We start from the raw sequence: 57,671 nt of genomic DNA on the forward strand, positions 1-57,671 counted from the left end.
GTTGTAAGGCGGAAGTAATTTGGCCAACACAGCGGCTTTACGTTCCGGTGAATAACGTTTCATATCAGGCTCCGTTGCCCCCATTGAGATTTTCAGTATGGGGTGTCAACTATCCTGCCAGAGGGGGGCACCAGCGCATCCGCATTGTCGATGCGCGACTGCTGCGCAGCCACATCAGGCGGCGTTGCGCCGGTCTGCTGAAAAGCCGCCACATCTGACGCGGAAAAAATCGGGTTAAAGCCTTCCTGCGCAAGATCCGCTATTTCAAACGTATTTTGCGGATTTGATTCAGCGATACCTTGCGCAACGGCGGCCGCGGCGCTGTGGGTCAGTGAGGTATTAACAGGATGAGAAACAACGATTAATGCATGCATTATGGGTACTCCCTATTGCCATGAAAGAGTGCCGGAGCTAGTCTTATATACTAACAGTAACCTACCACCAGTAAGTTACCTTTGGTATATAAGCATGTCAACGGGAAATAGCGGCAATGTCCAGACCACGCGTACGACAGCGTTTATCAAGAGAAGAACGTCATCTACAGCTGATAGAAGTCGCATGGCGGATTATTCGGGAAGAAGGCACGGAAGCGCTGACGCTCGGGCATCTGGCGGAAAAGGCGGGCGTGACCAAACCGGTGGTTTACGATCACTTTACCAGCCGTTCCGGGCTTTTCGCCGCGCTTTATAAAGAATTCGATCAGCGCCAGACGGCGCTGATGGATGAAATTATCCGCCAAACAGAGCCGACGCTCGAGAAACTGGCGTCGATCATCGCCACCTCATACATTGAGTGCGTGCTGCTTCAGGGGCGTGAAATGCCCAACGTGATGGCAGCGCTCAACGGCACTCCCGAGCTTGAACAAATCAGACAGGAATATGCCGCTATCTTTACGGAAAAATGCCGCGAGCTATTTACTCCGTTCTGCAATCACCCGCTCAGTGACGCAACCCTCCGGGCGATGCTTGGTTCCGCCGAAGGGTTATCTTATGCCACGGTTAAAGAGGTTATTACGGAACAGCAGGCAAAGGATGAACTGTTCCACGTGATTATCTCTATGGTGCAGAGGCATCGCGCAGCGCGCTAATCTGATTATCTTTCAGCACAATCAGCGGCTCGATATCACTCTCTTTTTTGATCACCAGCGAATCATCGCCGCGCAGGCAGGCGCCGCCGTAATTGCCGCCAACGGTAAAGGTACAGACCTGAATGTACTTCCCGGCGACATTAGGCAGACACCACAGCTGCTGGTAGATATTTTTCCGATCGACGAACTTGCCGGAAGTCTTATCCAGCACTTCATCGTGGTGGCTGACCAGGTCGATGTTGCTGCCGCAGCGCCCGGAAATCGGCTTGATCGCATAACCGGTTTTCGCCAGCCCTTCGTTCACCGCAAAATCGGTATCCAGCAGATAGCGATGATGCGGGAACAGCGACCAAAGCACCGGCAGAATCGCTTTATTACCGGGGATCACCGTCCACAGCGGCTCAAAGACCATCACTTCGGGACGCATCAGCACGTCGATCAGGCGCACCTCATTATCCGGGTGCCCGGTACGAATCGGCACCGCCGCGAATTCGGCGGCGCTGACCTCGCGCACCTGTTCAATAACGGTCTCCCAGGCCCAGGTTTTCCAGACGCAGTTCACCAGCCGGCCATCGCCATCAATAAGCCGCCCGGCGGTATCCCAGCGCAGTTCGTCAAGCCCGTAGAGGATTTTGCTCTCGAAACCGGCCTGCGTCAGGGCGCGTTGCATAAACCCGGCGTGGTAATTCTCTTCCAGATCCTTGTCCTGCATGATATGGACAAAAGGCCGCGCCAGGCTGTGTTTCCACGCGCCGGTCAGTTCGCCGAGCAACTCTTCCGCCGGGTTATGCCCCTGGCCAGAGTACCCCTGGCGCGCCCACTGTTCGAGGATCAGACCGCCTTCGGTATGGCAGGAAGCGGAATCCGCATTGTATTCATAGACTTTCAGACCGCGCTCATCCATGCAGAAGTCCATGCGACCGGTGATCATATCGTGCCGGCGCCGCTGCCAGGAGAGCCGTAAACGCGGCCACAGAATCTTGGGGATATCAAAAAGCGCCAGCAAATCATCATCTTTCATCACCTTATCGGTGGCGTGCAGATACATCAGATGCAGCTCATTGGTCGCCTTGATCAATTCCTGCTCGGCGCATTCGGTGATGGTGAAATATTGATAGGGATCCTGGTTGATAACGTGGCCGCCATTCGCCTGCACATAGGCCATTTGCAAGGGATCCCGCTCATTCAGCCACTTGCCGTCGAACTGCCCCTGATTGTCCAGCCGCGCGCCGTGGATGGCCAATGCCGCTCCGGGGATGGCCGGCTGCGGCAGGCTGTGCTCCGTCTCGTCGGTCTGAATCATCCAGCCGAGAATAGTGGTGTCATCGAAGGTGTCGTGAATGGTGTAGCGGCCGTCGCTCACTTCCAGCGTCAGTTCGCGCGTCCACTGCTGCCCTGCGGGTAACAGCGTGTCAGTCACGTTCTGCTCGGCGACGCGAACCTTATTGCCCACCAGTTGGGTGATTACCGCCACGTGGCCGGTCTGGTAAAATTCGCCGCCTTTTTGCCAGATCAGCAGCGCGCCGGCTATCGGCGGGCGCAGAGAGCCGTTGGCAAAGGCCTGTAAAGGCAGGATATTGTCATTAACGACCTGGCGCAAAAAGCGCAGAGAGAAGATTTCATACGCCATGCCGACGTCGGTAAAGACGAAGCCATGGTTCAAAAACAGAAAACGGCGGGCGAACTCGACGCACTGCCACTTGTGCCCCATATATTCGTTGTCGATATAGCTGCGAAACGAGGCGTCGCCCGGCATGTTTTGCCGGTCCAGACTTCTGTAATTCGATGAATAAATCGCCACGCCGCCCGGCGCGTACCCCAACAACGTGCCGAATGGGGCGTCACTATCTGTTGTTCCTTTGCTCATTGCCTGACCTCAAATTAATGCAGCCCGGACAGTTGGCGATAGAAAAACCCTCTATTATCCCGTCCAGGCAATACCCGACAGAGGTGGGATTATGATAGCACTCATTCGATAGGATAATGGCGTGGGCCAGAAAATTACCCGACTGTCCGCGTCGCTGAATCCGGCAATATCCTGGCGCTATCTGACCGTGGTACGGTAGTTTGATCCAGGCGCTGGCAACGGGATTATCAATCCCTTTAATTATCTCTTTTCCAATGCCATTTTTAACGCTAATCCAGCCAATACCGTCCCCATTAACCAGCGTTGCATAACCATCCAAAATGGACGGCCGGTCAGGAAAATCGCTATTGTTCCTGCGGATACTGCTATAACGGCGTTTACAGAGACGCTAATAATTATTTGTATAAATCCCAATGCAAGCGATTGTGTCAGCACGCTCCCATGCTCGGCGTTAATAAATTGAGGCAATAAAGATAAATACATTATCGCTATTTTAGGATTAAGCAGATTAGTAACAAACCCCATCATAAAGAGTTTATAAGGACCATCTTTTTCCAGTTCACGAACCTGAAATGGTGAATGCCCGCCGGGTTTAATTACCTGCCAGGCAAGATAAAGAAGGTAAGCGGCGCCCCCAATACGAAGAGCATCATAGGCATAAGGAATGGTTATTATCAGTGCGGTAATCCCAAACGCGGCGCAGAACATATAGAAAACAAAACCGAGGGCCACACCAGACAGAGATATCAGTCCGGCGGTCCGCCCCTGGCAGAGGGAGCGCGAGATCAGGTAAACCATGTTCGGCCCCGGAGTCAGAACCATCCCCAGAGCAACAAAACCAAATGCGATCATACTTGATATATCAGGCATTTCGACCATCCCCGTACCATTTTAATACCCATAACCATAATCGAAGCATCGAAAAACACAATCGGAAAATTATTTTATCGCCGCAGTTCGATATCCAGTATCCCCCCTTACAGCTCATTCCTGTTTATCGAGATAAAAATATAAATACGCCGAAACATACAGAATTAAAAACTATATATTTATATTTTACAGAATTAAATTGCAGGCAAGCGCCAGTGTACGGTTTCATATCCCCACCGGAGAAATGCTGAACGATAAAGGCTTTCTTCCTTGTTTATAACCATTCAGAGAGTTAAAGGTGAATATGATGAAAGTACGTACCACGTTAAAAGCAATTACGGCGCTTGTTGGTTTTTCCGCACTGTCTATGGCTTTTCTTCCTGCCGCACAGGCGGTCCAGGGGGAAGTCGCCGTCGGGAAAAACTTCACCGACGTTAATATCGGCCAGGGACAAGAGACCTCCGGCTTATATATCAACGGCGGATGGACCAAAAACAACCAGAACGGCCGCGAAGTCGCCGGGGGCGAAGGCGGCATTAATCTTCCGGCGGGCCGGGCGATGGTTAATCTGGGCGCGCAGGCAAAATATATCAAAGGATCCAAGGGGAATTCAGAAGGCGTTGCCTTCCCGGTCGGCGCGGGAATCAAGGTGCCGTTTACCGATAGCGTCGGCTTTTATGCCAGCGGCTATACCGCGCCGCGCCAATTAAGCAATAGCGCCAAAAACTATGTGGATGCGGATGCCGGATTCAACTGGTCGCCGGTCAGTCCGCTAACGTTAAAAGCCGGTTACCGTTATATCGGTATGGATGGAAAAAATTCCCGCGCCAATGAACGCCTGATTGACGGGCCTTATATCGGCGGCAAAGTAAGTTTCTAACGCTGGCTACTATCCAGTACTGCTTCTGGTTATCTCCAACAACCTTCCATTACAGGGAATCGCCCTGTAATGGAAAGAACGACGGGTATAGTGAGGTTGCTGACAAACCCTTCATCTGCATCGTCATCCCCGCGCAGGCGGGGATCTGCTTTCAGCTAATGCATTGATATCAGAAAGATTCCTGCTTTCGCAGGAATGACGGATTTGGAACCGGTATTACAGGCGCTTACTTTGTCAATGGCCTGAGTGCGCTTGAAAACGCGCACTCACCACTAATATATCAGGATTTATTCATGACTCGCAGAAAATGTTATTTCTGGCTATTGGTGGCGATTATTTTTGAAATATTCGCCACCAATATGCTGATATTATCGGATGGCATAACGAGAGTTTTACCTTCGTTATTAGCCACGCTAGGTTATATGGTTTCCTATTACACGCTGACATTATCGCTGCAACGTATATCTCTGGGATTTGCCTACGCCTTATGGTCCGGCATCGGTATTCTGGCGACGAATATTCTGGCAGCGATTTTCTGGAATATTCCGCTACAGACCATCAGTATTATCGGCATGTGGTTAATTATCATCGGCGTATTGATTATTAATTTACTGGCGAAAAATGACGCGGGAGTAAGCCAATCATGATGCCGTTAATCGTATTGACCTTCTGGCTGTTTATTGCCGTGGCGCTGGAAGTCACCGGCACCAGCCTGCTTATCAAGACGCGCAATTTTAGCCGGTTTCTCCCTTCATTATTGACCATCTTCGCTTATCTGGGGTGCTTTTATGCGCTGGCGCAGGCCATGACCATGAGCTCGCCGGGGCTGGTCTATTCCCTGTGGTGCGGTTTGGGAATTGTGTTGGTGGCGATTGCCGGATTTATTTTCTATCAACAAAAACCGGATAAATACGGCGTTATCGGACTCTGTTTCATTATTTCCGGTTGTATCATTATGGGGATATTTAAATGATGACCTATCAAGAAACCCATTTATTACCACGCATCGCCGCATTGCGCGCCCGCTATTTAAAAGCCAAACCCTTTATTTCCATCTCGCGGGCACGTGCGGTAACCGACGTTTACCGGCGCAATCCCGGTATGCCGGCCATTCTGCTGCGGGCGATGGCATTTCGGCGCGCCTGTCAGACCGCGCCGCTGGTAATCGAAGACGGAGAGTTGATCATCAGCCATCCGGCCGGACGCGCCCGCGGGGGAGAAATTTCGCCGGAAATCGCCTGGCGCTGGGTTGCCGAAGAGCTGGAGAGCATGGCCACGCGGGCGCAGGATCCCTATTTCATCAGCGAGTCCGACCAGCAGGAACTGCGTGAGCATATTTTCCCGTTCTGGCAAGGGCGTTCGCTGGATGAGATGGCCGAAACCCAGCTGCGCCAGGCCGGGCTGTGGGCGTGGAGTAATGACGAAGGCATTTGCGATCTTACCATCAAAACCCAGAACGGCGGCGGGGATACCTGTCCGGGGTACGACAATATTCTGCTGACGCGGGGTATGGGCGGCATTCGTGCGCAAGCGGTGGAAGCGCTGGACGGCCTGCGGGCGGTGGCGGATGACGCGCAGGAAAAACGTTATTTCTATCAGTCGGTTATTCAGACCTGCGACGGCGTGATCGAGTATGCCCGGCGCTATGCCGCCTACGCCGGACGGCTGGCGGAAAAACAGACCGATCCGCTGCGCCGCGCCGAATTGCGGCAACTGGCGGAGATATGCCTGCGCGTGCCGGAACATCCTCCGCGCCACTTCCACGAAGCGTTGCAGTCCATCTGGTTCGTGCAATCGCTGTTTATTCTGGAAGAGAACCAGACCGGCATTTCCCTGGGCCGGGCCGACCAGTACCTGTGGCCTTATCTGGAAGCGGATCTGGCCGCCGGCGTATTGACGCAGGAGCAGGCCGAGACGCTGATCTGCTGCTGGATGATTAAAATGTCGGAGTGCCTGTGGATTTGCAGCGAATCGACGGCGATGTATTTCGCAGGATATCAGCCATTTATCAATCTGGTGGTGGGCGGACAACAACGTGAAGGCGGCGACGCCACCAACCCGCTGTCGCTGCTTTTTATGGATTGCTCGCGCAAACTGAAGCTCTATCAGCCCGGACTGGCGGTCAGGATCCACAATCAAACGCCGGCGCGTTTCCTGCGCAAGGTCGTGGATGTCATTCGGGCGGGCATGGGCTTTCCGGCCTGCCACTTTGACGATGCGCATATCAAGATGATGCTGCGTAAAGGCTTTGACTATGAAGATGCGCGCGACTACTGCCTGATGGGCTGCGTGGAGCCGCAGAAGTCGGGGAAAATCTATCAGTGGACCTCGGTCGGCTATACCACGTTCACCAGCGCGATCGAGCTGGCGATAAACAACGGCAAAACCGCCAGCGGCGCGCAGGTCGGGCCGCAAACCGGCGAGATCGCCACGCTCGCCGATTACCGCGCCTTCGAGGACGCGGTGAAAACCCAGCTGCGCCATATTATACGTCAGGCGGCGGAAGCGACGCTGATAGTGCAGAAACTGCATAAAGCCCACGCGCCGAAGCCGCTGATCTCCTGTCTGATCGACGGATGCGTCGAGAGCGGTAAAGACGTGATGCAGGGCGGCGCGTTCGTCAACAACGGCCCCGGTCTGATCTGGACCGGCCTGGCGGATTTCGCCAACTCCATGATGGTGATGCGCGAGCTGGTCTATCGCCAGCGCCGGGTGACGCCAGTCGAGATGGCCGATGCCCTGAACAACAATTTTCAGGGCCAGGAGACGCTGCGCCATGCCTGTCTACAGGTCGATAAGTTCGGCAACGACATTAAAGCGGTCGACCTGATCGCCCGCGATCTGATCCGTTTCATCGAGTACGAGCACCGCAAATACCCGATGCTCTACAGTCCGTTTACCCACGGCACCTTGTCCATTTCCAACAATACGCCGTTTGGCCTGATGACCGGCGCGCTGCCGAGCGGGCGTCTGGCCGGGCAGCCGCTGGCCGACGGCATCAGCCCCGCGCAACAGTCTGATATCGCCGGTCCGACCGCCATTATCAACTCCATCAGCCGCCTTAATGTGGAAGAGATGGAGATTGGCATGGTGCACAACTTCAAGCTGATGTACGGCCTGCTGGATACGCCGGAAGGCGAACAGGGGATCATCAATCTGCTGCGCACCGCCAGCCAGCTGGGCAATGCGCAGATGCAATTCAGCTACGTGGACAACGACACGCTGTTGAAAGCGCAAAAGAATCCCGATGCCTATCGCAATCTGATGATCCGCGTTGCCGGATACAGCGCATTTTTCGTGGAACTTAGTCGTGAGGTACAGGATGAAATTATCAGCCGCACCGTGCTCCGTCGCTTCTGACGCGTCTCAGACGACGGGGAGACTCTTCAATATTCAGCGTTTCTCGCTGCATGACGGACCGGGGATCCGCAGCGTGGTATTCCTGAAAGGCTGTCCGTTGCAATGCGTATGGTGCGCCAATCCGGAGGGAATTAGCCCGCGGCAGGATGTTTTTGCCGGGCGATGCCCGCAGAGCGCCCCGCGCCATATCGGCGAAGTGAGAACCGTGGCCGACGTGCATGCGCAGGTCATGGCGGATGAAGCCTATTATCGGACCTCCGGCGGCGGCGTCACCCTGAGCGGCGGAGAAATGGCGATGCAGCCCCTCTTCGCCAGAGAATTGCTCGCGGCCTGCCGCCTGGATGGGGTACATACGGCGGTGGAGACGTCGGGATTCGCGCCCTGGTCGGCGCTGTGGCAGGCGTGCGAGTTCAGCCAGTTGATCCTGTTCGATCTCAAACTGGCCGATCAGCAACGGCACGTCCGCTACACCGGCGTCGGCAATCAGTTGATTCTGCTCAACCTGAAACGGCTGCTCACCGGCAGCATTCCGATTCGTCTGCGCATTCCGGTGATCCCGGGCGTGAACGACGATCCGCCGCAGGCGGAAAAAATGATGTCGATGATCCGCGCCCTGACGGCCGGCCATAGCGCATTTACCGGGATCGATCTGTTGCCGTACCACAGTTTCGGCGTCGGCAAGTACGCGCTGCTGGGTAAACCCTATCGGTATGCGGAAATGCATCCCGACGCCGGCAACGCCAATACCGCAACGCTGGCAAACGCCGCGCAACGCCATGGGCTGCCCACAGCGACGCTTTCCCACTGTATAGCCTAGCAAGCCTTGTGGAGCGACCGTCGCATTCAGCAAGGCTGGCAAGCCTCGTCTCCTGAAAAGGCGCATCCAATACCGGATGCGCCGGGAGAGCCGTCGGCCAAAACGGCGGTTTTCCTCTCTGACGTTGCGTACATTTATTTTTCTCAGGTCATAGTCATGAATATTTTCACTGGAAAAGAAAATCTGCTTAACCGACTGATATTGCTGGGCGTACTGATTTCCGGCAACGTGCCGGCCGCCCCTGTTGCGGTGGTGACGACGGCCGGCGCGGCGCAGGCGGCGGCCGAGGTGGAGAAAACCTATTTGGGCCGGATTGAGGCGATTCGTTCGACGCCGATAGTGGCAAGGGTGCAGGGATTCATCGCGCAACGCCATTTTCACGATGGCGATTGGGTTAACGCGGGCCAGGTGCTATTTGAGATAGATCCCGCGGAACAAGAGGCCGCGGCGACGCGAGCGCGCGCCGCCGTGACCAGCGCTCAGGCCAACGTCAACAATGCGCGCCTGCATTTCAATCGGCTTAACCGCCTGACGGCGGCACAGGCGGTCAGCCAGGCGGATAAGGACGGGGCGAAAGCGAATCTGGAGGTGGCGCTGGCCGCATTGAGCAAGGCCAACGCCGATCTCGCTACGCAGAGGATCACGTTAGGCTATACCCGGATTACCGCGCCGTTTAGCGGGCGAATCAGCCACAGCGCCTATTATCCCGGCACGCTGGTCGGCCCGGCGACGGGAACCTTAGCGACCTTGACGCAGTTGGATCCGTTACGTGTGGTCGTATCGATCAATGAGCCGGACTACCTGCGTGAAGTGGCGCAGGGGATATCGCATCAAGGCCGGACACTTGAGGATATTTCCCCGCAGCTGCGGCTCAGCGACGGCAGCCGCTATACCCATGCCGGCCGTTTCGATGCCTGGGACAACGCCATCGACCCGCTAACGGGCACAGTGGCGCTACGCTTACAGTTCCCAAATCCTGATGAAAAACTGTTGCCGGGCGGCGTGGTCAGGGTGGTGATGCACTCCTCCTCTCCTGCGCCGCTAATGATCCCGGCGGCCGCGTTGCAACAGGATAAAAACGGTTATTTCGTGATGATCGTCAACGTCCGGTCGCAGGTAGAAAAACGGCGCGTCACGGTCGGGGCGCCGGCGCAGGGGATGTATCCGGTCATATCCGGGTTGTCACACGGCCAGCGGGTCATTGTGTCCGGCATCCAGCATTTGCAGACGGGCGATGCCGTCACGCCGTCGACGCAATCCTAAGGAGGGGAACATGCTGCATTTTTTCATTCGAAGACCCAAATTTGCGATGGTGCTGGCGTTAATTATCGTTATTGCCGGGTGTCTGGCGCTGCGCTTGATGCCGGTGGAGCAGTTTCCGGATATCACGCCGCCCGTCGTGCGCGTCAGCGCCTTTTATCCGGGCGCCAATGCCGGCGATGTGGCGCAGGCCGTCGGCGGCCCGATTGAGCGGCAGATTAACGGCGTCAGCCATATGCTGTATATGGAATCGAACAGCAGCAACAATGGGCGCTATGACCTGTCGATTACGTTTGCCAATGGAACCTCCGCCGATATGGCGGTGGTCGAGATCCAGAACCGTTTGTCACAGGTGACGGCGCAACTGCCGCCGGAAGTCAATGCTCAGGGCATCACCGTGAGTAAACGCGCGTCGAATATCCTGATGGGGATCAGCCTGACGTCGCCGAAACGGTCGCACGATATGCTCGCGCTGAGCCAGTTTGCCCGTCAGCGAGTGCGCGATGCGCTGGCGCGCATTGACGGCGTCGGGGATGTCGATGTGCTGGGCGCGCGGGACTACAGCATGCGAGTCTGGTTGAAACCCCAACGGATGGAAGCGCTGCACATCAGCACGGACGACATTATCACGGCGCTGCGTCAGCAAAACGTACAGGCGGCGGCGGGACAGCTGGGCGCCTCGCCGACACCCGCAACCCAGTTGCAGACCCTCACGCTCAGCGGGCAAGGCCGGCTTGATTCTCCCGCCGCGTTCGCCCGGATTGTGCTGCGCAGTAACGCGCACGGCGGCATGGTGCGGCTGGGAGATGTGGCCGATGTCGCGTTGGGCGCGGAAAACTATCAGATCAACGCCTCGGTGAATAACACATCCGGCGTATTGCTGATGGTTTACCCGGCGCCGGGGGCCAATGCGCTGCGTCTGGTAACCGCCATCAAGCAGGAGCTGGCGCGTCTCTCGGCCGATTTTCCTGAAGATATCCGTTATCAGGTGAAATTCGACGCCAGTGAGTCGGTGCAAAGCGCCATCAAGGAGATTAACCAGTCGCTGGCGCTGACGCTGCTGGTGGTATTGCTGGTGGTCTATCTGTTTATGCAGCGCGTTCGGGCGACGCTCATCGTTGCGCTGGCGATCCCTGTTTCGCTGCTGGGTACGGTGGCGGTGCTCTATCTGATGGGGTACAGCCTGAATATGCTCAGCCTGTTCGCCATGGTGCTGGCGCTGAATATCGTGGTGGATGACGCGATTGTGGTGGTGGAGAGCGTCGAGCGGCTGATGAGCGATAGCCCCGGAAAAACGGCGCTGCAAGCGACGCGTGAAGCGGTCACGCAGATCGCCGGACCGGTTATTGCCACAACCTTGGTGCTGCTGGCGGTATTTGTGCCAATCACCATGATGTCGGGGATTAGCGGGGAGCTGTATCGGCAGTTTGCGCTGACGCTCTGCGCCGCGATGATCATTTCCAGCTTCACGGCGTTGACCTTAACGCCCGCGCTGTCCGCCCTGCTGGTCCGCCGGCACGCAACGCCGGTAACCGGCGGATTCGCACGCTTCAATCGTGGCGTGGAGGCGCTGCGGGACGGGTATGTCCGGGTTGTCGAGCGTATTAGCCGCCACGCCTGGATCGGCATAGCCGGTGTGGTCGGGGCGGCCGCTATCGTCTGGGGATGTTACCGCATGCTGCCGACGGCGTTCCTGCCGCAGGAGGATCAGGGATACGTCTTTATCAACGCGCAGCTACCGGATGGCGCATCGTTGATGCGCACCGACCAGGTGATGGATCAGATGTACCAGCAGTTGGCGGCAAATCCTGCGGTCGAAGACGTGATAAAAATCAGCGGATTCAGTCTGATCAGCGGGGCCAATGCGTCGAATACCGGATTTGCGATTGTGATGCTGAAGCCCTGGCGGGAACGCCCGAGCGTCGATAAGCTGCTGCCGGCCATGCAGCAACAGCTGGCGCGCATTCCGTCGGCAATGCTGATGGTTATTGCGCCGCCGCCGATTAGCGGACTAGGAAATGCGGCGGGATTTGACCTGCGCTTGCAGGCGTTAAGCGGACAATCGCCCCGGCAACTCGCGCGCATCAGTCATGCTATTATTATGGCGGCCAATCAGCAGCCAGCGCTACAGCGGGTATTCACCACCTTCAGCGCCAACAGCCCGGAGCTAAAACTGGTCATCGATCGCCAGCGGGCCGCGATGTTGCAGGTGCCGATAGAGCGCGTCTTCGCCACGCTGCAAACCGCCTTTGGCGGTACGCTGGCGGGCGACTTCACCCAGGACAACCGGTTATATCGGGTCCAGGTGCAAAATGAAATGAATTACCGGCAGCGCAGTGAACAAATCCATCATCTGTCGGTACGCAGCAACAGCGGCGCGCTGGTCAATCTGAGCCAACTGGTGACGATGGAACCCACGCTGGGTACGCCGTTTCTTACGGCGTACAACCTGTTTCCCTCGGTATCGGTAAATGGTTCCGGCGCGGAAAACGTGCGCTCCGGCGAAACGATGCGGGTGATGGAGCAGGTATTGCGCGACCATCTGCCGCCGGGCTATGGCTACAGCTGGAGCGGATTATCGTTACAGGAACGGCAAAACAGCGGACAGATCCTCTATCTTTGCCTGGCGGCTATCCTGTTTGCCTATCTGTTTCTGGTCGCGCAGTATGAAAGCTGGAGTATTCCGGCGGCGGTACTGCTCTCGGTGGTTTTTGCGCTGGCAGGCGCCACGATCGGGCTGCGACTGACCGGCCTGACCAACAATATTTATGCGCAGATCGGGTTAATGTTGCTGATTGGTCTTGCCGCGAAGAACGCCATTTTGATCGTCGAATTTGCCGCTAAACGGCGCGCCGCGGGGGAAAACCTGATGCAATCCGCGCTCTCCGGCGCACGTCAGCGCTTTCGTGCGGTTATCATGACGGCGGTCTCCTTTATTATCGGGGTGATACCCTTGATGCTGGCGGGAGGAGCCAGCGAACAGAGCCGTCAGACGATCGGCGTGACGCTGTTTGCGGGCATGCTGGCGGCCACCACGCTGGGTCTGCTGTTTATTCCGGCGTTATATCTGCATATTCAGACCCTGCGGGAAAAATGCCACCGTCGTTTTAGTGGCGAAAATCCCCATAGGAATAAGAAGGATAACGATGAGAACGCCCCTTCGCACCGATAATAAACTGCTGCAGCGGATGCTGCTTCTGGCGGCATTGACGGTCGTCGTCATTGGCGCCCATATGGCGGCGTCGATCATCTCGCTGCTGCTGTTGTCGCTGTTTCTGGTCATCGTGCTGGAGCCGGTGGTCGGGGTGATATGCCGCACCGGGTTGCCCCGCCCGCTGGTCGTGACGCTGCTGGGCCTTATCTTGCTGTTGGCGCTGACCTACACGCTGCTGATGGTGGTGGCGGCGCTGCCGGAGTTTAACCAGATGAGTATGCAGATGCAGTGGCTGCTTACGCGCCAGCTCGCCGACAGTAAATTGTCGCTGGAAAGCATGGGGCTGTCGGTCACGCCGGAAGCCGTGGTCTCATTGATCGATCCCGGCCAGTTCTTATCCCTGATAGCCCGCATGCTGAGCCGCATTTCGAACCTGTTTTCGGCGGCGCTGGTGGTGTTTCTGACCGTCGTCTTTATGTTGATCGAGGTGCCGTCGCTGGCGGCGAAGACAGGGAAACTGTTTCGGGCCGCCTCGCCTGAAATGCAGGCGGTGCGCAGCGGCATCGCCAGCGTAACGCACTATCTGGTACTGAAAACGCTGATCAGCGCCGCCAACGGGCTGGCCGTATGGGGCGTGCTCTCTTTGCTTCAGGTGAAGTTCGCGTTTATCTGGGGAATTATCGCCTTTCTGTTCAACTTTATTCCGCTTATCGGCTCGATCGTCGCCTCCTTACCGCCGCTGATTCAGGCGTTTGTTTTTAACGGATTCGCCACCGGGGCGGCGGCGCTGGTCATCATTCTGCTGATCAACCTGCTATTGGGATGCGTGCTGGAGCCCTATCTATTCGGACGCAAACTGAACATGTCCGTCAGCGTTATCATGATTTCGTTGCTGGTATGGGGAGGGATACTGGGAATGATCGGCGTATTGCTGGCGGTTCCGCTGACCATGACCTGCAAGCTGACGCTGGAACAGATTAACGGCGGAAAACGCTGGGCCCGTCTGATGGAAGGATAGCGTTAGCGCGCCGCAGCGGGACAGGCTGGCGGCGTAAAAGACCCGATGAACCCGGACTATATTGCTTATATACTGCATCAATCTGGTTCTATAATCGGCGAACGGCTATCCCGCTGACTGAAAATAACGGGTAATTGGATGATTTACATCATAGATGGGGAACTCACCTATAACTCGGACGATTGCACGCTGAGCCACCATTCGGACGATGAACCGATCAAACTCAGTATTCCCGCCGGGCGTTTATTTGAACAATTGCTGACATCCAACGGCGAGGTGCTTTCCCGGGAATACCTGTTAACCGAAGTGTGGGACAAATACGGGTTACGCGGCTCAAACAGTAATCTTAACCAATATATCAGCCTGCTACGCCGCGCCCTCGCCGGCTACGGGTGCGATAACCTGATCGTCACCGTGCCCAAAATGGGCTTTCGCCTGAATACGGATATCGAGATTAGCCGTGAGCCGGATGCGGGATCGCAGAAAACGACGCCGTGGCTGGAAAAGGACGTGCCGCAACAGGCCGAATCAAATACCGGCATAAGCGAGCCGTCGCCATCGGCGGCGCCGATGACGGATAAGCCGCAGCGCTCCACAGGACAGCGGCGTTTTTTCTGGTTCGCCGCCCTGGCGAGTATCGTCAGCGCATCGATTCTGATCGCCGCGCTGGCGCATCTGAGATCCAATCCGCAGGAGCGCGAGATTACGCCGGTCGAGGAGGTACTGGATAATGGCTGCGAGATCACCTACCTCAAAAACATCAGTCGGGACGATCGCCCCGCCGTCAATAGGCAGATTCAGCAAATCCTTACGGCCAACAAGCTGAGCTGCGGCGCTAACCGGCGCATCGTCTTTGATAACTATACCTCTGATTCCACACAGAATTACGGTCGCACCATGTTATCGTTCTGCCAGTTGGGCAACCATCGGGAAATCATCGCTTGCGATAACTTTTATTACTATGACTGGAGAATCAATTGAAGCGAGTCAAAACCTATACGCTTGTCGGGGTAGGTGCCGTGTTATTGCTGGCTGTGCTGATTGCGTTGCTGCTGTTACGGCAGAATACGACGTTTCCATTCAAATGCTCCGGATTTACGCGTTACGATCTGGGTCGCAACGGCAGCGTTCTTGATTATCATCTGGCGCAGGACCTGCGTTTTCAAAGCGCCAATGCCGGCTATTTTCTGCTGAACGGCCACGTCTCCACCGGCGATAAGGATATGACGCTGAGCCGAACGATCAATCTCGATAAAGGCGGAAAGATCGATCAGGATACGTTCCGTTACCATATAAAGGCCGTCACGGCATCCGCAACGGACAACACCCCCGAACCGCTATTCAATCAGCTGCTGTCCGAGTTCACCACGGATAGCGCCACCCTGCAGTTGGACGTTATCCAGCTCGGCAAACAGGCCTATTTAATCGGCGGTCCGATTTCTTACCTGTTTACCTGCGTGGCTTATTAAGCGAAAACCGTGACGCCGCGGCGTTCCAGAATAGGATTTAGTCAAAGGGAGAAACAGCATGCGTATAGCACTGGTGGTGGGAGGGGCGGGCGGATTGGGCCGTGCTGCGGCAACGCGCTTTGCACAAGACGGAATGGCGGTGGTTGTAGCGGATCTTGATGGCGACGTCGCAGAGAAAGTGGCGGCGACGCTTCCCGGTCAGGGGCGGCGTCGGCCGCCCCTGGTGATGGTTATTCCACCGCAACATCAATCATTGGGGGGATATAACCGTAATCGAACTCCTCCAGCACGAAGGTCTGTGCGCCTTTCAGTTTGATCAATACCGTGGGAGCTTCGGTTCCACCGATACGATAGCTGTCTTCACCCGTCGGCACCGAATCAATGAAGGACGTCACCAGACCGTTGGGCATAACGTAGTGCGAATAGGTCTGGTAAGGCTGTGAAGGGGGATTCCCCAGCACCAGGCCAGAACCATTCAGCGGCACGTAAGGCCCGAACAGGTTTTCACTGACGAACCCGTACACACCGTCAGGTCCGGTGAGACCGTCGCCATAGGTAAACTTATGGCTGATGGTGAACAGATAATATTTTCCGTCCTGGAAAACAAAGTGCGGACGTTCGGTCTGGTCGTTAACGCCGACCGCGGTAATCAACGGCGGCAGCAGTTCCCAGTCATCCCCATCCTCGTCGCGGCACACCGCAATACCGATGCAGCCCGTCTGGAAGTGGGAATTACCGGCATCCTCGTAGCCCGGCGGCACATCGCCCAGTTCGTCGGGACCGACCACGTGCGAGCCGCGCTCCCCGGCAACGTTGCCTTCAAACAGCATATACAGCTTGCCGCTTTTCGGATCGCGGAACGGGCAGGGATCGCGGAAGGCCCAGTACTGGTTTTGGCTTTCGGTCTGATACATTTTACCATCCGCCTCAAACAGACTTTTCACCTTTTTAAAGCCCACCATTTCCACGCCGTTTTCCGTGGTCACCACGCGACCGCGCACTTTGACGACGGTCGCGCCCGGCGTTACGGCGGTGTAGTACAGGTCAATTTCGCCGCGTTCGTTCAACAGAACCGGCGTACCGGCCCATTCGCGCGTGGTCGGCGACACGCCTTCGGCCATCACGCGACCGCCCATGATCCAGTCTTTACCGGTGCGTGAATACCAGAAGTACATTTTTGCCCGGCCGTGGCGATCGTTCCAGTCGAGGGTAATATCGTAATTGCCCTGTTCGTCCTGATACTCCGGCGCGGTCGGGTTACGATCGGCGGTCAGGGTGAAAATCACCGACCAGCCGTTAACCGAGGCGATATTGCCGTCGATGTCGCGCAGCGGCATGGTGTCCCAGATAAACACTTCATCGCTCATCACCGGGAAATCCGCGCGGACCAGCGGTTGGGTGGTGGTCGGATCGTTTTCATTGACCTTCAGCGCATCGGCCCGCGACCAGATTGTCGCCTTTGTCGGCTTGTGCGGCTGAACGCCTTTAAGGGAGCAAGTAAGCGAGCTGGTTTTACCTTTAGCTTGATATAGTTCATTCATAATATTTCTCTCTTTATAAAAAATAAAAGCGGGCCAGATCAATAGATTTTATTTTCTGGCTACCGCTTTCTTTTGATTGGATAATTTTGACATGATAACAGGCACGCAATGGCCCACCCGTCAATATAACGGAATATATTCATCATGGGGATTCACAACAGAAAAAATCACTTTATATAACGTTCATCAAATAACTCAGCGTCCACACCTCCTTTATAACAAGTTAAAAAACAGAGCCATAAGAAAATAACTCATAAAGTAACCAGATTTACCTGATGAGTTTATTTCCTGGTTTTTTTATCATTCCCGATACGGTCATTGAAAAACCGCAATATTCCGCGACGAAGCTGTTCGACGCCGATAAACCCGATCATGCCCCCCAACGCCGGCGTCAGCGTTTTGGGCAGAGAATAATACTCCAGCGACGCCACCGCCGTTAGCGTCAATGCCCCGCACAGCGCGCCTTCCAGCAACATGCGCTGGCAGCTGCCGCCGACGTACGCCACGCGTAATATGGCGATAAAAATAGACAGCAGTACGCCACCGGTAGGAACATCTCCGCGCCACCAGGCGTGTATTAATTCATAAATTCCTGCCCAGCTGAAGATATTACTTTGCATATTTACCCGTCCCCCAGAATGGATTAAGCCAATAGGAAATTTCTCATAAAACCTCCGCTAATAAAAAAAGCCCCGGAGTTACCCGGGGCTAAAATAAAAAAAGCCTGCTCGCGGCAGGCTTGATAATATGTTTGTTGTTCGATGTGCTAATCACTACATCGCCATCATGGAAATAAATCTAACCAGTTTTGGACAAGAGTGCAAGCCTTAATTTAAAAAAATTTCAATTTTATCTTTCGCGATTTTATTGTTGCGGTGAGGTAATCAGGGAAAATAGTTTTTCGGCCGCCATAGATTCCTGATAACACTGGGTAATAAGAGAATCATAAAATGCCTTCCAATTTCGCGACCATGTGCGCTGCGTTAACTCAGGCACCAGCGCCTTAATCACTTTATATGCCGTCGCGGATTTTACCGGTTTCATACCGCTGCCGCCGCAGCGCGGGCAGACCTTCTCTATTGTCGTCCCTGCGGCGCGCGAGGCGGCCTGGTCGGTCACTTTTCCCCGCCCCCGGCAACGGCAGCGGGCTTGCGGATCGTCCGCGGTTCTGCCGTACTCCTCCACCGCCATTTTCGCCAGCAGCAGCATGCAGTTCGCCATCTGGCGGCCGGCGGCCTTCCCCACCAGCTTTGGCGCCCGTTTCATGCCGATACGGGCAATCCCTTCTATCGCCTTGCGCTTTTCTCCGTCATCTTTGTTGTACTTGGCAAAAATAAGGCTAAGCCCCAATGCCTCATGCGATTGAACCACTCCCAGCGCCAGCAAAATCTCGCTGTAGCCATCCCGCGCGCCCCGTGAAGCGGTGCTGCCGCTCCTGGCCCGGCTGACGGGCCGGCTGCCGTCTTGCGCCCGGTAAACGGACGGCGGCGGCGCCTCCCGGCAGGTAAACATTGATGAGGCTGACTTCGGGCCGCACAGGCTTAACGCATATTCAATCTTCATCGCGATACCTCCGTATAACAGGGCCGGCGCAGGCAGCCTGGCCGTTCTCGCAACGGACGTAGTGTCGGTTTACGTTCCATAGGGTCATTCCTTTCAATCTTACCGTTAAATTATGTCGCACGGCCGCGGTGCGCGGCCATCCTGTCACTGTGCCAATACCGTATGGGTAGTCAAAATTTAGTCATTTTTTTGTTGATTTTATTAGCTACAAAGCAGACTATAGTCAACTGAAATCAACAATACAACGAATAAATCCACACAGTGTTTATTTTTTAAGTTGGTGAAAATGACAGAGCTAACCGAACGCCTGCGCTATCTGATGCGCGAAGAGGGAATGAAGCAAAAGGATTTGGCCGAAATTGTGGGTACGTCGCCCCAGACCGTGAATAACTGGTTGAAACGTGGAACGCTGAGTCGTGAATCCGCTCAGGCCATCAATGAAAAAACGGGTTATTCACTGGACTGGTTGCTCAACGGCATTGGCCAGCCGAAACCGGAAAGTAGTAATTTCAAGGCCTCCCGCCTGCACGTTACCGAGTGGGAGAGCATTGATAATGATGACGACGAATTTGTGGAGGTTCCATTGTTAGGTGTCAGGCTATCGGCCGGAGGGGGCGCATATGATATTGACGAGGACGAAGTGTACGCTCTTCCCTTTCGTGCTCATACGTTAAGACGGCTTGGTATTCAGGTGGAAGATACCCGCGTGGTTACCGTGATGGGCGACAGTATGGAGCCCAAGCTGTCGGACGGCGATAAGGTCGCCGTCAACCTGTCGGACAGGCAAATCCGCGATGGCAAAATGTACGCCATCCGCATGGGGGAGTTGCAACGCGTCAAGGCGCTGGTCAAGCGGCCGGACGGCAGTATCATCGTGCGTTCTTACAACCCGCTCTATGAGGACGAGGTGGTGACCAAGGAGCAGATCATCAACGGCGAACTGGCCGTTATTGGGCGCGTGTGGTGGGTATCCGCGCTGGTGTAAGCCCCGCCCCCGCAAGAAACGGCGGTGCCGTACCGCCTGCCGCCGCTCGTATTAGCGCACCGGGCGCGGCCAGCACGCATGCAATAGGCGGGATAACGGATATACTTAGTAATCATGCATAGCCCAGTGATGTTTAAATAAGGAGGCGACATGCCTTATTCAGCCACGCGATCGCTGCCCGACAGCGTAAAAAACGTTCTGCCGCCGCACGCGCAGGAAATTTATAAAGAGGCCTTCAACAGCGCCTGGGAGCAGTATAAAGACGCGGACGACCGGCGAGGAGATGATAGCCGGGAGGAAACCGCGCATAAGGTCGCCTGGAGCGCGGTTAAACAGACTTATGCAAAAGGCGATGACGACCGCTGGCATAAAAAATCGTAATCCCTTCATCCCGCCCGGCCGTTTTCCACAACCCCGTTTAACAGCACAGAAAGGTCGTCACATCGTGCTGTCTTGTCAGGTAGGTCCCGCGGAAACGGCGCCCCGCATAGCACTGCGGCGTTAAATCGGTCAGTAGCTCCAGCTCAAAGGACTGGCTGGCGCTATCCAGCGCGACCATTCTGGCATCCACAAAATCAAAATAGTGTTTAACCTGCGGATACAACGCCTTAAACAGGCTCTCTTTGGCGGAAAAACTTAGCGTCAGCAAACAGCGAAACTCATCATCCTGGGCGTACAGCCAGTGGTACTCATCTTCGCCAACAATGCCCGGCCACAGCGACTCGGCGCGTTCCGCAGACATAAACGTCTCGATATCCACCCCAACGCCGGAAAGCTCGGGGCTGCGGATATGCGCGGCGCACAATACGCTATCCGTATTATGACTTAGGGAGCCGGCGATATTTTCCGGCCATTGCGGCGACCGATCCTTACCGCTGGACAGAACAAAATCCGGATGCCCCAGCTTACCCAGCACCTGTTTAGCCAAACAGCGGCCGGCCAGAAACTCGGCGCGCCGTTTCGGCACGGAACGCGCCAGCGCGTCAGAAAATGGAATACCGGCCGCGGTAAACAGCTCGTCGGTATAAGCAGATAACCGGAAATGACTGCGTGCGCACAACCCAGGATAAATGGCGCCATCCTTTGCCTGCGGGAACGTTATCCATTCAACATCATCAATAAAAACAGAAAGCATGTCACTTTACTCTTGAAGGAGAAATTACTCCCCGGGCGATCCAGCACCTTAACCATCCATGAATGATGGGCGACTCCCGCCCATCATCACTTAACCAAGCACCGTTACAATGCTAAAAAGAACCCTGCGATGCTGGCACTCATCAGGTTGGAAAGCGTACCTGCGGCCACCGCTTTCAAACCAAGCCTGGCAATATCCTGACGCCGGTTCGGCGCCATACTGCCCAATCCTCCAATAAGGATAGCTATCGATGACAGGTTAGCAAACCCACAAAGTGCGAAGGAAATAATCGCCTTGGTATGATCGGACAACACCTGCAAGCCGGCGGCGGCGACCACGTCGTCCGCTTTCAGATATTCGCTGAAATTCATATAGGCGACGAACTCGTTGACGATCAGTTTCTGGCCGATAAACGATCCGGCGATGGTCGCCTCATCCCAGGGAACGCCGATCAAAAACGCGACGGGGGCAAACAGCCAGCCTAAAATCAGCTCCAGCGACAGCTGCGGATAGTTAAACCAGTCGCCGACGCCGCCGAGAATACCGTTAAGCAAGGCGATCAAAGCGATAAACGCCAGCAGCATGGCGCCCACGTTCAGCGCCAGCTGCATACCGGAAGCCGCCCCGCTGGCCGCGGCGTCAATCACGTTGGCCGGTTTGTCTTCCGCATCGACAAACCCGCTGATTTCCTCCCGGTCATGGGTATTTTCCGTTTCCGGCACCATCAGTTTCGCAAACAACAGACCGCCGGGAGCCGCCATAAAGGAAGCCGCGATCAGGTATTCCAGCGGCACCCCCATCTGCGCATACCCCGCCATCACGGAACCGGCGATGGAAGCCAGCCCGCCGCACATCACGGCGAATAATTCCGACTGAGTCATATTGGCGATATACGGGCGAACCACCAGGGGCGCCTCCGTCTGACCGACGAAAATATTCGCCGTGGCGGAAAGCGATTCGGTGCGCGACGTGCCCAGCAGTTTCTGCAGCCCGCCGCCAAGCAGCCGAATCACCCATTGCATCACGCCCATGTAATAAAGCACGGCGATAAGCGATGAGAAGAAAACGATAATAGGCAGTACGCGAAGCGCAAAAACAAATCCGCCGCCGCCGAATACTTCGAACATTTTGTCAGAGGTCAGGCCGCCGAACATAAAAGATACGCCCTGATTGCCATAGGAAATGACGTTCGCCACTCCTTCCGTCATGCCGCCCAGCACCCGGCGTCCTAACGGGACGTATAACACCAATGCGCCAATACCGATCTGAAGAAGGAAAGCGCCCAGTACCGTGCGCAGCCTGATGGCTTTCCGATTGCTGGAAAGCAGGACCGCAAATAATACCAGTGCCGCCATGCCGATGAGACTCATAAAGAGTTGCATGTGAAGTTCCCTTTAGCGCGAGATAACAATAATTTTTTGCCAACAAAAAACGGTGATTACCATCGATCGTCATATAAACGAGCAACCGATAGCCCGACAAGGCCGGAGGCGGCCGCTATCGGTGGGGCCGATTATAAAGGCAGGATCTCAACAGAGGCCAATTTATGTCACAAATTCATACAACACCAAACAGCCGAAAACATACAATAGTGATCTTCATCACACTTTTATCGCTATTATAAGAAAAAACGCTGGATATTTAGCTAGGTATGGCGACAGAAAGCGTCTTGCAGAACAGACATCAGGCCGAACTGCGCTACCTGTGCGGCGGCAATCCGAACAGTCTGCAGGTGTTGTGATATATCGCGCTCGCGATATCAACGGCGGGTTCAGGCCTTAACCGGCACAGCGACTGAAAAACCTGATTTATCCGCTCCGGGCGGTTTGGCTCTCCCTGATAGCCGCAAACCGGCATATCCGGCGCATCGGTTTCCAGCAACAAACTGGCGAGAGGCAAACGGGCGATCGCCTGACGCGTCTTGTTGGCCCGCGGATAGGTAATGGTGCCGCCGACGCCGATACAATAGCCGAGGCGGATAAAAGCCTGCGCCTGTTGCAGGCTGCCGGAAAAACCGTGAATCACGCCGGTGCGCGGCACCTCGCTACGGCGCAATAATTGCGCCAGCCGATCGTGGCTGCGCCGCGAATGCAGAATAACCGGAAGATCGTAGCGCTTCGCCAGCTTAAGCTGAGCGCCGAGCAGCGCGCACTGCCGCTCAAACTGCGGCTCATGCATATACAGATCCAGCCCAATCTCTCCCACGGCCGCCAGCCTGGACGGACTTTGCCGCAGGCGATCTTCCAGCAGCTCCAGGTCTGCGTCGCGGTGACGGGCAATATACAGCGGATGCAACCCAAGGGCGGCATAGAGGGACGGATGGTTAGCTGCCAACGCCAGCACGCGTTCAAAGTAGCGCGCCGCAACGGCAGGAATAATAATGCGTTCGACACCCGCCTCTGCGGCCAGGCGCAGGCTTGCCGGCTCATTATCGCCAAACGGCGGAAAATCGAAATGGCAGTGGGTATCAATAAAATGATGAGGTATGGCGGGGGGGACGGTAAGCATAGGCTTAAGCGCCATAAACTTGACCGGGATAATCAATCTGCCGCAGCACATCCTTCGCTGCCGCCAGCAAACCGGCAACAAAAATACGCGTTTCCAAACTATTTACCCTCAGTGTAAAACCGTCTTCTCCGAGGATACCTTTTCGTGCTCTTTTCCGTAACCTTCTTGCAGTACGCCGGATAAATAACCGTGGTTTCCTTCCAGCCAGGCGCAGTCACTGTCAAACCATTCGGCCCACAGCGACCAGAAATTCCCTTTCCACTGTTTCCATTTGCCGACAGCGATATCGCTATTCATCACACCCCTCCTGATAAACGTTCGAAGTAAAGCAAATACCACCAACACAGTATGCCAGATAAATATGACAGCCACATGGCGTGACCGTCCTATTTTCTCAGCCTTTGGCGTTATTTACGCCTGAGGTTATCAGGAGCCTGACTACGGTCGTTTTCGGCCGAGGAACAAGCTCACCAGGAACAGAATAATCCCGACAATAAAGACGATTTTAGCAGCGCCCGCTGCCGTCCCTGCCAGGCCACCAAAACCCAGTGCCGCGGCAATCAACGCAATCACTAAAAAGATAATACCCCAACGAAACATACGCTCTCCTTACCAGAAAACTGAAAATCGTGGCGGCAATCGAAAAATATCCGGATTGCGTACCCACATGGTGGTTGGTACTGTTTTTACAGGTTATGGCGGGTTATCCGCCTGAGCGGACAACCCTGACCCTCGCCTGACGTTATGACTTGATCGTCAAATCATTTTTGACGCTTTTAACGCCGTCGACCGCTTTGGAGACGCTTTCAGCGCGTTCCGACTGCGCTTGATTGTCGACGGTACCGCTAAGCTGTACCACGCCCGCATGGGTTTCCACCTTCACTTTACGGGAAGGGACGATGTCGTCCGCCAGCAGTTTCGCTTTGATCGAACTGGTGATCACCGCATCATCGGCATAGGCGCCGACTGACTGCGACGCATCGTCTTTAATCTGCAGCTTGTCGCTGACAGACTTCACCCCTTCCACGTTGCCGGCGATTTGCACCGCGTGGGCCGATACTTCCTGGCTGCTGACGAAGCCGCTCAGGGTAACCACCCCGTTAGTGGTGGCCACGGAGATATCGCCGCTTTTGATGGCCTTATCTTCCAGCAGTGCGCTTTTTACCTTGGCCGTGGTTGCGCTGTCGCTTACGTAGCCAGACGCTTTATCTGCGGAACTATCGATTTTTTCACCAGTAGTACTTGCTATACGCTGTACTTTTTGTCCCACGGTATCTTCCGCCAGCGCATTACCGCCAGCCAGAATAGAACCCAGTACGACCACCAGCAGTGACTGTGTAAGTTTGGTCTTATTCATCGATTTCTTCCCTTTATGTTTTTATGTGTCCGACGCACGGAGGCGCGGCCCACATTAACGCGGTGATTACGATTGCTATTGAGAATATTGCCGTTATGCTTGTTAACCTGATGCATCCGTCATTTATGTCATTTAAATGATAAAAAACGGAGCAATGCATTGTTAATGCATACAAAAATAAAACAATGAACCACATTCAATCTCGTTAACAGTTAAACAAACTAAAATACTTAACACGTTGTTAACTATAGACCACTATGCTCAAAATCACAGGGTAATATCGATAAAAGAAGCGCAACCCGGGGGAATTCAGATTTGTCTGTGGCATGCTTTACAGGCATAACATGCGCTGAAGATAGAGATAACCAGCTGATAAATAATCATAAATGAAAAAAACACCCGCACCAGCCATGATTATTCCATGACCCGGCCGGGTGTTCAAATCTATACCCAAAGGTGGATATTTATACAGAACGCATTAATGTTCGCGCGTTTGATGGAACTCGACTTCGGGATAACGTTCCCGCGTCAGGTTAAGGTTGACCAGCGTCGGCGCGATATAAGCCAGATTGTCGCCGCCGTCCAACGCCAGATGCTGTTCGTTCTTGCGTTTGAACTCCTCAAACTTTTTCACATCGGCGCACTCGACCCAGCGCGCGGTGGAGACGTTGACGGATTCATAAAGCGCTTCCACGTTGTATTCGCTCTTCAGGCGGGCGACCACCACGTCAAACTGCAATACCCCTACCGCGCCGACGATAAGATCGTTATTGGTCAGCGGACGGAATACCTGCACCGCCCCCTCTTCGGACAGTTGCACCAGGCCTTTCAGCAACTGCTTCTGTTTCAACGGATCGCGCAGGCGGATGCGGCGGAACAGCTCAGGCGCAAAGTTCGGGATCCCGGTGAATTTCATCTCTTCGCCCTGGGTAAAGGTATCCCCAATCTGGATGGTGCCGTGGTTATGCAAGCCGATGATATCGCCGGGATAGGCCTCTTCAACGTGAGAACGGTCGCCCGCCATAAAGGTCAGCGCATCGGAAATCACCACGTCTTTGCCGGTACGCACCTGACGCAGCTTCATCCCTTTCTCATACCGGCCGGACACCACGCGCATAAACGCCACCCGGTCACGGTGTTTCGGGTCCATATTGGCCTGAATTTTAAACACGAAACCGGTGAATTTTTCCTCGGCGGCCACCACGTGGCGCGTATCGGTTTTACGCGGCATCGGCGCCGGCGCCCAGGCGACCAGCCCATCCAGCATATGGTCGACGCCGAAGTTGCCCAGCGCGGTGCCGAAAAACACCGGCGTCAGATCGCCGGACAGGAAAGCATCCAGCTCAAACTCATGGGATGCCCCTTGCACCAGTTCCAGCTCTTCACGCAGTTGCTGCGCCAGATCTTCACCCACCGCCGCGTCCAGATCCGGGTTATCCAGCCCTTTTACGACGCGCACTTCCTGAATCGTGTGGCCTTTACCGCTCTGATAAAGATAGGTCTCGTCTTTATAGAGATGGTAAACCCCTTTGAATAACTTGCCGCAGCCAATCGGCCAGGTGATGGGGGCGCAGGCGATTTTCAGCTCCCTTTCCACCTCATCCAGCACTTCCATCGGGTCGCGGATATCGCGGTCCAGCTTGTTCATAAACGTCAGGATCGGCGTATCGCGCAGGCGCGTTACCTCCATCAGCTTACGGGTACGATCTTCCACCCCTTTCGCCGCATCAATCACCATCAGACAGCAGTCCACCGCCGTCAGCGTACGGTAGGTATCCTCGGAGAAGTCTTCATGCCCCGGGGTATCCAGCAGATTGACCAGGCAGTCATGATAGGGAAACTGCATCACCGAGGTGGTAATGGAGATTCCGCGCTGTTTTTCCATCTCCATCCAGTCGGACTTCGCATGCTGGCTCGAACCACGCCCTTTTACCGTACCGGCGGTCTGGATCGCCTGCCCGAACAGCAACACTTTTTCCGTAATGGTGGTTTTACCGGCGTCGGGGTGGGAAATAATGGCGAAGGTGCGTCTTTTCGCGACTTCGCGGGCGTATTCACTTGGAGACATGATTTTCAGGTTTCTTCTGTTAGCCACCCGGCGGCGTCATCAAGTCAAAAATACCGATGTCAGCGTCAGGCGAAGCGGGAATTAAATCGTAAGCCGGGTATTTTCCCTGATTTAACGGTGATACACAATCAGTGACTGCAAGCGGCGGGAATCGCGCCCTGCGCGGGCAACGCGCGGGGCGTCGGTTCAGGCGCCCAGCGTGGCGCCGCCGTCAATAACGATATCCTGTAGCGTAATATGGCCGGCCATATCGGACGCCATAAACAAAATGGCGTCGGCGATATCCTGCGGCCGGGCGATTTTCCCCAGCGGAATGCCCAGTTTGAACTGGTCGGGAAAACCGTCGATGGTGGACTGCTCCCCCGCCGGCGACGCCCACATGCCGCGCAGCATGGGGGTGTCCGTCGAACCCGGCGAGATCAGATTACAGCGCACGCCATACGGCGCCAGCTCAAGCCCCGCGGTCAGACACAGGCTGCGCACCGCCGCCTTGGACGCGCAGTAGGCGGCCATGCCCACGCGGGGAACGTGCGCGGCATTGGACGCCACCGTCACAATGGCCCCGCCGCGCTGGCGCTGAAACTGCGGGATCGCCGCCTGCAACAGATTGAATACGCCGCTCGCATTGACCGCCAGGCAATCCTGCCAGTCCTGCTGACTGAGCTTTTCCGTCGCCCCCATACGCAGAATACCGGCGCCGTTGACCAGCACATCCAGCCGCGGCGTTTGCGACAGCAGCGCGCCGCAACGCTCGGCCACGGCGCCAGCGTCGCGGATATCCAGCAGGCTGGGGGTAAAAGGCAATGCCGTATCCGGAAACGCCAGATCAAACCCCACCACCTCGGCCCCCGCCGCTACGAAACGGCACGCCGTTTCATAGCCGATGCCGCGACCGGCGCCGGTTACCCATACCTGTTTGCCGCTGAAATCAAAGCGGGCGCTCATGCTTCCTCCCGCTGCGGCTGCGCCAGCAATGCCAGCCAGTGGTTGATGGTCGGGCTTTTTACCAGGGCCACGAAATCCACATCGTGGCCCTGCTGACGCCAGCGGGCCGCCAGCGACATGATGCGTACGGAGTCCAGCCCGTAATCCAGCAGGTTTTCATCATCGTCCACCTCGCCGCAGTCCTCATCCAGAAGCGGCAACAGCTCCGCCCGCAGACGGGATTTACCGTATCCTTGCGCCGCGGGTTCATCCGCTACCAGCTGGTCGGTGGTGACCACCCGGGCGCAGCGGCCGGCGCTATAGCGCAGGGCCATCATATGCTCATCCAGGGAGAAATCGGCCAGCGCGTCCGCCACCATAAAGGGCTTGATATCGCGCATAAAAGCGTCGTTCGCCGTGGTAAGACAGCCGATATGGGCATAAACGCCGCATATAATCAGCTGATCGCGACCGGCGTCGCGCAGCCGTTGTTCCAGGTCGGTGCGCACAAAGGCGCTATAGCGCCACTTCACCAGCACGGTGTCCGCGTCCTCCGGCGTCAGGGCGTCGGTGATCTTCTGCTGTTCGGGATAGTTATTCAGCCCCGGCCCCCACATATCGTTCAACAACGCCCGGTCGGCGGCGCTCTGATTATTCGGCTGAGCGGTGTAGAACACCGGAATGCCGCGCTGACGGCAAAAATTTTTCAGGCGCGCAATATTGTCGATAAGCCGGGCGGTCAGCGGGCTGTTCTCCCCCCAGAAATTAAGAAAATAGCGCTGCATATCATGGATCAGCAACGCCGCCCGCGCCGTTTCCAGCGGCCAGCTCACTTTGTTGTCGGGCAGCGCCTCCGCCGACGGCAGAGGGTAGCTATTCAGTTTGGGAATACTCATGGATGACTCTCCTGCGGGATAAGCTGCTGCGCCATCTCGCGCAAACGCTGTTTATCAACTTTACCCACCGGCGTTTCCGGTAACGCCGGCAGGCTTGCAAAACGATCCGGCAATTTGTAATCGGCAATGCCCTGCTCGCGCAGATGACGACGCAGCGCCACGGATTTGATCGCTTCCCGGCAAACGACGAAAGCGCAGCTCTTTTCCCCCATCAGCGGGTCGGGGATCGCCACCAGCGCGGCGTTGATCACCTGAGGATGACGTAAGAGCAGGTTTTCAATCTCCTCGGCGGCGATCTTTTCGCCGCCGCGGTTAATCTGATCTTTCTCCCGCCCCACCACCTGCAGATAGCCGTCCTCGCGCTGGATCACCACATCGCCGGAGCAGTAGAAGCCCTGTTCATCAAATACCTGCCGGTTATGCTGCGGACTGCGGTAATAACCCCGAAAGGTATAGGGGCCGCGGGTCATCAGGCGCCCGGCCTGTCCGCGCGGTTGGGGGTTGCCCGCGGCATCGGCCACCCAGACTTCGTCGTCCGTGCTGATGGGGCGCCCCTGGGTGGTGAAAATACGCTCATCGTCGTCGTCCAGACGGGTGTAGTTCACCAACCCTTCCGCCATGCCGAACACCTGCTGGAGCCGGCATCCCAGTTCGGCGGGGATGCGTTGGGCCAGCGCCTCGCTCAGCCGCGCGCCGCCGACCTGTAATAATTCCAGGCTTTGCAGCGCCGTGCGCTGCCCGGCCAGCGCGACGGCCTCCAGCCATAGGCTTACCGCCGGCGGCACCAGCGCCGTAACGTTAATCCGATGCCGTTCAATCAGCGGGAAACAGTGGGTCGCGCTGGGGTCGCTCGCCATCACCACCGTTCCCCCGGCATAGAACGCGCCCAGCGCGCCCGGCGAACTCAGCGGATAGTTATGGGCGGCCGGCAAGGCGCACAGGTAGCGGGTTTGGGCATTAAAACGGCAAATATCCACGCTGGCGCGGATACTGTAGTAGTAATCGTTGTGGGTGCGGGGGATCAGTTTCGGCGTGCCGGTGCTGCCGCCGGACAGCTGGAAAAACGCCACCTCGTCCGGCGGCGTCGGCGAGGAGAGATTATCATCCCCGCTTTCCTGCAGCAGATGGAGCAAATCGCGCTCAGGATCGCCGTCGCCGCGCAGTATGATCTGTTGTAAAGAGGGATGGTTCTGCCGCAGCGTCTCAATAAACCTATCGTCATGGAACAACTCATGGCCGCGATCGGCGATCAGCAGCGCCGGCGCGATCTGCTGCGCATAGGCGCTCAATTCACTGCGCTGATGGTTGAACAGCGCGTTCACCGGCACCACGCCAATACGCAGCAAGGCGAAATAGGTCTGGTAAAATTCGGCGATATTCCCCAACTGCACCAGCGCCGTTTGCCCGCGCCGTACGCCGCGCCGCGTCAGCGCGCCCGCCAGGCGGTTAACGCTGTGGTTTAGCTGGCGATAGCTGAAGCGGCGATCGCCGTCGATCAGCGCCAGCGCATCGTTGTCTTTGTGGCGGCTGAGAATATCGCCCAGCGGCCGGTCGGTCCAATAACCGCGCTCACGATAGCGCTGCTCCAGTTCGGCGGGCCAGCGGTTGAATTCAATGATCATGCGACGCACTCCCGATCGTTGGTTATCCCAAAGGCGTTGAGCATGGTGCTCAGCTTCACGCCGGTTTCGTTCCATTCGGAAACCGGCTGCGAATCCGGCACGATGCCGGCGCCGGCAAACAGCGTCACCCGATTTTCACGCACTTCGCCGCAGCGGATGGTGACCACCCATTCGCCGTTGCCCTGCGCGTCGCACCAGCCGACGATGCCGCCGAACAGCCCGCGATCGAAGGGTTCCAGGGAGGCGATTAGGGAACGCGCCGCCTCGGTCGGATACCCGCACAGTGCCGGCGTGGGATGGAGCAAACTGGCCAGTGACAGGGCGTTGTCGGTTTCATTGGCCGTTTCGCCGCTGATGGCGGTCGCCAAATGCCACAGCGTGGCGGTGGAAAGCAGTTGCGGCGTATCTGGTATATGCAGTTGGCGACAACGGGGGATCAACACACGGCGCATCTCGTTAATCACCACCTGATGCTCATACCCATCCTTCGCCGAATCCAGCAATCGTTGCCCCACGTTCCGATCCGCCTGCGGGTCAGTGGCCCGCGCAGCCGACCCCGCCAACGGCGTAGAGTGTAGATGGCGCCCCGACTTACGCAATAACAATTCAGGGCTGGCGCCCAGCAACGCGCCATCGTCAAGTGGGACATAAAAATGGTAGGCATCGGGTTCTCGGGCCAGCATACGCGCCAACAGCGCCCGATGGTCGACCGGCGCGCCGAGTTCAATATCCAGCAGGCGCGAGAGTACGACCTTGGCGATGTTCCCCTCCCGCGTCGCATTCACGGCCTGACTCACCAAATCGACAAAAACCTCCCGCTCCGGTCGTGGCGTGGCGGTGACGATATCCGGTAATGAAGGACAGTCGCTGAGTAAGGGCGTGGTTAAATCGGATCGACGGAACCAGTGGCTTTGCCGGGGAATAAACAGCGACGACGGACGGGTGGCGTCAAAAGGAATCGCGCCGACCAGCACCGGTTCGGCAATGCCCGCCGCCCTGGCGTGCGCAAACGCCTGTTGCAGGGTTCGCTGAAATTCGCCCTCGGCATCAAAACCATCGCTGGCGGGCGTTGCCAGCGACATAAAACGTCCCTGCGTATACAGGCTACGAAAGGGCGAACTGAAAAAAAATCCTGAATCCGGCCTCCAACCACTCTTCTCTTCCTGCGTGATATTGTCCCTAATCAAACGGTACACTCGCAACCTCCTGTATCATTCATAATGATAACGATTATGATAACGATTATCATTAATGGATTTGGGTAACAACTTAAGGCGATGCTTAAGCATTGTCAATATGGGAAAATAAGCTTCGGTCCCCCCAATTGACGTTTAAGAGATAAGAGGTTCAGGTAATGAGAGTGGAATTTTACTTCTCGAGATGGCGCCGTGTGTTGCTGCCGCTGTTGGCGTTAGCGCTACTGAGCGCATGCGACGAAAAAAACACGGCCAACGAGGCGGCAGAACCGGATAATACGGCGGTCAGCGGATGGCCGCGGCAGATTAAAACCCTTGACGGCACCCTCACTATCAAATCCCCGCCGCAGCGCGTCGTCTCCACCAGCGTCACCGTTACCGGAACCCTGTTGGCGATCGATGCGCCGGTGATCGCCAGTTCCGCCACCAGCCCGGGCTCCCGTATTTCGGACAGTCAGGGATTCCTGCGCCAATGGAGCAATATCGCCCGTGAACGCAAGGTAAAAAAAATCTATGAAACCAAGCCCAATGCCGAAGCTATCGCCAACGAAGCGCCGGACCTGATCGTGGTCGCCGCCACGGGCGGCGACTCCGCCCTGGCGCTGCGTCAACAGCTTAGCGATATCGCGCCGGTTCTGGTGATCAATTATGATGATAAAAGCTGGCAGGACCTGGCCCTTCAGTTGGGCTACGCTACCGGACGCGAGGAGCAGGCTCAGGCGGTGATTGCGAAATTCGACAGCCGACTGAACGCCGTGAAGCAACATTTGCGTTTACCTCCGCAGCCCGTCAGCGCCTTTGTCTGGCGGGAAGACGGCAAGGGCGCCAATTTATGGACCACCGACTCCGCACAGGGCCAGTTGCTTCAACAGTTGGGTTTCGAGCTTGCCATAGTGCCTGATTCAGTGAAAGGCAATTACAGCATGGGCAAGCGTAAGGATCTGGTGCAATTATCAGGCGAAAAGATGGCCGACGGGCTGAACGGTAATACCTATCTGCTGTTTTCCACTGATGGGGAGAGCGTCGGGCAATTGCTCGCCAATCCTTTTGTCGCCCATTTGCCGGCGGTCAGGGACCGCCATGTTTATGCCATGGGCAACGATACCTTCCGCCTGGACTACTATAGCGCCAGCAATATGTTAGATCGGCTGGAAAACCGTTTCGGCGGGCATTAACTTCCCGCCGATGACACCGGCTGCGCCGGAGGGGGGTTTTCAAGCCGGCGCAGCGGCGCAGACAGTGCGGCCAGCGCCACGCACGCCAGGGCGGCGCCGAGGCCGAACAACAGGCCGGAGGTTTGCGGCAGCAGCTGTGTTCCCATGGTGCCCAGCAGCAGAGCGCCAAAAGCATCCCCCGTTACCGCCTGCGCCGTCCACAGACCATTGACGCGTCCCAGCAAGGCATTTGGCGTCAGACTCTGCACCAGCGTAAACTGCAACAGCGCATTGATGGCGCTGAGATAGCCATAAATCGCCAGGCAGCACAGCGATAAGATAAAATAGGGCATCAGGCTGAACAGGCTGAGAACTAAAAATCCCGCCACCGCCGTGAAGATCATCAATCTGCCGGGACGGGGGGTTTGGGCCACCCGCCCGCTGGTGAAGGCGCCCAGCGCCGCACCCAGCGGTATCGCCGAATACATCAGTCCCAGATGCCATGCGTCAATCCGCCAACCAACCGCCAGAGCGGGAAACAACACCCGCACGGCGCTGGTCAGGCTGACCAGCGTGCCCATCAGCACGATTGCGCCGATAACCCGATTTTGTTTTAAAAAAACCATCCCCGCCAGCAACGCACGGCCGGGATGCTCCCTTGGCTGCTGCGGCGGCGGCATTGAAGGCAAACGTATCAGCGGAATCAGCGTTATCCAGGTTCCGAGCGCGGCCAAAGCGTAATTCCAGCCCACATCGCCCCAGGCGATAACGATACCGCCGATGGCGGGAGACACCACCGCGCCGAAGCGTACCGTCAGCATGCTGATGGCCCCCGCCGCGCCGAGGTTTTCCCGCCCGACCAGCGCCGGGGTCGCGGCCATCAATGCCGTCATGCCCACCGCGCCGAAAAAACCGTCCCATACGGCAAGCAGCCACAGCAGGGTCAACGAAGGTTCCGCGGCCAATGTATTAAGGTACAAACCGGCAAATCCGGCGCCGCAGGTAGCGCGCGCGAACAGAATCAGCCGCTGGCGGTTGTAGCGATCCGCCATTACCCCCCCCAGCAACAGGCCGATAAACATACCGCCGCTGGCCAGAATGACCGCGACTCCGACCTGGAAGGTCGAGCCGGTCATCTGCTGGATCTGCACCGGCACCGCCACGGTCAGCATGCCTAACGACAGAACCGAGATAAAACGCGCGCAAAACAGCGCTCGAAAATCACGGTTATCTCTTAGCAAGCTGAAATTGAGTAAAATGGAGGGTCTATCCATGGCATTTTCCTGGCACTGTTAAGCTCCGATTAAGTCGATAAGATCGCCGTCATCGACGCCGGCGTTTTGTTCCCGATAAAGGCATGTTATTATATTAAACATTAAATTATAATGATAATTGTAATCATTTTCATATGCATTCGGACAAAACCCATCTCACGCCGATGAATGACGCCAGCCTGCTGCGGGCGCCATCCAAGGGAAAAATAACCGGCTATCCGCTGTACGGTTTGCTGATCGTGATTCTGCTATTGATGCTGTGCAGCCTGCTCAGTTTATTCGTCGGCGCCAAACACATTCCCTTTACCAACGTCATCAATATATTCAGCGGCGATCATACCCATCCCGACAGCATAATTATCCTCGAAGCCCGCTTGCCGCGCATGCTGGCCGGATTACTGGCCGGCGCCGCGCTCGGCGTATCCGGGGCGCTTATCCAGGCGCTCACCCGCAATCCTTTGGCCGACCCGGGTATTTTAGGCATCAACGCCGGCGCCAGTTTCGCGGTGGTGATCGGTATCGCTTTTTTTGGCGCAACGCTGCCTGAACAGTATCTGTGGTTCGCATTCGGCGGCGCGCTGTTATCCAGTCTGGGAGTATGGCTGATCGCTTTCCAGGCTCGGGGCAAATCCAGCCCCGTCCGTTTAACGCTGGCCGGGGTGGCGCTCGGCGCCGTACTGGCGGGCATGACCTCCGGTATCTCGCTAATGGATCCGCAGGTCTATGATCAGGCCCGTTTTTGGGAAGCCGGCACGCTGGATATCCGCAGCATGCACGTTATAAAAGTGATCGCCATGCCGGTGTTGGCAGGGTTGGCGCTGGCTTTATTACTGGCTCGTTCCCTTAATGTCCTGGACATGGGGGATGATATGGCGCAGGCGTTAGGCACCCGGACGAAAGTGGTGCAGATGCTGGGCCTGATCGCCATCACGCTATTATGCGGTTCGGCCACCGCAGCCGTGGGGCCCATCGCGTTTATCGGCCTGATGGTGCCCCATATCGCCCGTCGATTGGTCGGCCCGGATCAGCGGCAGATACTGCCCTGGGTCATGATCCTGACTCCGGGACTGCTGTTGATTTCCGATATGGTGGGCCGCGTTATCGTACCCGGCGAATTACGCGTTTCCATCGTTACCGCCTTTATCGGTTCTCCGGTACTGATTGCCCTGGTACGCCGACACGGGGGGAAAAGTGGATGATGCAGCTCGGATTAACGCAAAGCGCCCTGCGTCGACGCGGGTATTGCGGCGTAATGGTTATCCTATGCCTGACGCTGGCAATACTGGCGCTGGTTTCAGGCACCATGCAGCTCAGCGTGGGGCAGGTACTGCGGGCGCTGTGGGGGGAAGGTCCCGCAGGGATTGTCACCATTGTGGTCCAGTGGCGTTTGCCGCGCGTGATGATGGCGCTGATCCTCGGCGCATCGCTCGGCGTCAGCGGCGCCATCTTTCAGTCCTTACTGCGTAACTCCCTCGGCAGTCCGGACATCATTGGTTTCAACACCGGGGCGTATACCGGGGCGTTGATGTCGATTATCCTGTTTAACGGCGGTGAATTCAGCACCGCCGTCGGCGCCCTGGCGGGAGGCATCCTCTCCTCGGCGCTGGTCTGGCTGTTGACCTGGCGGCAGGGCATTCAGGGCTTTCGTCTTATTATCATCGGGATTGCCGTCAGCGCGCTGCTCTACTCGGTCAATACCTGGCTTATTATCTCGGCGTCTCTGGAATCGGCCATGTCCGCCGCGCTCTGGGGCGCGGGTTCGCTTAACGGCATTACCTGGAGCAAAGGGCTTCCCTCACTGCTATTTATCGCCACCGCCTTTATCCTGTCGTTATTACTGACGCGGCGTATGACGCTGATGGAAATGGGGGACGATACCGCCCGGGCGCTGGGTGTGCCGGTGGAGGTATCGCGGCTGTTGCTGATGGTCATCGGCGTCGCGCTGACGGCGGCGGTGACGGCCGCCGCCGGTCCCGTATCCTTTATATCCCTGTGCGCGCCGCAGATTGCCCGTCGTTTAAGCGGAGCGGATATCCCCTCCTTGCCGGCGGCCGCATTGACCGGCGCCTTTTTATTACTGGCGGCCGACTTTCTGGCACAACGCCTGTTCGCGCCGAATCAGCTACCGGTCGGCGTCGTGACCGTTTGTATTGGCGGCATCTATCTGTTGGTCCTGCTAACGCGAGAATCCCGCTAAGCCCCCGCTAACAGCATCATGCGGGTTCGTCCCGGCGGATAAACCGCCTGCTGCGGGCGGCGATCGCGGGATCGCCGCCCGACGGCCAGGCAATTTACAATCCGGACAATACCTTATCGATCAGCGGCCCCAGCCTGGCCAGCGAGGCCGGCGAGATAATATCGATATGGCAGCAATCCAGTTCAAACACCTGTAATCGCTGCACATAGGGCGCCCAGGCGGCCTGCACATCCATCCCCTCGGGAAGAGAACCTTTGGCGACAAACAGCGTGGCTTCCCCCTGGTAGCGGGCGGTATGGGTCTGCGACAGCAAACGCACCGAGTCCGCGTAATTGGCCTCAATATCATCAAACATGCTGCGCTTCTGCTGCTCCAGGGCGAGATCCTCCCTCTCCTCGGTGGCGGCCATAAACAGCTCGCGTTCGTTATCCACCTCCTGCCTGGCTTTTTCGTCCATCGATGCCGTCCAGTCCTGGGTTTCAGGAGGATAGGTATCCAGCAGGCCGAGAAAAGCCACCGTCTCGCCCTGTGCCTGTAGCCGGGCGGCAATGCCCTGAGCCACGGTGCCGCCCAGCGAATAGCCAATCAGATGATAAGGCCCGTGGGGCTGCACCCGGCGCAGATTGACCAGATGGTGTTCGCACACCTCATCCATGGTGGCGCAGCGGGCGATGGGGCCGTCCGGACGCGGCGACTGTATACCGATAACCGGCCAGCGCGACGCCAGATAGCGCGGCAGTACGCTAAACTGCCAGGCAAATCCGGAAGCGGGATGAATACAGAATAGCGGGTGTCCGTCCCCCGCCCGCAGCGGCAACACCTGATCGAACCCGGCGCGCCGCATCTCCTCGCCGGCCTGCTCGCCGTCAAGCAGTTGCGCCAGTTTTTCCACGGTTGACGCCACCATCAACTGGCCGACCGAAACCGGTTTATCCAGTTCGCGCCGCAGCTCCGCGGCCAGCCGCATCGCCAGCAGCGAATGGCCGCCCAGGGCGAAAAAGTCGTCGGTGGCATTAACGCCGTCTCGCTCCAGCAAACGGGCGAACAGTTCGGCCAGTCGGGTCTCCAGTCCCGGACGCGGCGGACGTCCTCGCCGCCCCCTTCCCTCCTCGGGTAAAGGCAGCGCCTTGCGATCGAGCTTGCCGTTGGCGCTCAGGGGCAGAGAGGGCAACACCACTACCGCCACCGGCACCATTTGGGGAGGCAAATGCAAGGCCAGCGCGGCGCGCAACGCCTCGCCGTCCAGCGATACTGAAGGTTCGGGCACCGCATAGCCGATTAGCTGACGGGCGTCCGCCCCGGCCGTCGATGCGCCATGGCCCAGCACCCTGGCCTGCACCGCGGCCTGATGCACCCCCGGCAGGGCGGCCAGCGCAGACTCAATCTCACCCGGTTCGATACGCTGTCCGCGTATCTTCAGCTGATCGTCCCGCCGGCCGAGATATTCCACCGACCCATCCGGCAGCCAGCGGGCCACATCGCCGGTACAGTACATGCGTTTGCCGACCGCTTCGGGATCAGCGACAAAACGGCTGGCCGTCAGTTCCCGCCGGTGCAGATACCCCTGCGCCAACTGCTCGCCGCTCAGGTACAGCTCGCCGGCGACGCCCGGCGGCACGGGCCGCAACCAGGGGTCGAGAATGCGCAATCCGGTATTCCATACCGGGCGGCCGATGGGCACGCTGGTGCCGGTCACCGCCGCCAGCGCGCCGCCGCTGGCGTTATGCCAACTGACGTCGACCGCCGCCTCGGTCGGGCCGTAAAGATTATACAGCGGTACGCCGGTCATCCTTTCCCAGTTGCGGGAGAGTTCGGCGGAAAGCGCCTCACCGCTACAGAAAACCCGCCGCAGGGTTGCGCGGATCCGCCCGGCGCTCTCCTCGTCCAGCGCGTCGACAAAAGCCGCCAGCATGGAGGGAACGAAATGCAGCGTGGTGACGCGGTGCTTTTCTATCAGCGCCATTAACGCCTGCGGATCGCGATGGGCTTCCGGCGGCGCCATCACCAGCGTCGCCCCGACCATCAGCGGCCAGAAAAACTCCCATACGGAGACGTCGAAACTGCACGGCGTCTTTTGCAACACCACGTCATCAGCACCCAGCGGGAACTGGTGCTGCATCCACAGCAATCGATTGACGATGGCGTTATGGGCAATGACCACGCCTTTCGGCCGGCTGGTGGAGCCGGAGGTGTAGATAATATAGGCCGGATGATGGGGGGACGGCCTCTGACGACTCGGCGCTAGAGCGCTATCCGCCGTCAGCAGGCGTTCATAGCAAAAGATCTCCCCCGCCCCGGCGAAACGTCCGCGTTGCGATGAATCGGTGACGATCAGGCGCGGTTGCGCATCGCCGATCATCAGTTGCAGGCGTTCGTCGGGATACCCGGTATCCAGCGGAAGATAAGCCGCGCCGACTTCAACCACCGCCATTAACGCCAGCGACAGAAACACCGAACGCGGTAGCGCCACCGCCACCGTATCGCCGGGAATCACGCCCGCGGCCACCAAATGCCGGGCGAGCAGTTCCACCTGTTCGCGCACCTCGGCATAGCTCAGCGCCTGGGTTTCATCCACCAGCGCCAGGGCCCGCGGCGAATGCGCGGCCTGACGCGCCAGCTGTCCGCTCAGAGTATCCGGCGCGATCTCCCGCGCGGTGTGATTAACGTTCCGCAACATTATTTGCTCCGGCTCGCTCAACAGCGACAGCTGCGCCAGCGGTTGCTCAGGCGTAGCGACCAGTTGCCGCAACAGCAGTTGCAGGCGCTGCGCCACCGCCTCGGCATCCACCTGGCCTTCACGGTACTCCAGGTGCAGCGACAATGCGTCGTCGGGAACGGCCATCAGCGTCAACGGATAGTGGGTATAGCCGCGGTTACACATACCGACGCAGCGTACCTCGCCGAAGGGACGATGCAGCAACTCGCCTTCATCCGGATAGTTTTCCACCACCAGCAGGGTATCAAACAGGGTTTCTCCTCCCGCCAGTTGCTGGATCTCGCCGAGGCCCAAATTGTCATGGGCCAGCAGGTCAATCTGCTGCGACTGTATTTGCGCCAGCTGTTCCAGCAGGGCGCGATGGGGCTGCAACCGGATGCGGACCGGTACGGTATTGCTGAACAAGCCGATATGGTCGCCGGTTCCCGCCGGCCCGGTAAAGCGCCCGGATACCGGCGTGCCGAACACCACGTCATCACGGCCGCTGACGGCGCCCAGCAGCGTCGCCCAAATCCCCTGCAACAGCGTATTTAGCGTCAGCCGCCGCCGCAGGCGCAATGCCTCCAGATCGCGCTGCAACTCAGGATCCAGGGCGATCGGCAGGCGGCGCATTGCCCCTTGGGCGGACGGCGCGTCGCCGAACAGCACGCAAGGCGCGACATCCGTCAGCGCTTCGCGCCAGGCCGTTTGCGCGGGGCCTTTGTCGCGCGCCGCCAACTGGCCGATCACCGAGACATAATCGGCCTGCGGCGTCGGCAGGGAAGCCGCCATGCCGCCAAGCACAAACAGCAGTTCGCGCAGCATGATGGCGGAAGACCAGCCGTCGGCCACCAGATGATGGGCGACAATCAGCAGCGTTGAACGCCGTGAGGAAAATTGCACCAGTATTGCCCGGACCAGCGGAGCGGCGCTGCCGTCAATCAGCAGATCACGGTCCAACGCCTCCTGTTCGATGCGCTGCAGGTTCTGCTGCTGCTCCCGCTCGCTCATTCCGCTCAGATCGTGCTGGCTCCACGGCCAACGATTCCCCGTGGTCCGCCGCGGCAATATTTGCAACGGCACATCATGCAAGGTGTTATCGAAGCACGCATTGAGCTGCGGGTGGCGCGCCATCATGCCGTCCAGCGCCGCCTTTATTTGCGACGTGGTCAGCGCGCCCGCAAAGTCAAAGCGGCTCAACGCATTATAATTGCCGCTGCCGTCTCCCAGTTGAGCATGGAACAGCAATCCCTGTTGCAGCGGCAGCGTCGGCAATACCCAATTGACCGGGCCGTATTTGGCGTTGACGCGCGCCATCAGTTCCTGGTCGTCGGTCAGTCGCGGCGCCGCGGAAAGATTATCGTCATCCTGCCCGGCGGTCATGGCGGGCGCCATCGCCAGCGGGGTGCGCAGGGAGAAAATATCCTTTGCCGGCAACCGGTAACCGGCCAGTCTCAGATTATTGGACAGCATCATGGCGGAAATGCTGTCGCCCCCTTGCAGAAAGAAATCGTCGTCGGCGCCAAAAGCCGTCAGACGCAGCACCGTGGCGATGGCGTCGCACAACAGCCGTTCGCGGTCATTTTGCGGCAGCCGTCGCTGCGACGGCTCGACTTCCGGCTGCGGCAACGCGCGGCGATCTATTTTGCCGCTGCTGTTGACCGGCAGCTGCGGCAGCAGCACCAGCTGGCTGGGCAGCATATATTCAGGAATACGCTCCCGTAACTGAGCATAGAGTCGAGCGCTGACCTGCTGCGACTCCGCCGCCAAGATCTCGCCTACCGCGCAGTACGCCAGCAGTTGAAAACGGCCTTCCGTTTCGCGGGTCACTACCGCGGCGCTTTTCACCTCCGGCAGCGCCGCGAGCGCGTTTTCCACCTCACCCAGTTCGATGCGATAACCGCGGATTTTGACCTGATGGTCGATGCGACCGACGAAATCGAGCTGGCCGTCGCTGCGCCAACGTACCAAATCACCGGTGCGATAGAGCCGTTCCCCCTTGCCGAAGGGCGAGGCGACAAACCGGGCGGCGGTCAACCCCGCCCTGCCAAGATAACCGCGAGCCAGTCCGGCTCCGCCCAGATAGAGTTCACCGGTCGCCCCTACCGGCATCGGCTGTAGGCGCGCATCCAGCACCCAGGCGCACATCCCCGCCACCGGGCGACCAATGGTGGGTTGCGGCGAATCCGCCGCATCGGCGATCGCGCTATCAACGGTACACTCCGTCGGACCATAATAATTGCGTACCGCCACCTGCGGGTACTGCCTTAGTTGCTGCCAGAGCGCGGGAGATACCGCCTCGCCTCCCAGCAGGATCATCAGCGGCTGGTGCCCCCCCGGCGCGAACAGCCCGGCGGCCAGCATCTGTGTCAACATCAGCGGCGTCACTTCAATAATGTCGGTGCCTTGACGTTGAATCGCCGTCACCAGCGCCAGCGCATCGCGGCGCGTATCGTCATCGAACAGGTCCATTCTCTGGCCGTCAATCATCCCCAGCAGCGGATCCCAACTGGCATCAAACACCCAGGCGGCGCTGTGCCCGGTGCGCAGCCGTCGGGACTCTCCCCTGTCCGACAACATCCTCGCCGCCGTGGAAAACGCGTCGGCCCGGTGGACGTTGAGCAGATTGAGCAGCGCGCCATGGGTATTCATCACCCCTTTCGGCGTTCCGGTGGAACCCGACGTATAGATGATATAGGCCAGATGCTCGCCGCGCAGCGGGAAACCGCGCTCGGCGTCGTCCAGCGGCCGGTCGCTGAATGCCGTCAGCGGCGCGCTGTCCAGACATACCAGGGGTATCGCCGTAAAAGCGGCGAAGCGCGGGCGCAGGGTCTCGATGGTAATCAACCGGCCGGGCCGGCTCTCGGCGATCATCATCGCCAGCCGTTCCGGCGGAGAGTCCGCGTCCAATACCATCACCACCTGACCGGCCATCATCACGGCCAGCATCGCCACCACGCACTCCGGCCCGCGCGGCAGCAGGATGGCCGCCGGAGACTGCGCCTCGCCGTCGAGCAACAGACGCGCCAGCCGGAATGCCCTCTGACCCAACTCCCGGTAGCTGATTTCCTCATCCTGCCAGCGCAGGGCGACCGCCTGCGGTTGTTCCTCGCACTGGCGCAAAAAGGCGTCCAGCACGGTGGTTTCATGCTTAACGCGTTGGGGCTCGCCGCCATCGCCCCACTGAGACAGCCGCTGCCGCGCCGTCTCGTCCAGCAGGCTGACCTCCCCGACCGCCAACGAGCCGTCGCGAGCGAACTGGCGCAGCAACAGCGGCAGGCTGGCGGCGTAATCCGCCAGCTGTTCCTGCCGGTAACGCGCTTGATTTGCCAACAGTTCCACGCTCAGGGCGCCGCTCTCATCAAGATAAAGATCGATCTCGAGATCGCTGACCGGCCCCGACGCCAACTGGTGCGTAATGGCCTTAACGCCGTGGAACTCAAGCTGATAATCGAATAACTTGATATTAAAGGTCGGGCCCATCACGCCCTGGCTTTCGCCGATGCGGCCGAGATCGCGCAGCAGTTGTTCGCCATCGTAGGCCTGATGGCGCCGCACCGCCTTGAGCTCCGCCGCCACGACCCGCGCCACCTCGTACAGGGTCGCGTCGGGATCGGCATAAATCGGCACCGGCAGAACATTCACCACCGGGCCGACGGCGTTTAACGCCTCCGATCCCATACGGCGCATAAAGGTGAATCCCGCGGTATAAGCCGTGCGGCCGCTCAAACGCCCCACCCAGATCGCCGTCAGCGCCAGGGCGATTTCCATGGCGCTTAACCGCGCCGTCAGCGCGGGGGCCGTCAGACGCGCAAAATCGTCGGCGTCCAGACGCACAGAATGACGCAATACGTGAGGCGAAGGGTGATTATCAGACAACGGCTGCGCCGAAAGGCTGACAGACGGCGGCAGCTGTTGGCATTTCTCCAGCCAGAAATCCCTGTTGCGCTCGCTGGCGGCGGAATTCCGCCCGTCAAGATATTCCCGCACCACGGCGGAAAAAGGCGTAAACGGCGATGGACCGGCGGAAATGCCGCGACAGCGCGCAGCGTAGATTTGCGCGATTCTGCGGGTCAGCGCGGTGAAACTGAAACCGTCGACCATCAGATGATGATAACGCTGATACCAGAACCAGCGGGCCGGGGCGCCGCTAAGGCGGAACAGGATATGACGGTACAGCACCTTATCGCCGCCAGCCCGCAGGTTGCCGGCCAGATCCTGACGCATCACCGCCAGAGCAAGGGCGGGAGCATCCGCCTCATGACTGAGATCGATATATTCGGGGCGGGGCGGATTACTATCATCCCCCGCCGCAGGCAGGATCTGCACCGCCTCGCCATCCCGCTCTTCAAAGCGCGCCCTGACGGTGTCGGTCTCCATCAGCCCCTGACGTATCGCGTCAAGCATAAGCTCCGGCGTCAATTCAGCGTTGATTTCCACATAGTGGGCCACCGCGAAAGTATTCGACCAGGGAGAGAGTTGATCGGCAAACCAGATACCGGGCTGCGCAGCCACCATCGGCAACACCTGCAACGAGGTAGCGGTATCGGGGGATAGGGATGTATCGGTCATGAACTGAAGCCTCCTGCTGGTGGATTATGATGCTTTTTGCGCGTTGCGCAGACTGGCTGGCCGCATATCGACCCAGTTGGCATCAAGCCATGCGACGCACTCCGCGCGCGGCAAGGGCCCCAGCACGGTTCGCCAACCTGGAGGCGTCGCCTTGAAATCCGGCCACAGGCTGTACTGCTCCTCATCATTAATGAGTACCAGGAAGAGATAACGTTCATCATCGAACGGATTTTGAATTTGCTGTTCCATGTTATGGCTCCTGTCTGCTGGCGGTGATGATCGCCGCCGGTGAATTTGTGCGCATTGCCGGGAAATCCGGCGACCAGAGCGCCGTCAGGCCGTCAATCAGCCCGCCGCGCCAACACAGGGCGTCGTGACCGCCGTTAAGCTCCCGGTAATACAGGGAATGGTGGGTATGGCGCAAGACCTCGAACAGGCGTTGATTAACCCGGTGGATCAGCGCTTCGCGCTGCCCTGCCTCCACAAAGATTTTCAGTTTGCCGCCGCTGCCCAGCCCTTGTTTAATTTGTTCAATTAACCGGCACTCGCCGTCAGCAGCTTCGGTCGCCGATATCAGATCTCCGCGCGGCCACCAGAAAGAGCCGGACTGGCTGAGCACGCAGCCGAAACGTTGCGGCCAATGCAATCCCGCAAACAGCGCCGCCAGCCCCCCATAGCTTTGCCCGGCCACCACGGTAGTGCCGGCATCGGCCTGATGGGCGCAAATCCCGGCGATCTGCGGCAGCAGTTCTTCCTGAACCGCCAGCCAGAATTGTTCGTTGCAGGGCAATTCCCGGCCCCGATGCTGCTGATCGATAACATCAATCAGCAGATAAACCGCTTCCGGCAAGTGGCCGGATTGCGTCTGCTTTATCAGCGCGGACCAGAGGGGCATTCCCGACGCCCAGAACTGGCCGTCCAGCAGGATCGCCAATGGGCGCTTATCGGGCTGCGTCTCACCGGTGTTGAAAACCCAGACCGTTCGGGTGTTATCAAGACGCTGACTGTGCCAGCGATAGGGTTGCAAACGCGCCGCGGGAGGTTGATAACCCGAGCCGAGGTCGAAGTCGCGCCAGGCCGGTTGCGGCGGCGCATCGGGCAGATGCAGTCCCGACAGCGGGTGTCCGCGACCGCTGTGCCAATACCTGCGCCGGTTGAGGGGATCGTGCGTCGCCTGTTTTAACATCTCACACCACCATTTACGCTGCGCCAGGCGCTGGCTGCGGATGTCGCCTTCAGGAGGGATAAAGCGCTGCCGGGCGGCGGCGGGAATAAACGAGTAGCTGCCGCGCCAGTTCGACTCCAGAATAGTACTCCAGTACCAGACATCGGTGCCCGGCAAACGCGCCATCGACTCCGGCGACATACTGTGATGGTCGGTAACGCAATTGATATCTATCCAGACATGGCGAATAGCGGATGTCTGCTCGCTGCCTTGCGGGTCGCGCCAAAAGAAGGTAACCCGAAAATGGTTGGCGGAGAGTTTTTCCAGGCGAGGTATCTCTTCCTTGCTCAATTCCCCCCACCACGCCTCACTGCCGGCATCGCGCCGGCGCAGCATCAATTGAATCGGGGGTTGCTCAGCATGGTGATTCATAGGACTACTCTCTCTGCCGTGAGCCAATCTAATCGGGCACGCCGGGTTATTCCGAACCTTCGGAGCCATAACCCGGAGCGCCGCTATACAACATGATTGATCGCTACGAACGGATCAATGACCAGAGACGCTACCACTCATAATTAACCGTCGCGGTAACCGTACGCCCAATACCGTAGAAGCAGGAGGTGTTGGAAGCACAGGCGGAGACATATTCTTTATCGAAAATATTGTTAAGATTGATCTGCGCCGACACGCCCTTCAGCGATGGCGTCAGCCCGCCCAATTCATAGCTTACTTTCGCGTCGTATAAATCGACCGCCGGAACTTTAAAGGTGTTCTGGGCGTTACCCTGACTGGTGCCGATATATCTGGCGCCGAGACCGATACCCAGGCCGCTGGCCGCGCCGGAGTGGAAATTGTATTCCCCCCACAGTGAAGCCATATGCGAGGGAACGCGCGCCGGAGTCTTTCCCTGAGTACCGGCCACGGTGGTTTTGACGGTTTCGGAATCGATATAGCTATAGGAGGCGATCAGATTGATGGATTCGCTCAATGCCGAACGTACTTCCGCCTCCAGCCCCTGGTTGCGAATCTCGCCGACCGGTTCAAACCATCCCAGGCTGCTGTTATAGGTGGAAACGTTTTGCTGACGCAGATCGTACAGCGACAGGCTCATCAGGGTATTCCAGCCCGGCGGTTGATATTTAATTCCGACTTCAACCTGTTTGCCTGTGGTTGGTGAAAAAGGCGACGTTCCAGGCGCACGATTGGTTTGCAGGTTGGGTTCAAAAGAGGTGCTGTAGCTGATATACGGCGAAACCCCGCTATCGAAGGCATACAGCAAAGCGGCTCGACCGGTAAATTTCTTATCGTTTTGCTGTATCTGACTGCTTGCAAGATAATCGTCGGTGCGCACTTCGGTCCAGTCATAGCGCCCCGACAGCAGCAGATTCCAATTGTTCCATTCCATCTGATCCTGCACATAGACGCCAAGCTGATCCAAAGTCTGTAGCTGATCCGTACTCTTGATTAGTGAACTCTCATCCACCGCTACGCCATAAATGGGGGAAGACCAATCGAGTTGGTAACTTGTACTACTGCCCCGCCACAGCTCCTGCCGATCCTTGTTCCATCGGTAGTCCAACCCGGCTAATACCAAATGGTCTACCGCACCGGAGGCGAATTGAGCCTGTAACTGATTATCCAGCGCGAACTCATCGGTATCACGTTCTTCCCGCTGGGCCCGTCGGTTCAATACATAGGTGCTGGCGGAGTTTGAATAGACGAAATATTTGTATTTTTGACTGATACCGGCATAACGTGCATTCTGCCTGATAGTGAACACATCATTGATGACATGCTCAAATTCATATCCGATAGTGGATTGCTCGCGCTCCGATTTATGAAACGAAGGATCGCTGACATTGAAATCCTGGGGAATATAGCCACGCTCGGTACCGAATACCGTGCCCACCGCCGGCAGGAAGTTACGGTAGCCGGCTTCCGGGTCTTTCTGGAAACTGGTCAGCAACGTGAAGCGGGTATCAATATTGGGGTGCCAAGTAAGCGACGGGGCGATCGCGTAGCGAGTTTCTTTATAATCATCGACCTGATTATGCTGGGTGCGTGCCAGACCGTTGAAGCGATACAGCAGAGTATCATCATCATTCAACGAACCGCCAAAGTCAAATGCCCCCTGAGCCAGGTCATCATTGCCGCCTTTCAGTTGGATTTTACGTATCGGGGTGGCCGTCGGACGTTTGCTGGTCATACTGACCAGGCCGCCGGGATTTACCTGGCCGTAGAGCACTGACGCAGGGCCTTTGACTACCTCTATCCGCTCCAGCAACCAAGGGTCGATCACGCCGGTTTGGGATCCGGCCGAAGCACCAAAGCTCAAACCGTCCAAAAAACGCGGCACGTAGGAAAGCCCGCGAATAAACACCTCGTCATAGCGGTTGGAACTGCCTCGGTATTCGCTTACCACCCCGGCGGTATAGCGTAAAGCCTGCGGAACGGAGGAGACATCCTGCGCATCCATCTGATCGCGGGTTATCACCGAAATAGATTGTGGCGTTTTTATCAAAGGGGTTGCTGTTTTACTCCCGGCCTGGCTGGTAGTGGCCACTATTCCTTTCAGCGGGGCGGTGGGCTGTTCGTTCGTCTTCCCGGCGATCACGGTAATGGTGTCGTCCTGGGACTTGACCGTGCCTGCGGCCATTGCCTGCAATGGATGCACCATTGTCAGCACCAACCCCATGGATAAGGGAGCGTAAATACTTTTTTTATCCTTTATTTTCATATTATTAACCTTTACGCAGATATATTAACATCATTAATGTAACCAGATTTTGCCGCCAAAAACTTTAGCACAGCAAAAAAATAAAATGCTAATGATATTTATTATCATTAGCATTTTATTTGAAAATTCATCCGCTTTTAAGTGGTTAACGCACGAAAATTTACCCTGGCGGGCGTTTTAGCGGGAGATAAATCATTAGACCCAAACAGAGGTTCGAGCCTGACTGGACGTCATCTATTGTCGCATTAACCCCGAATCATCAGGAATCGTGTCGTAACGCCCACAGGGTACAATCAGCGGCGTGTGGGATATCGGGTCGTCAATGATCACGCTGCGCATGCCGAACACCTGGCCGATCAGTTCGGCGCTGACGATCTCGGCCGGTTTCCCCTGCGCCATAATCCGTCCGTCCTGCATCACGATCAGATGGTCGGCGTAACGGCAGGCCTGATTCAGGTCGTGCAGAACCGCCACCAGCGTGCGGCCATGCTGTTGGTGAAGATCGCGAAACAGATCGAGCAGATCAATCTGATGAGCCATATCCAGCCAGGTGGTGGGCTCGTCCAGCAGTAACAGCGGCGTCTGCTGCGCCAGTACCATGGCTATCCATACCCGCTGGCGCTGCCCGCCGGACAGTTCATCCACACTGCGGTCCGCCAGCGAACCGACGTTGGTGGCGCTCATCGCCTGTTCCACCGCATCCTGATCCGCCGCGCTCCACTGGCGCAACAGGCTCTGATGCGGATAGCGCCCGCGCGCCACCAGATCGGCCACGGTGATGTTATCCGGCACGATGGCATGCTGCGGCAACAGGCCTATTTGCCGTGCCAGCGCTTTAGTGGGGAGGTGGTGAATATTTCTTCCGTCCAGCAGCACTTCACCCGCCAACGGTTTCAACAGCCGGCACAGCGCGCGCAGCAGGGTTGATTTGCCGCAGGCATTGGGGCCGATAATCACGCTGAATTGATTATCCGGGATCGCGACGCTCAGGGCTTCCGCGACGATTTTTTTATCGTACCCGAGCGTAAGGTTGCTGGCATGCAAGAGATTCGTCGTCAATGCTTTTTACTCTTCAAATATTAACTATGGATGATTAATGGCGCGCTTCACCAATCAGCAGCCAAATCAACGCCCTCGCCAAAGAATGGAGATGATAATTATTACCATTAGCATATCCATGCCGCCATGGTAGCATGCGTTTTTTATCAAATACATTGATGTAAAGCGGATGACTCGCGCAATTACCGCCCCCAGGAACGCCAGTAATCAGCTCGAAGGCTGCCACAAAACCTAACCTTCCTTTCCCCCCCGCCCGTCGCCATCCGCCCCGGCTTCATTCTCCGCGCCGTCATCCTCTTTTACCGGCGTGCCGGCGGTGAGCAGATAAGGCGACTGCTGCCAGCGGGTGCGGCGGTTCTGCAACAGGGTGCGGGTCAGAATGATGCCGATGGCCAGCGACAGCAGGATCATTAAACGCAGAATATTGGTGGTGTTATCCACCTGCTTGGCTTCCGTCTCCAGCACGTGCGTATCAAGGGTAACGCGCAGAAACCCTATCGGGCCGTCTTTTCCCTCGATCGGCTGCACCAGCTGATGATTAAAGTAGCTGCCCACCCGGTTGCCATCCAGCGCCAGCCGGTCCCGGAGCGGAACCTGCTCGCCGGCGCGGGCCACCAGCGAACCGTCCTGCTGATAAATGCCGGCATCCAGAATGCGGCTGTGATCGGTGAGTTGCTTAAGGATATTATTAATGTTCCGGCTGTTGTCGTCGGCGCTTTCCAACAGCGGCGACAGGCCGTAGGCGACCTGTCTGGTCAGGGTGCGCGCCAGCTCTTCAACCTGCTCGGAGCGCGCCATCTGGTGGCTCAGGCTGAAATAGGACGCCCCCTGCATTAATATCACCAGCAGAGTTAAGCAAATCAGCACAATGGCTGTACGATGGAGGCGGAATTTCACCCGGGCCCGAACCATGATAATCCTTACGCGTTTTGGATACTTTATGTTGCCAGAAGCGTTGACGATAGGATAGCTTGTTGCCCTGTTTTCCGACCGATATCTTTGTGGCTGCCGGATACCTATACGCGCCGGACAGGTCGTGCCCAGCCATATCATTACCGCCAGTAGAGGATCTGCCCCATGTCGAATAGTCTGACCTATCGTGATCTCCCGGACGAGATTAACCATTGGCCCGGACTGCCGCTGTCGCTGAGCGGCGATGAAGTGATGCCGCTCGATTACCGCGCCGGAGATAGCGGCTGGGTGCTGTACAGCGACGTGCTCGACAAGAATTTGCTGGCCCGCTTTCAGCGTCGGCTGGGTGCGGCGATGGTGATTGTCAGCGCGTGGAGCGTGGGGGATTATCAGGTGGTGCGGCTGGCGGGCACGCTGACGCCGCGGGCGAGCAAGCTGGCGCATGAGCTGAATATGGACGTTGCCCCCATGCGCAACTCCCCCACCCTGCGGTCGCCGGGTTTGCTGGTGATGGATATGGACTCCACCGCGATTCAGATTGAATGCATCGACGAAATCGCCAAACTGGCGGGCACCGGCGATTTGGTGGCCGAAGTGACCGAACGGGCGATGCGCGGCGAGCTGGACTTTGCCGCCAGCCTGCGCCAGCGGGTGGGCACCTTGAAAGGCGCCGATGCGGATATTCTGCATCAGGTTCGCCAAACCCTGCCGCTGATGCCGGGGCTGACCGATATGGTTCGCCAGCTTCAGGAGGCCGGCTGGCACGTCGCCATCGCCTCCGGCGGGTTTACCTATTTCGCCGATTATCTGCGCGAAGAACTGGGCCTGGTCGCCGCCGTCGCCAACGAGATGGGCGTGCGGGACGGTAAACTGACCGGCGAAGTCGTCGGGCCGATTATCGACGCCAAATACAAAGCCGCCACGCTGCGCCAGCTGGCGGAGAAACTGGAGATTCCCCCGCAGCAGACGGTGGCCATCGGCGACGGCGCCAACGATCTGCTGATGATCAAAGCCTCCGGACTGGGCATCGCCTATCATGCCAAACCGAAAGTCAACGAACAGTCGGCCGTCACCATTCGTCATGCCGACCTGACCGGCGTGCTGTGCATCCTCAGCGGCAGCATGAGACACGAAAAACGCTAATTCAACCGAGGTGATCCGTGGCAAAAGCAGTCAAACGCGCCTTTGTATGTAATGAATGCGGAGCAGATTACCCGCGCTGGCAGGGACAGTGCAGCGCCTGTCACGCCTGGAACACCATTACCGAAGTTCGTCTGGCGGCGGCCTCCTCCTCCTCGCGATCCGATCGTCTGACGGGCTACGCCGGCGAGAGCGCTGGCGTCAGCCGGGTGCAAAAGCTGTCGGAAATCAGCCTGGAGGCGTTGCCGCGCTTTTCCACCGGTTTTCAGGAGTTCGACCGGGTGCTGGGCGGCGGCGTGGTGCCGGGCAGCGCCATTCTGATCGGCGGCAGCCCCGGCGCGGGTAAAAGCACCCTGCTGCTGCAAACGCTGTGCAAGCTGTCCGAACAGATGAAAACCCTGTACGTGACCGGGGAAGAGTCGTTGCAGCAGGTGGCGATGCGCGCGCACCGCCTCGGTTTGCCCGCCCACAACCTGAATATGCTTTCCGAAACCAGCATCGAACAGATTTGCCTGATCGCCGAGCAGGAACAGCCGAAGCTGATGGTGATCGACTCCATTCAGGTGATGCACCTGGCCGATATCCAGTCGTCTCCCGGCAGCGTGGCGCAGGTGCGGGAAACCGCCGCCTATCTGACCCGTTTCGCCAAGACGCGCGGCGTGGCCATTATCATGGTCGGCCACGTCACCAAAGACGGTTCGCTGGCCGGCCCGAAAGTGCTGGAGCACTGCATCGACTGCTCCGTGCTGCTGGACGGCGACGCCGACTCCCGTTTTCGCACCCTGCGCAGCCATAAAAACCGCTTCGGCGCGGTCAACGAGCTGGGCGTGTTCGCCATGACCGAACAGGGGCTGCGTGAAATCAGCAATCCGTCCGCCATTTTCCTCAGCCGCGGCGACGAAATCACTTCCGGCAGCTCGGTGATGGTGGTGTGGGAAGGCACGCGCCCGCTGCTGGTGGAGATTCAGGCGCTGGTGGACCAGTCGATGATGGCCAACCCGCGGCGGGTGGCTGTCGGGCTGGAGCAAAACCGGCTGGCCATTTTGCTGGCGGTACTGCACCGCCACGGCGGCCTGCAGATGTCCGATCAGGACGTGTTCGTCAACGTGGTCGGCGGCGTCAAGGTGACGGAAACCAGCGCCGATCTGGCGCTGCTGCTGTCGCTGGTGTCCAGCCTGCGCGATCGCCCGCTGCCGCAGGATCTGGTGGTGTTCGGCGAGGTGGGGCTGGCGGGGGAGATCCGCCCGGTGCCCAGCGGCCAGGAGCGTATCGCGGAAGCGGCCAAGCACGGCTTTAAACGCGCCATCGTGCCGCACGCCAACATGCCGAAAAAACCGCCGGCCAATATGCAGGTTTTCGGCGTCAAAAAGCTGGCCGACGCGCTGGATATTCTCGACGAGCTGTAAATTCCGCCACGCATCCGGCGCGCTGTGGTATCTTGTTTAGTACACTAAACAGGAGCGTCGGACTATGTCGCCATTCGATTATCTGAAATCCGCCATCCGGCAAAAGGGATGTACCTTGCAGCAGGTCGCCGATGCGACGGAGATGACCAAGGGCTATCTCAGCCAGTTGCTTAACGCCAAGATCAAAAGCCCCAGCGCGCAGAAGCTTGAAGCGCTGCACCGTTTTCTCGGGCTGGAATTCCCGCGCCACGAAAAAAAGATAGGCGTGGTATTCGGCAAGTTCTACCCCCTGCACACCGGGCATATCTATCTGATCCAGCGCGCCTGCAGCCAGGTGGACGAACTGCACGTCATTCTGGGCTACGACGAGCCGCGCGACCGGCAGCTGTTTGACAACAGCTCCATGTCGCAGCAGCCGACGGTCAGCGATCGCCTGCGCTGGCTGTTGCAAACTTTTAAATATCAGAAGAATATCCGCATCCATGCCTTTAACGAACAGGGCATGGAGCCCTATCCGCACGGCTGGGACGTATGGAGCAAAGGGATTCGCGCCTTTATGCAGCAAAAAGGCATCGAGCCGAATTTCGTCTATACCAGTGAAGAACAGGATGCGCCGCAATACCGCGAACAGCTGGGAATCGAGACGGTATTGGTGGATCCGCAGCGTTCATTTATGAGCATCAGCGGTTCGCAGATCCGCCGCGACCCCTTCCGCTATTGGGAATATATCCCCACCGAAGTAAAACCTTTCTTTGTGCGCACCGTGGCCGTTCTCGGCGGCGAATCCAGCGGCAAATCCACGCTGGTCAACAAGCTGGCAAATATCTTCAACACCACCAGCGCCTGGGAATACGGCCGGGATTACGTGTTTTCCCATCTGGGCGGCGACGAAATGGCCCTGCAATATTCCGATTACGACAAAATCGCACTCGGGCAGGCGCAGTACATTGATTTCGCGGTTAAATACGCCAATAAAGTGGCCTTTATCGATACCGACTTCGTTACCACGCAGGCGTTTTGCAAAAAATATGAAGGGCGCGAACATCCGTTCGTTCAGGCGCTTATTGATGAATACCGTTTTGATCTGGTGATTCTGCTGGAAAACAACACGCCGTGGGTGGCGGACGGCTTACGCAGCCTGGGCAGCGCAACCGCGCGCGCGGAGTTTCAGAATCTGCTGAAAAAAATGCTGGTAGAGAACGGCATCCGTTATGTCCACGTGGAAGAATCAGACTACGACTCGCGTTTTCTGCGCTGCGTCGAGCTGGTGCAGCAAATGCTGCGGCACGAGCTTACCAGCGCCAACAGCGCGAAGGGGTGATGATTTCCGGCAGCGGGATGTCCCAGCGCTCCGCCGGCAGCAGGTCGACCTGCTGGCAATCGTGCGCCAGGCCGATAGGATAGGGCCCGCCCTGCTGCCAGTGGCGCAAGGTGCGGTCATAGAAACCGCCGCCCATCCCCAGCCGCTGCCCCTGCCGGTCAAACGCCACCAGCGGGGTCAGCAGCACGTCCAGCCGTTGCGGGGGCAGTACCCGCCGCACGTCCAGACGGGGCTCTAAAATCTTCAGCCGGTTCAGCACCAGTTCGCTATCGGGTTCGTAGCGCAGAAACAGCAAATTCCCGGCGCTGAACGGATGCAACGCCGGCAGATAAACCCGTTTGCCCCGTTGCCAGAGCCGCTGAATCAGCGGCTGCGTATCCAGTTCGCCGTCAAATGACAAAAACACCGCGATGCTGTCCGCCTGGCGTATTTTCTGATGCGCCAATGCCCGCTCCAACGCCTGCTGAGCGAACAGCGCCTGCTGCTCCGCGCTGAGCTGACGACGGCGCTGACGCACATCGCGGCGGATCTGCCGGCGAAGCTGGTCTGAAGAGAGCGGCGGTATGGATGATGGAATCGGCTGCATACAGAATGGGGGGCGATAGCCGCGAACGATCGCAGGTGAAGGAAAGGGAATCTCCGAGATGCCGCTGCGGGCTGTAACCCTTGAACCCTTGGTTCAAGGTGAACATAACGTCGCAGTCTTAAGGCTTCTCGGACGGACCGAGCATGCTCACCAACCACGGAGCGTTACATTCTATTGGTTTGAAATATCGGCTCAGGGGACTGGCCCGCTGACAAACATCTCAGAGAAATTTTATTCGTTACTCGCTATAAACCTTAGCACGTCTTATCGCGTAAAAACACCCGACTTTTATCAAAAACCAAGGTTACTCAAACTGCGCGCCCTGACGATCGGTGATGCGGCCCTGCTCCAGCAACGCCTGTTCGATGGTCTGTTGCAGCATACGGATACGCTGCTCCATGTTGGCGGCATAGTCGCGGGTTTTTCCCCGTTCCTGCGCCAGTTCATGGCACACGTTCAGCGCGGCGATAAACACCAGCTGCTCTGTGTTGGTGACTCTGGTACGAACTTTAAGATCTTGCAACCGCTGGTTAAGATCTTCCGCAGCCTGATTCAACGCTTCCTGTTGCTCTGGCGGACAATTGACTCTTAACGATCGGCCAAAAATCTGAATATCTACTGGTTGTGCAGACATACCCTTCCTGCCTTATTTCGTTTTCGCGCCCGCTAGGGATAAAACCTGCGCCGTCTGGCCGCGGCCAGTCAAAGCGGGCGTCACTATATATATCCAAAATATAAGATACAAGCCCTTTCTGGTATACCCCCCGAGCTTGGTGGTAGCATAACACGAACTAATCCTGCCAACGATGACGAATGCGCATGTCCATAGAGAACACGTTTCCAGGCTATGAAGCCCTGGACAAGCTGCTACACCAGCAGCAGATCGCCCTGACCGCCGCTGAAATGCATGGTTTGATCAGCGGCATGCTGTGCGGCGGCAACCATGACGACAGTTGGAGAACGCTGGTTTTTGAGCTGACCAACGAAGGGATGGCCTTTCCGCAGACGCTGTCCCAGCCGCTTCAGCACCTGTATCAGACCACGCGGGAAACGCTCGAAGACGAGGGTTTTATGTTTCAGCTTTTTCTGCCGGACGATAACGACGAGTCGGTGACGGTTTTCGACCGGGCCGACGCGCTGTCAGGCTGGGTAAACCACTTTCTGCTGGGGCTGGGCGTGGTTCAGCCGCGTCTGAACAAAGCGCAGGGCGAGCTGAAGGAAGCCATTGATGATTTACGCAACATCGCCCAGCTCGGCTATGACGAGGATGAAGATCAGGAAGAGCTGGAGCAATCCCTTGAAGAAGTGATCGAATATGTCCGCGTCTCCGCCATCCTGTGCCATAACGAATTTATCAGCCCGCCGGTTATCGCGCCGCAACGGCAAAAACCGACGCTGCATTGATTTCATCGCTACTCGCATACCCACGCGCGGGATGGTGAACAGAACGGAATACTTTCAGGAGCAGGAGATGAGTCAACAAGAGTTCCTTCGCCGTCGTCAGACGCTGCTGGAGAAAATGGCGCCCGCCAGCGCGGCGATTATTTTTTCCGCCCCCGAAGCGACGCGCAATGCCGACAGCGATTATCCCTACCGTCAAAACAGCGACTTCTGGTATTTCACCGGCTTTAACGAACCGGAGGCCGTGCTGCTGTTGATTAAAAGCGATGAGAAACATCATCATAGCGTGCTTTTCAACCGCGTTCGCGACCTGACGGCCGAAATCTGGTTTGGCCGTCGTCTCGGGCAGAAAGCCGCGCCGGCGGCGCTTGGCATCGATCGGGCGCTGCCCTTCGATGAAATCACCAGCCAGCTGCCGGTGCTGCTGAACGGCCTGGACGCGATCTATCACGCCCAGGGACAATACGCCTACGCCGATAAGCTGGTGTTCGCGGCGCTAGACAGGCTGCGCCAGGGCACGCGCCAGGGGTTCATCGCCCCGCCGACGCTGACGGACTGGCGGCCGTGGGTCCATGAGATGCGGCTGTTTAAATCGCCGGCGGAAATCAGCATCCTGCGCCGCGCGGGCGAGATCAGCGCGCTGGCGCATACGCGGGCGATGCAGGCCTGCCGCCCCGGCATGTTCGAGTATCAGTTGGAAGGGGAAATTCACCACGAATTTACCCGCCACGGCGCGCGCTACCCTTCTTACAACACTATCGTCGGCAGCGGCGATAACGCCTGTATTCTGCACTACACCGAAAATGAAACCCGGATGCGCGACGGCGATCTGGTGCTGATCGACGCCGGGTGCGAATATCAGGGCTATGCCGGCGACATTACCCGCACCTTCCCGGTCAACGGCAAGTTCAGCCCCGCGCAGCGCGCCATCTATGACATCGTGCTGCGTTCTCAGCTTAAAGCGCTGGAACTGTTCGCGCCGGGCCGCAGCATCCGCGAAGTCAATGAGGAAGTGGTGCGGGTTATGGTGAGCGGGCTGGTCGAGCTGGGCATCATGAAGGGCGAAGTCGAAGCGCTGATGGCGGAACAGGCGCACCGCCAGTTCTTTATGCACGGACTGAGCCACTGGCTCGGGCTGGACGTGCACGACGTGGGCGATTACGGTTCGAGCGATCGTGGCCGTCCGCTTGAACCCGGCATGGTGCTGACGGTGGAGCCCGGCCTGTATATCGCCCCCGACGCCGACGTTCCCCAGCAGTACCGGGGCATCGGCATCCGTATCGAAGATGACATCGCGATCACCGCGGACGGCAACGAAAATCTTACCGCCGGCGTGGTCAAAGACGCCGATGCCATTGAAGCCCTGATGGCGCAAGCCGGCGCATAATGGCTTCCGGCAAGGCGCGGTCCGGCGCTAATCTGCAATCACAATCAGGATAACAACGCATGACGGTAATGATTGTCGGCGGCGGCATGGCCGGCGCGACGCTGGCGCTGGCGATATCCACCCTTTCGCAAGGCAAGGTGCCGGTTGAACTGGTCGAAGCGAAGTCGCCCCTCGACCGCCGGCATCCGGGGTTCGACGCCAGAGCGATAGCCCTGGCGGAAGGCACCTGTCGGCAGTTGGAAAACATCGGCATCTGGCAGGCGCTGGCGGACTGCGCCTCGGCGATATCCCACATCCACGTCAGCGACCGCGGCCACGCCTGCTTCGTCAACCTGAACGCCGCCGACTACCGCGTTCCGGCGCTGGGCCAGGTGATGGAACTGCACGCCGCCGGACGGCGCCTGTTCTCGCTGCTGCAACAGGCTCCCGGCGTGCGGCTGCACTGCCCGGCGCAAGTGGTGGCGGTCACCCGCACTCAGACCGACGCCACCTTAACGCTGGATAACGCTACGCAGCTGACCGGACGGTTGCTGGTGGCCGCCGACGGTTCGCACTCCAGGCTGGCGCAATCCTGCGGCGTTCAGTGGCAACAACAGGAGTACGGTCAGATCGCCGTTATCGCCAACGTCACCACCTCGCAGCCGCATCAGGGCCGCGCCTTTGAACGTTTTACGCCGCACGGACCGCTGGCGCTGCTGCCGATGAGCCAGGGGCGCAGCGCGCTGGTGTGGTGCCATGAGCAAAACCGGCGGGCCGAGGTCGACGGCTGGAGCGAGGCCGAATTCCGCCGGCAGTTACAGTTGGCCTTTGGCTGGCGTCTGGGCGCGTTTACCCATATTGGTGAACGCCACAGCTATCCGCTACGCTTACTGACCGCCAATCGGCATATTCACCACCGGCTGGCGCTGGTGGGCAATGCGGCGCAGACGCTGCACCCGATAGCCGGGCAAGGCTTCAATCTGGGCCTGCGGGATGTGATGTCGCTGGCGGAAACCATCGTCGAGGCCGCCAACAACCGGCAGGATCCGGGCGGCTATGCCGTCCTAAGCCGTTATCAGCAGCGCCGCCAGCCCGACCAGCAGACCACG

49 protein-coding genes, 1 other RNA gene and 1 pseudogene (1 of these 51 running past the window's edge) are annotated in these 57,671 nt (G+C 57.8%); 23 read left to right on the plus strand and 28 right to left on the minus strand.

Features of this window, described 5'->3' with window-relative positions:
* Window positions 1–128: 128 nt before the first annotated feature.
* A pseudogene (locus MFP24_RS11260) lies at window positions 129–374 on the minus strand (NAD(P)H-dependent oxidoreductase); the annotation flags it as partial.
* A 116-nt stretch (window positions 375–490) separates the two neighbouring features.
* Between MFP24_RS11260 and MFP24_RS11265 the strand changes: the two are divergent.
* Window positions 491–1,087 carry a TetR/AcrR family transcriptional regulator gene (locus tag MFP24_RS11265; RefSeq protein ID WP_249230155.1) on the plus strand — a complete coding sequence of 199 codons (597 nt, stop codon included), beginning with the start codon at window positions 491–493 and terminating at the stop codon, window positions 1,085–1,087.
* Here the strand turns inward: MFP24_RS11265 and gss are convergent.
* Complete coding sequence (gene gss, locus MFP24_RS11270) at window positions 1,056–2,954, minus strand: bifunctional glutathionylspermidine amidase/synthase (protein ID WP_249230156.1); 1,899 nt, start codon at window positions 2,952–2,954, stop codon at window positions 1,056–1,058. The two genes, MFP24_RS11265 and gss, sit on opposite strands and share 32 nt — an antisense overlap.
* 240 nt (window positions 2,955–3,194) lie before the next feature.
* Window positions 3,195–3,824 carry a LysE family translocator gene (locus tag MFP24_RS11275; protein ID WP_249230163.1) on the minus strand — a complete coding sequence of 210 codons (630 nt, stop codon included), beginning with the start codon at window positions 3,822–3,824 and terminating at the stop codon, window positions 3,195–3,197.
* A 307-nt stretch (window positions 3,825–4,131) separates the two neighbouring features.
* Here MFP24_RS11275 and MFP24_RS11280 point away from each other — a divergent pair, with 307 nt between their 5' ends.
* The 11 genes from MFP24_RS11280 (at window position 4,132) to MFP24_RS24245 (ending at window position 16,098) form a co-directional block, all read left to right on the plus strand.
* Entirely contained in the window at window positions 4,132–4,704 is a 573-nt protein-coding gene (locus tag MFP24_RS11280; protein WP_249230164.1) for a YfaZ family outer membrane protein, read from the plus strand.
* A gap of 293 nt (window positions 4,705–4,997) precedes the next feature.
* The gene (locus MFP24_RS11285) at window positions 4,998–5,351 is read left to right on the plus strand and encodes a DMT family transporter (protein ID WP_249230165.1); all 354 of its coding nucleotides are present in this window, start codon (window positions 4,998–5,000) and stop codon (window positions 5,349–5,351) included.
* Window positions 5,348–5,677 carry a DMT family transporter gene (locus MFP24_RS11290; RefSeq protein WP_249230166.1) on the plus strand — a complete coding sequence of 110 codons (330 nt, stop codon included), beginning with the start codon at window positions 5,348–5,350 and terminating at the stop codon, window positions 5,675–5,677. The genes MFP24_RS11285 and MFP24_RS11290 overlap by 4 nt, the downstream gene beginning before the upstream one ends.
* Window positions 5,674–8,064, plus strand: coding sequence for a choline trimethylamine-lyase (gene cutC / locus MFP24_RS11295; protein WP_249230168.1), 2,391 nt, complete (start codon window positions 5,674–5,676; stop codon window positions 8,062–8,064). Before MFP24_RS11290 ends, cutC begins: the two co-directional genes overlap by 4 nt.
* The gene (locus MFP24_RS11300) at window positions 8,027–8,881 is read left to right on the plus strand and encodes a glycyl-radical enzyme activating protein (protein WP_249230169.1); all 855 of its coding nucleotides are present in this window, start codon (window positions 8,027–8,029) and stop codon (window positions 8,879–8,881) included. Before cutC ends, MFP24_RS11300 begins: the two co-directional genes overlap by 38 nt.
* 156 nt (window positions 8,882–9,037) lie before the next feature.
* The gene (locus MFP24_RS11305) at window positions 9,038–10,144 is read left to right on the plus strand and encodes an efflux RND transporter periplasmic adaptor subunit (protein ID WP_249230170.1); all 1,107 of its coding nucleotides are present in this window, start codon (window positions 9,038–9,040) and stop codon (window positions 10,142–10,144) included.
* 10 nt (window positions 10,145–10,154) lie between these two features.
* A complete protein-coding gene (locus MFP24_RS11310; RefSeq protein WP_249230171.1) occupies window positions 10,155–13,313 on the plus strand; it encodes an efflux RND transporter permease subunit in 3,159 nt (1,052 codons plus the stop codon).
* Window positions 13,288–14,313 (plus strand): AI-2E family transporter, encoded by a 1,026-nt coding sequence (locus tag MFP24_RS11315; protein ID WP_249230172.1) that lies wholly within the window; start codon window positions 13,288–13,290, stop codon window positions 14,311–14,313. The genes MFP24_RS11310 and MFP24_RS11315 overlap by 26 nt, the downstream gene beginning before the upstream one ends.
* A 138-nt stretch (window positions 14,314–14,451) precedes the next feature.
* Window positions 14,452–15,294, plus strand: coding sequence for a transcriptional regulator (locus tag MFP24_RS11320; RefSeq protein ID WP_249230173.1), 843 nt, complete (start codon window positions 14,452–14,454; stop codon window positions 15,292–15,294).
* The gene (locus MFP24_RS11325) at window positions 15,291–15,782 is read left to right on the plus strand and encodes a FidL-like protein (RefSeq protein ID WP_249230174.1); all 492 of its coding nucleotides are present in this window, start codon (window positions 15,291–15,293) and stop codon (window positions 15,780–15,782) included. The genes MFP24_RS11320 and MFP24_RS11325 overlap by 4 nt, the downstream gene beginning before the upstream one ends.
* A 58-nt stretch (window positions 15,783–15,840) precedes the next feature.
* Window positions 15,841–16,098, plus strand: a complete 258-nt coding sequence (locus MFP24_RS24245) for an SDR family NAD(P)-dependent oxidoreductase (RefSeq protein ID WP_346428730.1) — start codon at window positions 15,841–15,843, stop codon at window positions 16,096–16,098.
* Here MFP24_RS24245 and MFP24_RS11330 read toward each other — a convergent pair.
* The 3 genes from MFP24_RS11330 to MFP24_RS11340 all read right to left on the minus strand — a co-directional run bounded on the left by MFP24_RS11330 (window position 16,013) and on the right by MFP24_RS11340 (window position 18,886).
* Window positions 16,013–17,323: a glycoside hydrolase family 68 protein gene (locus MFP24_RS11330; protein ID WP_249230175.1), complete on the minus strand. Its 1,311-nt coding sequence runs from the start codon at window positions 17,321–17,323 to the stop codon at window positions 16,013–16,015. The genes MFP24_RS24245 and MFP24_RS11330 overlap by 86 nt on opposite strands.
* A 281-nt stretch (window positions 17,324–17,604) precedes the next feature.
* Window positions 17,605–17,943, minus strand: coding sequence for a phage holin, lambda family (locus MFP24_RS11335; protein WP_136167877.1), 339 nt, complete (start codon window positions 17,941–17,943; stop codon window positions 17,605–17,607).
* Between the two features lie 244 nt (window positions 17,944–18,187).
* Window positions 18,188–18,886 (minus strand): antitermination protein Q, encoded by a 699-nt coding sequence (locus tag MFP24_RS11340; RefSeq protein ID WP_249230176.1) that lies wholly within the window; start codon window positions 18,884–18,886, stop codon window positions 18,188–18,190.
* Between the two features lie 286 nt (window positions 18,887–19,172).
* Between MFP24_RS11340 and MFP24_RS11345 the strand changes: the two genes are divergently transcribed.
* Together MFP24_RS11345 and chaB are read left to right on the plus strand one after the other, a co-directional pair.
* A complete protein-coding gene (locus MFP24_RS11345; protein WP_249230177.1) occupies window positions 19,173–19,871 on the plus strand; it encodes a LexA family transcriptional regulator in 699 nt (232 codons plus the stop codon).
* A 150-nt stretch (window positions 19,872–20,021) separates the two neighbouring features.
* Window positions 20,022–20,252, plus strand: coding sequence for a putative cation transport regulator ChaB (gene chaB / locus MFP24_RS11350; RefSeq protein ID WP_249230178.1), 231 nt, complete (start codon window positions 20,022–20,024; stop codon window positions 20,250–20,252).
* Between the two features lie 37 nt (window positions 20,253–20,289).
* On the opposite strand, the gene MFP24_RS11355 is transcribed toward chaB, so the two are convergent.
* The 11 genes from MFP24_RS11355 to MFP24_RS11405 form a co-directional block, all read right to left on the minus strand.
* A complete protein-coding gene (locus tag MFP24_RS11355) occupies window positions 20,290–21,006 on the minus strand; it encodes a 4'-phosphopantetheinyl transferase family protein (RefSeq protein WP_249230179.1) in 717 nt (238 codons plus the stop codon).
* A 104-nt stretch (window positions 21,007–21,110) separates the two neighbouring features.
* A complete protein-coding gene (locus MFP24_RS11360) occupies window positions 21,111–22,388 on the minus strand; it encodes a NupC/NupG family nucleoside CNT transporter (RefSeq protein WP_249230180.1) in 1,278 nt (425 codons plus the stop codon).
* A gap of 316 nt (window positions 22,389–22,704) precedes the next feature.
* A complete protein-coding gene (locus MFP24_RS11365; RefSeq protein WP_249230181.1) occupies window positions 22,705–23,514 on the minus strand; it encodes a TatD family hydrolase in 810 nt (269 codons plus the stop codon).
* Window positions 23,515–23,622: 108 nt separating this feature from the next.
* Complete coding sequence (locus tag MFP24_RS11370) at window positions 23,623–23,811, minus strand: CsbD family protein (protein ID WP_009114572.1); 189 nt, start codon at window positions 23,809–23,811, stop codon at window positions 23,623–23,625.
* A 141-nt stretch (window positions 23,812–23,952) separates the two neighbouring features.
* Window positions 23,953–24,114: a DUF1328 domain-containing protein gene (locus MFP24_RS11375; protein ID WP_249230182.1), complete on the minus strand. Its 162-nt coding sequence runs from the start codon at window positions 24,112–24,114 to the stop codon at window positions 23,953–23,955.
* 142 nt (window positions 24,115–24,256) lie between these two features.
* On the minus strand, window positions 24,257–24,871 hold the full coding sequence (osmY, locus tag MFP24_RS11380) for a molecular chaperone OsmY (RefSeq protein ID WP_249230183.1): 615 nt from the start codon (window positions 24,869–24,871) through the stop codon (window positions 24,257–24,259).
* 478 nt (window positions 24,872–25,349) lie between these two features.
* Window positions 25,350–26,939 carry a peptide chain release factor 3 gene (prfC, locus tag MFP24_RS11385; protein WP_249230184.1) on the minus strand — a complete coding sequence of 530 codons (1,590 nt, stop codon included), beginning with the start codon at window positions 26,937–26,939 and terminating at the stop codon, window positions 25,350–25,352.
* 186 nt (window positions 26,940–27,125) lie between these two features.
* Complete coding sequence (gene dhbA / locus MFP24_RS11390; RefSeq protein ID WP_249230186.1) at window positions 27,126–27,884, minus strand: 2,3-dihydro-2,3-dihydroxybenzoate dehydrogenase; 759 nt, start codon at window positions 27,882–27,884, stop codon at window positions 27,126–27,128.
* Complete coding sequence (locus tag MFP24_RS11395) at window positions 27,881–28,759, minus strand: isochorismatase (RefSeq protein ID WP_249230188.1); 879 nt, start codon at window positions 28,757–28,759, stop codon at window positions 27,881–27,883. The genes dhbA and MFP24_RS11395 overlap by 4 nt, the downstream gene beginning before the upstream one ends.
* The gene (locus MFP24_RS11400) at window positions 28,756–30,381 is read right to left on the minus strand and encodes a (2,3-dihydroxybenzoyl)adenylate synthase (protein ID WP_249230191.1); all 1,626 of its coding nucleotides are present in this window, start codon (window positions 30,379–30,381) and stop codon (window positions 28,756–28,758) included. The genes MFP24_RS11395 and MFP24_RS11400 overlap by 4 nt, the downstream gene beginning before the upstream one ends.
* Window positions 30,378–31,568: an isochorismate synthase gene (locus MFP24_RS11405; protein WP_249230407.1), complete on the minus strand. Its 1,191-nt coding sequence runs from the start codon at window positions 31,566–31,568 to the stop codon at window positions 30,378–30,380. Before MFP24_RS11405 ends, MFP24_RS11400 begins: the two co-directional genes overlap by 4 nt.
* A 167-nt stretch (window positions 31,569–31,735) precedes the next feature.
* Between MFP24_RS11405 and fepB the strand changes: the two genes are divergently transcribed.
* Window positions 31,736–32,752, plus strand: a complete 1,017-nt coding sequence (fepB, locus tag MFP24_RS11410; RefSeq protein ID WP_249230192.1) for a Fe2+-enterobactin ABC transporter substrate-binding protein — start codon at window positions 31,736–31,738, stop codon at window positions 32,750–32,752.
* On the opposite strand, the gene entS is transcribed toward fepB, so the two are convergent.
* Window positions 32,749–34,005: an enterobactin transporter EntS gene (gene entS, locus MFP24_RS11415; RefSeq protein ID WP_249230194.1), complete on the minus strand. Its 1,257-nt coding sequence runs from the start codon at window positions 34,003–34,005 to the stop codon at window positions 32,749–32,751. The genes fepB and entS overlap by 4 nt on opposite strands.
* 134 nt (window positions 34,006–34,139) lie before the next feature.
* Here entS and fepD point away from each other — a divergent pair, with 134 nt between their 5' ends.
* Window positions 34,140–35,204: a Fe(3+)-siderophore ABC transporter permease gene (gene fepD, locus MFP24_RS11420; protein ID WP_407061992.1), complete on the plus strand. Its 1,065-nt coding sequence runs from the start codon at window positions 34,140–34,142 to the stop codon at window positions 35,202–35,204.
* Window positions 35,201–36,202 carry an iron-enterobactin ABC transporter permease gene (gene fepG / locus MFP24_RS11425; RefSeq protein WP_249230195.1) on the plus strand — a complete coding sequence of 334 codons (1,002 nt, stop codon included), beginning with the start codon at window positions 35,201–35,203 and terminating at the stop codon, window positions 36,200–36,202. Before fepD ends, fepG begins: the two co-directional genes overlap by 4 nt.
* 94 nt (window positions 36,203–36,296) lie before the next feature.
* Here the strand turns inward: fepG and MFP24_RS11430 are convergent, their stop codons facing one another.
* From MFP24_RS11430 to MFP24_RS11460, 7 genes are all read right to left on the minus strand, one after another.
* Window positions 36,297–43,469, minus strand: a complete 7,173-nt coding sequence (locus MFP24_RS11430) for a non-ribosomal peptide synthetase (protein WP_249230197.1) — start codon at window positions 43,467–43,469, stop codon at window positions 36,297–36,299.
* A gap of 24 nt (window positions 43,470–43,493) precedes the next feature.
* Window positions 43,494–43,718: an MbtH family protein gene (locus MFP24_RS11435; RefSeq protein WP_249230200.1), complete on the minus strand. Its 225-nt coding sequence runs from the start codon at window positions 43,716–43,718 to the stop codon at window positions 43,494–43,496.
* Window position 43,719: 1 nt separating this feature from the next.
* Window positions 43,720–45,066 carry an enterochelin esterase gene (fes, locus tag MFP24_RS11440; RefSeq protein ID WP_249230201.1) on the minus strand — a complete coding sequence of 449 codons (1,347 nt, stop codon included), beginning with the start codon at window positions 45,064–45,066 and terminating at the stop codon, window positions 43,720–43,722.
* A 130-nt stretch (window positions 45,067–45,196) separates the two neighbouring features.
* Window positions 45,197–47,329 (minus strand): TonB-dependent siderophore receptor, encoded by a 2,133-nt coding sequence (locus MFP24_RS11445; RefSeq protein WP_407061995.1) that lies wholly within the window; start codon window positions 47,327–47,329, stop codon window positions 45,197–45,199.
* Window positions 47,330–47,605: 276 nt separating this feature from the next.
* Entirely contained in the window at window positions 47,606–48,430 is an 825-nt protein-coding gene (locus MFP24_RS11450; protein ID WP_249230202.1) for an ABC transporter ATP-binding protein, read from the minus strand.
* A 34-nt stretch (window positions 48,431–48,464) separates the two neighbouring features.
* Entirely contained in the window at window positions 48,465–48,656 is a 192-nt protein-coding gene (locus tag MFP24_RS11455; protein WP_249230203.1) for a hypothetical protein, read from the minus strand.
* A gap of 5 nt (window positions 48,657–48,661) precedes the next feature.
* Window positions 48,662–49,342 (minus strand): YtjB family periplasmic protein, encoded by a 681-nt coding sequence (locus tag MFP24_RS11460; RefSeq protein WP_249230204.1) that lies wholly within the window; start codon window positions 49,340–49,342, stop codon window positions 48,662–48,664.
* Between the two features lie 165 nt (window positions 49,343–49,507).
* Here MFP24_RS11460 and serB point away from each other — a divergent pair, with 165 nt between their 5' ends.
* The 3 genes from serB (at window position 49,508) to nadR (ending at window position 53,209) form a co-directional block, all read left to right on the plus strand.
* A complete protein-coding gene (gene serB, locus MFP24_RS11465) occupies window positions 49,508–50,485 on the plus strand; it encodes a phosphoserine phosphatase (RefSeq protein ID WP_249230205.1) in 978 nt (325 codons plus the stop codon).
* 17 nt (window positions 50,486–50,502) lie between these two features.
* On the plus strand, window positions 50,503–51,888 hold the full coding sequence (gene radA, locus MFP24_RS11470) for a DNA repair protein RadA (protein ID WP_249230206.1): 1,386 nt from the start codon (window positions 50,503–50,505) through the stop codon (window positions 51,886–51,888).
* Between the two features lie 64 nt (window positions 51,889–51,952).
* Window positions 51,953–53,209: a multifunctional transcriptional regulator/nicotinamide-nucleotide adenylyltransferase/ribosylnicotinamide kinase NadR gene (nadR, locus tag MFP24_RS11475; RefSeq protein WP_136167899.1), complete on the plus strand. Its 1,257-nt coding sequence runs from the start codon at window positions 51,953–51,955 to the stop codon at window positions 53,207–53,209.
* On the opposite strand, the gene MFP24_RS11480 is transcribed toward nadR, so the two are convergent.
* From MFP24_RS11480 to zapA, 3 genes are all read right to left on the minus strand, one after another.
* On the minus strand, window positions 53,181–53,795 hold the full coding sequence (locus MFP24_RS11480; RefSeq protein WP_249230207.1) for a 5-formyltetrahydrofolate cyclo-ligase: 615 nt from the start codon (window positions 53,793–53,795) through the stop codon (window positions 53,181–53,183). The genes nadR and MFP24_RS11480 overlap by 29 nt on opposite strands.
* A 46-nt stretch (window positions 53,796–53,841) precedes the next feature.
* A non-coding RNA gene (gene ssrS / locus MFP24_RS11485) (6S RNA) lies at window positions 53,842–54,025 on the minus strand.
* Between the two features lie 74 nt (window positions 54,026–54,099).
* On the minus strand, window positions 54,100–54,429 hold the full coding sequence (gene zapA / locus MFP24_RS11490; RefSeq protein ID WP_048639681.1) for a cell division protein ZapA: 330 nt from the start codon (window positions 54,427–54,429) through the stop codon (window positions 54,100–54,102).
* Between the two features lie 185 nt (window positions 54,430–54,614).
* Between zapA and MFP24_RS11495 the strand changes: the two genes are divergently transcribed.
* The 3 genes from MFP24_RS11495 to ubiH form a co-directional block, all read left to right on the plus strand.
* Window positions 54,615–55,199 (plus strand): YecA/YgfB family protein, encoded by a 585-nt coding sequence (locus tag MFP24_RS11495; RefSeq protein WP_249230209.1) that lies wholly within the window; start codon window positions 54,615–54,617, stop codon window positions 55,197–55,199.
* A gap of 67 nt (window positions 55,200–55,266) precedes the next feature.
* Window positions 55,267–56,583, plus strand: a complete 1,317-nt coding sequence (gene pepP / locus MFP24_RS11500) for a Xaa-Pro aminopeptidase (RefSeq protein WP_249230217.1) — start codon at window positions 55,267–55,269, stop codon at window positions 56,581–56,583.
* Between the two features lie 59 nt (window positions 56,584–56,642).
* On the plus strand, window positions 56,643–57,671 hold the 5' portion of the coding sequence (gene ubiH, locus MFP24_RS11505; RefSeq protein ID WP_249230222.1) for a 2-octaprenyl-6-methoxyphenyl hydroxylase. Its footprint extends 150 nt past the window's final position; only the first 1,029 of its 1,179 coding nucleotides appear in the window; it begins with the start codon at window positions 56,643–56,645; the stop codon falls past the right edge of the window.

This window comes from Brenneria tiliae, from assembly GCF_023347575.1.
Lineage (GTDB): Bacteria > Pseudomonadota > Gammaproteobacteria > Enterobacterales > Enterobacteriaceae > Brenneria > Brenneria corticis.

Coding starts and splice junctions, on each gene's coding strand:
- MFP24_RS11265 (WP_249230155.1), top strand. CDS start 491: ATGTCCAGACCACGCGTACGACAGCGTTTATCAAGAGAAGAACGTCAT.
- fepG (WP_249230195.1), top strand. CDS start 35,201: ATGATGCAGCTCGGATTAACGCAAAGCGCCCTGCGTCGACGCGGGTAT.
- MFP24_RS11300 (WP_249230169.1), top strand. CDS start 8,027: ATGAAATTATCAGCCGCACCGTGCTCCGTCGCTTCTGACGCGTCTCAG.
- MFP24_RS11365 (WP_249230181.1), bottom strand. CDS start 23,514: ATGCTTACCGTCCCCCCCGCCATACCTCATCATTTTATTGATACCCAC.
- MFP24_RS11305 (WP_249230170.1), top strand. CDS start 9,038: ATGAATATTTTCACTGGAAAAGAAAATCTGCTTAACCGACTGATATTG.
- MFP24_RS11280 (WP_249230164.1), top strand. CDS start 4,132: ATGAAAGTACGTACCACGTTAAAAGCAATTACGGCGCTTGTTGGTTTT.
- fepD (WP_407061992.1), top strand. CDS start 34,140: ATGCATTCGGACAAAACCCATCTCACGCCGATGAATGACGCCAGCCTG.
- MFP24_RS11310 (WP_249230171.1), top strand. CDS start 10,155: ATGCTGCATTTTTTCATTCGAAGACCCAAATTTGCGATGGTGCTGGCG.
- MFP24_RS11345 (WP_249230177.1), top strand. CDS start 19,173: ATGACAGAGCTAACCGAACGCCTGCGCTATCTGATGCGCGAAGAGGGA.
- fepB (WP_249230192.1), top strand. CDS start 31,736: ATGAGAGTGGAATTTTACTTCTCGAGATGGCGCCGTGTGTTGCTGCCG.
- gss (WP_249230156.1), bottom strand. CDS start 2,954: ATGAGCAAAGGAACAACAGATAGTGACGCCCCATTCGGCACGTTGTTG.
- MFP24_RS11445 (WP_407061995.1), bottom strand. CDS start 47,329: ATGGGGTTGGTGCTGACAATGGTGCATCCATTGCAGGCAATGGCCGCA.
- MFP24_RS11400 (WP_249230191.1), bottom strand. CDS start 30,381: ATGATCATTGAATTCAACCGCTGGCCCGCCGAACTGGAGCAGCGCTAT.
- MFP24_RS11340 (WP_249230176.1), bottom strand. CDS start 18,886: ATGAAGATTGAATATGCGTTAAGCCTGTGCGGCCCGAAGTCAGCCTCA.
- entS (WP_249230194.1), bottom strand. CDS start 34,005: ATGGATAGACCCTCCATTTTACTCAATTTCAGCTTGCTAAGAGATAAC.
- nadR (WP_136167899.1), top strand. CDS start 51,953: ATGTCGCCATTCGATTATCTGAAATCCGCCATCCGGCAAAAGGGATGT.
- cutC (WP_249230168.1), top strand. CDS start 5,674: ATGATGACCTATCAAGAAACCCATTTATTACCACGCATCGCCGCATTG.
- MFP24_RS24245 (WP_346428730.1), top strand. CDS start 15,841: ATGCGTATAGCACTGGTGGTGGGAGGGGCGGGCGGATTGGGCCGTGCT.
- MFP24_RS11285 (WP_249230165.1), top strand. CDS start 4,998: ATGACTCGCAGAAAATGTTATTTCTGGCTATTGGTGGCGATTATTTTT.
- zapA (WP_048639681.1), bottom strand. CDS start 54,429: ATGTCTGCACAACCAGTAGATATTCAGATTTTTGGCCGATCGTTAAGA.
- MFP24_RS11275 (WP_249230163.1), bottom strand. CDS start 3,824: ATGCCTGATATATCAAGTATGATCGCATTTGGTTTTGTTGCTCTGGGG.
- MFP24_RS11495 (WP_249230209.1), top strand. CDS start 54,615: ATGTCCATAGAGAACACGTTTCCAGGCTATGAAGCCCTGGACAAGCTG.
- MFP24_RS11375 (WP_249230182.1), bottom strand. CDS start 24,114: ATGTTTCGTTGGGGTATTATCTTTTTAGTGATTGCGTTGATTGCCGCG.
- MFP24_RS11315 (WP_249230172.1), top strand. CDS start 13,288: ATGAGAACGCCCCTTCGCACCGATAATAAACTGCTGCAGCGGATGCTG.
- osmY (WP_249230183.1), bottom strand. CDS start 24,871: ATGAATAAGACCAAACTTACACAGTCACTGCTGGTGGTCGTACTGGGT.
- dhbA (WP_249230186.1), bottom strand. CDS start 27,884: ATGAGCGCCCGCTTTGATTTCAGCGGCAAACAGGTATGGGTAACCGGC.
- MFP24_RS11430 (WP_249230197.1), bottom strand. CDS start 43,469: ATGACCGATACATCCCTATCCCCCGATACCGCTACCTCGTTGCAGGTG.
- MFP24_RS11330 (WP_249230175.1), bottom strand. CDS start 17,323: ATGAATGAACTATATCAAGCTAAAGGTAAAACCAGCTCGCTTACTTGC.
- MFP24_RS11290 (WP_249230166.1), top strand. CDS start 5,348: ATGATGCCGTTAATCGTATTGACCTTCTGGCTGTTTATTGCCGTGGCG.
- MFP24_RS11320 (WP_249230173.1), top strand. CDS start 14,452: ATGATTTACATCATAGATGGGGAACTCACCTATAACTCGGACGATTGC.
- MFP24_RS11335 (WP_136167877.1), bottom strand. CDS start 17,943: ATGCAAAGTAATATCTTCAGCTGGGCAGGAATTTATGAATTAATACAC.
- MFP24_RS11480 (WP_249230207.1), bottom strand. CDS start 53,795: ATGCAGCCGATTCCATCATCCATACCGCCGCTCTCTTCAGACCAGCTT.
- fes (WP_249230201.1), bottom strand. CDS start 45,066: ATGAATCACCATGCTGAGCAACCCCCGATTCAATTGATGCTGCGCCGG.
- MFP24_RS11435 (WP_249230200.1), bottom strand. CDS start 43,718: ATGGAACAGCAAATTCAAAATCCGTTCGATGATGAACGTTATCTCTTC.
- MFP24_RS11395 (WP_249230188.1), bottom strand. CDS start 28,759: ATGAGTATTCCCAAACTGAATAGCTACCCTCTGCCGTCGGCGGAGGCG.
- prfC (WP_249230184.1), bottom strand. CDS start 26,939: ATGTCTCCAAGTGAATACGCCCGCGAAGTCGCGAAAAGACGCACCTTC.
- pepP (WP_249230217.1), top strand. CDS start 55,267: ATGAGTCAACAAGAGTTCCTTCGCCGTCGTCAGACGCTGCTGGAGAAA.
- MFP24_RS11360 (WP_249230180.1), bottom strand. CDS start 22,388: ATGCAACTCTTTATGAGTCTCATCGGCATGGCGGCACTGGTATTATTT.
- MFP24_RS11355 (WP_249230179.1), bottom strand. CDS start 21,006: ATGCTTTCTGTTTTTATTGATGATGTTGAATGGATAACGTTCCCGCAG.
- chaB (WP_249230178.1), top strand. CDS start 20,022: ATGCCTTATTCAGCCACGCGATCGCTGCCCGACAGCGTAAAAAACGTT.
- MFP24_RS11370 (WP_009114572.1), bottom strand. CDS start 23,811: ATGAATAGCGATATCGCTGTCGGCAAATGGAAACAGTGGAAAGGGAAT.
- MFP24_RS11460 (WP_249230204.1), bottom strand. CDS start 49,342: ATGGTTCGGGCCCGGGTGAAATTCCGCCTCCATCGTACAGCCATTGTG.
- serB (WP_249230205.1), top strand. CDS start 49,508: ATGTCGAATAGTCTGACCTATCGTGATCTCCCGGACGAGATTAACCAT.